Here is a 47,939-nt window from a genome sequence, read left to right on the forward strand (position 1 = left end):
AATTAATCTTGTAAGACGAGATGAGTACAAAAGCGAGTATCACGCCATACACACTAAAGATATATCTATCCATACTCTAAACACCGAGACACTCAACGCAAAGGAAAAGCCTAATCTTAAACGGGCAAAAAAAGTTTCAACACAGTCTTCAAATCAAACGCTGAACTTAGGTCATTATTTGATTATTGCAAAAGGCTGTGAGCACTGATTTTGACCTGATAATTTTTATCAAAAATAATCCACCGACCATTTACGAAATCTTCCAAAACACTAATCATTATTATCAGTCGGGCTCAGCCTCCGATAGACAGTGATAGACTGCTTAAAAATTATCGAGTGAGAGTCACATGCTAAGACCACTAATTGTTCTGTGTATTATTGTTAGTCAGTGCGCCGTTGCTGATGTTAGCGTACCCAAACTCATTAGCGATCATATGGTGTTGCAACGCGATATCACTATTCCTATTTGGGGTTATGCTGATGATGGCGAGTCTGTTTTAGTTAAACTAAACGGAAAACCGATTGGACATTCCATAGGTAATAAGGGGAAGTGGCAAATCAGTTTGCCAGCCCAAGCAGCCAGTGGCCCTCATCAACTCGACATCATCGCGAATAATCGCCTCACCATCAAAGACGTGTATTTCGGTGATGTTTGGCTGGCCTCGGGCCAATCCAATATGGAATTACCCATGAGACGGGTCGCAGAAGATTACCCTGCTGATATTGCCGACGCTGACTACCCCTTGATACGCCAATTTAAAATACCGCAAATATATAATTTTAAAACGCCGCAAGAAGACTTTGCTTCAGGTTCTTGGTCGCCTGTTACACAAGACAATATCAGCGACGTATCTGCTGTTGCCCTGTATTTCGCTAAAGCGCTGTACAAACATAATGGTGTTGCCATTGGTATATTAAACAATGCATTGGGCGGGTCACCGGTGGAAGCATGGATGAGTGAAGAAGCCTTACAAAAATTCCCCGAATCACTTGCCGAAGGCATACGCTTTCGAGACGATGAGCTAATTGCCACAATTACCGCCGCCGATAAGGCCAAGGATGGACGTTGGTACACTGAATTGAATAAAAAAGACCAAGGCTTAGTGGCAAGCACTCCTTGGTATAGTCCTGAACTTGACGACAGTGAGTGGGATAAATTCACCATTCCAGGTAAAAGACTGCTGACAGAAGGAGAGAACTTCAACGGTGTTTGGTGGTTTCGCAAAACCATCACACTCACTGCCGAGCAAGTCGCCAACGCCAATACCTTACGTTTAGGTCGAATCGTTGATGCAGATGAAGCCTACATCAATGGCATTAAGGTGGGTAACACTACCTATCAATATCCACCTCGGCGTTATTCAATTCCAAACGACTTACTTAAAGAGGGTCAAAACACCCTTGCTGTGCGTGTAATTGCTAACAGTGGGCGCAGCGAATTTGTCGCTGATAAACCTTATTGGTTGGGTACAGACCAACAGCATATTAATATCGCGGGCGACTGGAAGGTAAAAACCGCTGCTGTAATGCCACCTTTAGCAGGTGGTACGTTTATTCGTTGGAAGCCCATGGGTTTGTATAACGGACTAACCGCACCCCTTACCCATTTACCCATAAAAGGCGTCATTTGGTTTCAGGGTGAGTCTAACGTAGGGCAGTGGCATGATTACCACACAAAATTTAGCACCATGATTCAAGATTGGCGCACGAAGTGGGGCCAAGGTGACTTTCCCTTTATTTTTGCTCAGCTAGCCAATTTTATGGAGAAACAAGCGAAACCAATTGACAGTGCTTGGGCACAATTGCGCCAAGCCCAAAGTCAAACCCTCAGCGAACCCAACACCGCGATGGCAGTCACCATTGATATTGGCGAGTGGAACGACATTCACCCAACCAATAAAAAGACCGTAGGTAAGCGCCTAGCGTTGGCAGCACGAGCATTGGCTTTAGGCGAAGACGTGGTTTACCAAGGACCTGAAGTCGCATCAATACAGGTCCAAAATAATGATTTACTGCTAGGTTTTAAACATATTGCTGATGGTTTAGTTCTTAAAAGCACAGATGATCACAGCTTTGCGATTGCTGGGGCAGACGGCCACTTTGAATGGGCCAACGCTGCTTTGATTAATGATAAAATTCGTCTTTCAAGCCCTAATATCAAACAGCCGGTAAGAGTTCGCTATGCGTGGGGTGATAATCCGGATGCCGCTTTGTACAACAGCGAACAACTACCGGCAGTGCCTTTTGATGAAAAAGTGAGTACAAACCCATTGTAAGCGATGGCTTGGCCGCTTGATTTGCTCAGGCTTTGAGCGTTTGCAATCGAATGCATCAGTAGAACCACGCAATAAATAATGTAGCATGGTAATATTCTCCGTCTTTTTTCACATATACATTAAGGATTGGTTTGAATGGCATGGCTGCATAACTTGTTGCTGGTTCTGATTTCAATACCGGTAAAATGGCTGGTTAAAGCCAACACGATCCCCTCGGATTTAGCCCAAGAGCTTGGTATTGATCCGACCAAGCCTATTCTTTATTTATTACGCAGCCACTCAGCTACCGATCAAATTGCCCTGAGTATGTCCGCTGAATCGCTTAATTTGCCCAAGCCCAATAGCCGTATCACCATCGCAGGTGAGCAGCATCGATCCTGTTTATTTTTACTCGAACCAAAATCAGTATTAACGCGAAAAGTAAAAAACACCGATATTGCCCAACAATTTACCCATTTATTTCAACTTCATCGCCTCGATCCCGCCCTTGATATCCAAATCGTACCTGTTTCAATCTTTTGGGGTAGAGCACCAGGTAAAAAGTTTTCAGGTTGGTCAGACGTTATTGCTAATCAAGTATCGCCCAGTTGGTTACGCAAATTTTTTATTGTGTTGTTTTTAGGCCGAGACAACTTTGTTTGTTACAGCAAAGCCGTTTCATCCCGATCGATGGCCGATTTACCGGGCACAGATGCCGAACTCGCCCACAAGCTTATTCGCTTGGCTGGTACGCACTTTCATCGCAGGCGCCAAGGCATTACCGGTCCTTATCTGCTTGAAAAACAAGAACTGTACAACACCGTACTCGGTTCGCAGTCAGTGCGTTCGGCCATTAATGATGAAGCCACCAGTAAAAATATCACTTATCAAAGCGCGCAGACCCAAGCAAAAAAATATATCGATGAGATAGCCGGTGATTACCGAGAAGGCTTGATTCGCTTAGGCGATCGAGTACTGACAAAAATTTGGAATAAAATTTATAACGGCATAGAAGTCCAACACGCACAAAAAGTACGTACCTTAGCGCAAAATGGCCACGAGATTATCTATGTGCCTTGCCATCGTAGTCATATGGATTATTTGTTGCTGACCTATGTCATCTATCACGAAGGCCTTGTTACCCCACATATTGCAGCAGGCATTAACCTTAACTTCTGGCCAATAGGCGGAGTACTGCGTAAAGCCGGGGCGTTTTTTTTGCGCCGCAGTTTTGCTGGCAACAAATTGTATACTGCGGTATTTCGCGAATACCTTGAGTTGCTATTTAACAAAGGCTATTCGGTTAAGTATTATCCCGAAGGCGGGCGCAGTCGCACCGGGCGTTTATTGCCACCTAAAACAGGTATGCTCGCCATGACCTTACAAGGGCTCATAAAAGGGATTAATCGACCCGTTAGTATCGTACCTGTGTATATTGGTTACGAACATGTCATGGAAGTCTCAAGCTATTTGCAAGAGCTCACGGGCTCTGCCAAAAAGAAAGAGTCTATCTTTCACATTTTTTCTGCTATCCGTAAATTAAAAAACTATGGCTACGGTTATCTCAATTTTGGCGACCCAATTAACCTCAGCAATTACTTAGATAAAAACGTGACCAACTGGCGAGAACTGCAACAAGCTGAGCCCGATAAAAAACCGCAGTGGTTGACTCCGGTGGTAAACGATTTGGCTAATAATGTGATGGAGCGCATCAACCAAGCTGCAGCCATTAGCGGCATGTCATTGTGTGCAATTTGTTTATTGTCTGCCAAAAAACACGCCATGACAGAAGATGAGTTACTGCTTGCCATCGAACATCTACTTACTCTGTTGGCGAAGTCGCCCTACAGCGAGGTGTCTACCATTCCAGATATCAGTGCCAAACAGCTGTTGGAAAACACCCTGAAGCTGAAAAAATTTGAAGTCAGTGAAGATACCTTTGGGCGCATCATTAGCCTAAGGGATAAAAACGCAGTACCGCTGACGTATTATCGCAACAACATTCTGCATTTATTCGCGATGCCGGGCTTAATCACCGCCATAATTTTTGCACGCCACAGTATCAGCCGCAGCGATATAAAGCAGCTCATTGCTAAGCTCTACCCATTGTTGCAACGCGAATTATTTATTTATATGTCTCTTGAACACGCCATCGACTATTCAGATTCACTTATTGAAAGCATGTTAGATATGGGCTTGCTCAGCAACCTGGATGACCAACTGACTCCACCAGCACCAAGTAGTAAGGCCTATTATTCAGCGTGGTTACTCAATCGCAGTATTCAAGAAACCTTACATCGTTACGCCGTGGTACTCACCTTGCTTGAGCGTGAGGGTTCGATGAGCCGCGCCGTGTTAGAAAAACGCAGCCAGCAATTTGCTCAGCGTTTATCCTCGTTACATGGCATAAGCTCACCGGAGTTTTTTGATAAAAATGTACTGGGTACCTTTATCAATGCCTTAAAAGAAAATCACCTTGTACAAAGCAACGAAGAAGGCCAATTGCAACATTGTGATGTTAGCGAGGCCTTGCGATTAGACGTGATCAGCTTAATTTCACCTGAAATTGCGCAGCGTATTCAACAAATATAATGCATATCAATGGGCTTGCGTGCAGTGCTGAACTTCAATCGTTACATGCACCAGCCCCAGATCATCAGGTAATTGCGACTTGTATTCGGTAGCGGTTTTCAGTTGATGAGTCACCACCGATATCGCCGCAGAATAAATATTGGGGCCGATAGACCAAACATGTAAGTCGGTGATCTGGCTGTCGCCGTCTTCTTCTATAAAAGATGTCACTTGCTGCGTAAGCGGTTTAGCCGCTTGATGATCTAGGAGTACATTACTGGTTTCTTTTAATAAACCAATTGACCAACGTGCTACCAGCAAACCACCCACTATCCCCATAATAGGGTCCATCCATACCCAACCAAAGTATTTAGCAGCAAGCAGTGCCACAATCGCTAACACCGAGGTCAGCGCATCGGCTATTACATGCAGGTAAGCAGATTTAAGATTGTGATCATGGGAGTGTGCCACTGAAGTTGGTTTATGAGCATGGCCATGCCTGTGATGTTCCCCATGGTCATCAGAGTGAGAGTGACCGTGGTGATGATCATGTTCATCACCGCCCAATATAAATACGCAGATACCGTTAACCACTAAACCGGCAATGGCCACCAATATGGCTTGATTAAACACAATCTCTACCGGGTTGAGTAAACGATGCACACTCTCAACCGCCATAAACACCGCAAACAAACCAAGTAAAATCGCCCCTGAATAACCACCCAAGGCATTCACTTTGCCTGTGCCAAAACTAAATTTTCGATTTTTAGCATTGCGCCGCGCATAAATATAAGCAAATACCGTAATAGTTAGGGCTACCGCATGTGAGCCCATATGCAAACCATCTGCCAGCAAGGCCATAGAGCCAAATACAATGCCGCCGATAATTTCTACCAACATCATTACCAAGGTAATCGCAATGACTAAAATGGAGCGATTTTCACCAGCGCGTTTTTTATCTTGCTCAAAAGTGTGATCGTGTTGTAAGTGCGAATGTTGTTCGGCTTGCATAGTAAATTCGTGTCAGGCTGTCATACCTGCCACCTTAATCGAGGCTCGAGTACGCGACAAGTTGCTACAGAAATTAAATGACTATTTAGCGTTTTGATAAAATCATTTCATCTGTAATTCTGCTAGAATCGTCAACAAATCCGTCAGTCTTTTTTCGTCCTATGTCTCTTGTTACTCTCGCACAATACCAATGCATCTTTGCTGAACATTTCACATTACACATCAAGTACCTCACGATTAAGGCCTTACAACATACGGTTATCTTAGGTGCCAATGGCAGCGGCAAATCAGCCTTAGCGGCATGTCTTGCTGGGCAGGGCGAATATGTCAGTGGCGAACGAGCAGTGAACGCACCTTATGCGTGGGTGTCAGTTGAGCAACAACAGGCCTTGATCGCGGCTGAGCGCCAAAAAGACTGCAGCGATATACTCGATATCATCCCCATCCCCAGCACAGTAGAAGAAATCTTATTTGAAGGCCTTGATTTGCCATATCAAGATCCCGCTTTGCTTGAACATGTACTCTCACTGTTTTCACTCAATACCATGCTGAAAAGACCATTTCGCGCGCTTTCAACTGGAGAAACCCGCAAGTTGCTACTGGCCAAAGCCATACTCAGTAAAGCGCAGTTGTTGATACTCGATGAGCCGTGGGACGGTTTAGATCAGCAAGCCTGCCATGAATTATCAGTCTTGTTTAATACCCTGGCCGAGTACACCACCTTGGTCTTTGTATTAAATCGACTAAGTGAAGTACCTAGGTACTGCCAACAAGTGGTATTAATGCAGGCAGGTGAGATCCAGTGGCAATCATCGAGTAATAGTAGCTTAAGCGAAACCATTCGCCATATTGAACAAGTGCGGCACATGCAGCAAAGTGATTTGAGCTTACCCTCACGCGATGAAGAGCGTTTTGCCCCGCACCCACTTGATGCTTCTGCGCCCTTAGTCAAACTGACTCAGGTTAAAGTCAGTTATGGCGATCACATCGTTTTTCAAGGACTGAACTGGACGATTAGACCAAACCAACATTGGCAGATCACTGGCCCCAATGGTTCAGGCAAAACCTGTTTACTGAATTTAATTACCGGCGACCATCCCCAATGTTACGTAAATGACATTCACGTATTTGGTTTTAAACGTGGTAGTGGCGAGAGTATTTGGCAGATTAAACAATACATTGGCTACATGTCGAATGCCTTGCATTTAGACTATCGGGTTAATTGCTCGCTGTTACAGGTCATTTTGTCTGGCTTCTACGACAGCATCGGGTTATATCAAACCCCAAGTCCCAAACAAAAAGCGCTGGCACAGCAATGGTTAGCCTTGATGTCGCTCACTCATCTTGAAAACACCCCCTTTTTGCAACTGTCTTTTGGTGATCAACGCATGGCTTTAATCGCCCGCGCGATGGTAAAACATCCCGCGTTGCTGATCTTAGATGAACCCTGCAATGGCTTAGATGATATTAATCGCATAAAAGTATTAGCCTTGATTGACTTACTCGCCCGCGAAGGCAACACGACATTACTGTACGTTAATCATCATCAAGAAGATGCAATACCCAGTATTGAACATCATCTGTGTATGACCGACTTTCAGGCCTAATTTGTTATGTCGCTTGAACCCACCTGTTTTATTAAATTTAGTCAGGCTATCGATGGCATCGCTTTGCCGGAGCGTTTTACGTTTCCATTTTATTATCAACCCCATCCACTGTGTATTATCGCCGCTGATGAGCTGCAACAACGACTCAGCGCACCGCAAACTTGGCAACATAACTTTGGATTAACTGACGATCCGAATAACATCATCGGCAAAATGTTTGGTGTGTTATTGGTTAACAATCAGCAAGGGGAATTGGGATACTTAGCTGCCTTCTCTGGTAAATTAGCCGAACAAAATCACATTGATGGCTTTGTACCACCGGTATTTGATTTGTTAGTACAAGATAATTTTTTTCTTACCCAGCAAGTGCATATCAATCAGCTCAATGAACAGATACACGCCCATGAAAATAATTCAGATTTAGTCTTATTAAAACACCAGTTGGCCGCGGCTAAAGCGGCTCGAGATGAGCACATCGCCACGCAGCGAGCAGATATGATAGTTCAGCGCCAAATGCGCAAAGCGCAGCGTATGGCAGGACAAAATGCGCTATCGAGCGAGGCCTTTGCAGCACTCCAGCACCAGCTTAATCAGCAAAGCATCAGCGATAAACTACAGCTTAAAGCCGTGACCTTAGAATGGGACGGGAAACTGGCTCACGCCCAAGCTAAATATGATGAGTTACACTTACCCCTCGTTGATCTTAAAAACCAGCGTAAACAAGCGTCGGCGGCGCTGCAACAACAGATATTTGCACAATATCAATTTTTAAATGCGCAAGGTAAAAGCCTTAGTTTGCAAGAAATTTTTAGTCAAACCGCTTTGCGCACGCCGCCAGCCGGAGCAGGTGAGTGCGCTGCACCTAAGTTATTGCAATATGCCTTTAAACACCAAATGCAGCCTTTGGCGTTGGCGGAATTTTGGTGGGGCGCCTCACCTAAGTCTGAAATCAGGCAGCATAAACATCATTATCCCGCTTGTTTAGGCAAGTGCCAGCCCATACTAGCCCATATGTTAGAGGGCATGGCACTCGACCCCAATCCCATGTTAGTGAATCAAGGCGAAGGAAAACACCTTGACCTGATCTACCAAGATGAAGACATGGTGATCATCAATAAACCCGCTGAGTTTTTATCGGTACCCGGCAAAGACGTGCATGACTCAGTCTATGCCCGCATGAAAACCCAATATCCGCAGGCAACGGGGTCATTGATTGTGCACCGCTTAGATATGTCAACTTCTGGTTTAATGGTCATTGCCCTTAATCCACAAGCACACAAATCGTTACAACGGCAATTTATTCAGCGCACAATTGAAAAATCCTACATCGCCTTGGTTACAGGAATAGTGCAACAGGATGATGGCGTGATTGAACTGCCCCTAAGAGGCGACTTATATGACAGGCCGCGGCAGCTCGTTTGTCAGGAGTACGGCAAACCGGCTTTGACCGAGTGGCAAGTGCTTAGCCGAGATCACGTTAGGCAACAAACCAAAGTCCGCTTAAAACCACATACCGGACGCACGCATCAATTGCGGGTACATTGCGCTCATCCCTTAGGTCTTAATATGCCTATTGTAGGCGATGATCTTTATGGCACTTTAGCTAATCGCCTACACTTGCATGCAGAGCAGTTAACCCTGAATCATCCCCTGAGCAACAAAACCATGTCATTTAATGTGGCAGCTGAATTTTAGCGGTTGCTTACCCTAACAACAGACAAAAAAACGGGCAGCTAATGCTGCCCATTTACGAAAATGATTGCGTAAACCCCTTATTCAGTGCGATAGAGGTAAGTCGGAATAATGGCAACTGACTCCGGCGCTGGGTAGGCAATACTGACGTCTGGACTGACATCACCACCTGCACTAACTAAGATGTTGTCGAAACGCATGACTAATCCATTTGATTTCTCTGCTACGAATAGGTTTTTACCATCAAACATAATATCCACTGGATTACCCAACATCGAATTAGCACCGGCAATATTCACTGCAACATCGGTTAAACCAGAGGCCGCTTTCGCCGCAGGTAATACGTACAGCTTGCCGTCAGTGGCATCTGCTGCACTGCCTACATCCGATAAAATCAATGAGTCACTCGCAGGATCATAATCAATACCATGAATATTAGTCGGTGCCGCTATCGCGACTCCTGATACGGCTGGTGTAATTAAGCGATCTTCACCGCTAATAGTGGTGGTACCTGCAGCAATTTTAGCGCTCACTTGGTCGAATACCGCCACGGTGCCATTGGTTAGAGCGACAAACGCTTTGTCAGTCAAGGCATCATAATCCACATCCCAAGGGCGGGCAGAATCTGATGGAACCAAGCTTAGTAGTGGGCTTATGTCGCCAGCAGCACAACTTGAAAAGATTAAGATCCCTGGTGAGGTAGCATTATTCTCAGCTACAAAAATCAGGCCTTTTTCGGAAGACACATCTAATCCTTTTGGTGCGATTAAACCCGTGCTAGCACCTGCAATCATGCGGTCACGAGAAGGGGTGTAGCTTTCATCATCTCTAAGGGTTGCGACTCGGTTCGCAATAGCGATGCCGCCCATTGCTGTAGTTGTATCGTCAAAGGTAGTGTAGCTGTCACCTGCTAAATCGAAGGTCACGCTTTCGATGCTAATGCCATGGTCAAAACGAGTGAGCTGCGCATTTAGCGCTGAGCTAAAACGTCCTACCATACCCGTAGTGGCACTAGCTGAACTTGGGTTGCTGCTCACGGCAACACCTCGCAATGTGGTGTTTGCTTCCCAGGTATCTGATACATCTGAATAGGTCATTGAAGCAGACATTTCAACCAGAGACTCTGGCTTAGTGGCAGGAGTCACGAGAGAAGGAGCCACATCACCGCTTGGTCCAGAAAATATGTTTGAAAAGACTAAAATAGCATCGTTTGATTTTTCAGCAACTCGTAAATCACTGCCAGACAAGACGATATCGACCGGGTTACCTAATAGGGTTGAAGCGCCAGAAATTGAGCGTTCTACCGTGACATTACCGTCAACACTAGAGGCGTTACCGATGACATAAATAGCTCCATCGCTGGCTGACGCCGCATCACCCACATCACTCAACACTAATTTATCCCTTGAGCGGTCATAAACAATACCGTGAATATTTACAGACATTGCCATTTGCGTTTCATCACTCGGAGTGATGACCCGTGCAGGCATCGCCATAAAACCACCAGTAACATAGTCGTCGTAAACCGCTACCGTACCGTCAGTAAGAGCAACAAATAGACGGTCATTAATTTCGTCATAACTTAAATCCCATGGCTTCGCCGTTGTCATCGTTTCAGCAAGTGGGGCAACATTACCTGCGGCGGCCGAGCCAAATACACTGATACGCATACCATTAAAATCAGCAATCAAAATCAGTCCAGCACCTTGCACAACCTCAATACCTTTGGGGTTAGTCAGGCCTGTCGCTGCCCCAGTAATATCGCGATCAGTATTGGCTTGATACATTGCACCATCACTACGACTGGCTACATGACATAGGGTTCTCACACTGCCTAAACTGCTATCCCCTGCGTGAACCAAATTAGATAAAGGATCTAAGTCGATACCTTCGTTGTTTGCAGAGCTTAGGGTTTTTAACAGGCCTGCGTTTTGGTCCACGACACTGACTGTTCCAGCATTGTCTGCCCCATTATTCGATATAAAGAAGGTTGCTGGCGAAAAAGACGGGCTGCCATTTGCGCCATCTTGGCCATTCATCCCATCTTGACCGTTCATGCCTGGTGCCCCCATATCGCCATCGTCACCATTACAAGCCGTTAGTGCAAATGCAATCGACACACCTAACAAAGTCCTTAAAAATGTTGCTGTAAGGGGCATAGACCCATGATTTTTAGTTGTTTTCATTATTCCTCTCCAATTACCTAGTAAGTGAGTAGTACCAGCAGACGAACTGCACTAACGCTGCCTTTCAAAAAGCCAAACGACTCAGGTAGGTGACTGGATGCAAAAAATGAAAATAAATTTAACAACCTTAAAAAGGTTGAAAAAAAATGGCTTTGTATGGCACTTAATTGACTATGAACTAGGCTATATACACGGATTTATGATGGTTTTCGCAAACGAAAATTTACACGTTCAGCTGCTCATTCAGCTCAAAAGGATAGGACAATGCCAGAATATTTAACGCCTGGGGTTTTCATCAACGAAACCCCTCGTTTGCCGCCACACATCGTTTCAGCTTCAAGTCATATTGCGATCTTTATTGGTTATACAGAGCGACAGAAATTAAACGGCCTTTCTCTTCTGAATATACCCACTAAAATCAACTCACTGCCTGAATTCGAACGCTTTTTTGGGGGTGATGCCCTCCACCAATTTAACATCGATACCACGCAAGGGGCTCAGGTTCCTGATCTAACCCTAGCAAATAAGGGTTACAGCCTGAATCAATGCAGTCAAAATTTTTTACTGTATCGCAGCATCGTCTTATTTTTTAACAATGGTGGTAGCACATGTTACGTGGTTTCTGTAGGTCACTATGGTGCAAACATAAGCCCAAACTCGCTGCTAAATGGATTAAAGGCAATCACTCACGATATACCAGCATCGATTGTGTTGATACCTGACGCGGTAGCCTTAGATAATCAAAATGACTGCACGGCAGTGCAACACGCCCTGCTCAGCCATTGCTCTCAAAAATCTGCTAAACGCTTTGCTATCGTAGATATTTATCAAGGCTATTTAGCATCAAATCGAGCCAATCAAAACGACTGTATCGATTCGTTTTGCCACAACATAGGCAGCCAAAATCTCAGTTATGCAGCCGCCTATTATCCTTGGATAAATACCAGCATAGTTGGCGCCAACGACCTTCATTTCACTGCTATTAAAGCTATAGCCAAGCTAAAAACATTGTTATCTGCGGAGCTAAATATACAGTATTCACAACGAGACAAAAAACAGCACATCATGCGGCAATACGTCCAAGGGATAATTGATATGTTGCCAGAAAACGGCCTTGACCCTCACAAACAAAAACAGAGCGCTCAAACTCAAAAAGCACATCAAATGCTACTTAGTGCTAGCCCATTTTATCAGGCGCTATTCACCACTATGGCTGAAAAACTGAGCCTTTTGCCGCCAAGTGGCGCGGTGTGTGGGGCTTATGTCTTCACTGACTTAAGCACAGGGGTATGGAAAGCTCCGGCCAATATTTCGCTAACCTCAGTTATTAGTCCATGCCAGTTGGTGAATAATCAACTTCAACAAGACATGACAGTCACGCCGTCGGGTAAGTCAGTGAATGCTATCCGCAACTTTATCGGTCAGGGTGTGCTGATTTGGGGGGCGAGAACCCTTGCAGGTAATGACAATGAATGGCGCTATATCAATATCAGGCGCACCATGAATATGATCGAAAAATCTATTGAAGAGGCTTTAAAAGGCCTTGCACAAGAGCCTAATGATCACAACCTATGGACTACTGCTCGTACCATGATAGACAACTACCTCATGCAACTTTGGCGGACAGGTGCTTTAGCAGGCGCCAAGCCTGACGAAGCTTATTTTGTTAGAGTAGGCATCAATCAGACCATGACCTACACCGATATTCAAAAAGGTCACTTAATCGTTGAACTTGGCATCTCTATGCGCAAACCAGCTGAATTTACCTTACTTAAGATCATCCAAACCGTATCAGCCAGTTAAGTAATGTTTAGGCGGCAATGCTTGCTATTTGAACTAAACCGCTAACGGCCTTGGTGGTTAAGTATCACCAATGCTAGCCTTAGGGTTTTATTCAGTCGGTTTGAGTATGCGCCACATCCTTGCTATTTTTCTCAGTGTCTATGTATTTTCATTTTCAATTAGTGCAGAAAACATTCGCTATCATATGACTGTTGCACAAGATGGCAGCGGTGATTTCAGGTCTATTCAAGCTGCAATTGATGCTAGCAAAACGTTTCCTGATAAACCCATCACCATTAATATTAAAAACGGCCTCTACCAAGAAAAAGTGCATGTCTATGAATGGAATCCTCGTGTAAACCTGATTGGCGAAAGTGTAGAGCGTACAATTATCAGCTTTGATGACCATTTCAACAAAATTGCCAAAGGCCGTAATAGCACCTTTCACACCGCCACATTACAAGTTGATGGCAATGACTTTCATGCGCAAAACCTGACTATTCGCAATACAGCTGGGCCCGTGGGGCAGGCCATCGCTCTTGCTGTAACTGCAGACCGCGCAAGTTTTTACCAAACGCGTTTATTAGGCCATCAAGATACGGTGTATGTCAGCGGTGAGGATACCCATCAATATTTTAAGGATTGCTACATAGAGGGCACCACTGACTTTATCTTTGGCAACGCCACAGCAGTATTTGATCACTGCGAAATAAAATCTCTGAGTAATTCTTTTATTACTGCGGCCTCGACGGTGGCGCATAATGACATCGGTTTGGTGTTTTTAAACTGCCGTTTAACCGCTAAAGAGGGGGTAAACGAGGTGTATTTAGGTCGCCCTTGGCGCACCTTTGCTAAAACAGTATTCATAAACTCTGATTTTGGTTCGCATATCACGCCTAAAGGCTGGGATGATTGGAGCAATCAAGCCGCTCATCGTAATAGCTACTACGCAGAATTTAATAATCATGGCCCAGGCGCAAACCCCAAAGGTCGGGTGAATTGGGCACATCAATTAACGCGTGAACAAGCCAAGCAATATCAATTGTCGACTCTACTGGCCTCACCTCATCATCCAAGTTGGTATAAAAAATAGCCGTGCTTGGATAACGTTTACAAATCTAAGCTACTCGAAACTTGCTAATCTTGTTTGCTGCAGTTTCATTATTAATAGCCCAGATTGACGAATTAAAAGCTCAAGACTCCCACTCAATTATTAGCAATATTTAGATAGACTAACGAGGTAGTTTAGCTACTATTAAGCAGTACTTAGCGCTTTAAAAGTGAGTATTGACTGGTTAGGTGCAAGATAAAAAGCCTAGATCTGGAGTTTGTTATTCTTGGCAAAATAACGTGAGATACTAACTAAATGAGGTGAGTTTGCTTGAAAATTTTTCAATCTGTATATCAAAATCAACACTGGCATTCACCCTTGCCACAAAGCGCTAAAGCCCAGTGGTTGCTGGCTTTCGGTGATCATAATGCCATGTCATCTGATGACTTTCGCCAAGAGTTAAAAAGCGCTTTCCCTCAGGCGCAAATTATTGGCTGTACAACAAGTGGAGAAATCCAAGGCAACCTTATTTTTGACAACAGCATTTGCTTAACCGCAGTAGAATTTTCTAGTTCAAACATACACGTGGTTAGTGACGCGATTGGGAACTACAAAAATTCCGATGATCTTATTAGCCACTTACTCTGCCAATTACCCGATGACGGGCTAAAGCATGTTTTTATTATTAGTGATGGTCAGTTAGTTAATGGTAGCGAATTAGTCGATGGTTTGCAGCGTCATTTACCTGAAGGCGTTACCGCAACAGGCGGATTAGCTGGTGACGGTGACAAATTTGAACAAACTACCGTGTGGCATAACGATAGAGTTGAAAACGGTTTAGTTGTAGTGGCTGGGTTCTACGGTGACAACCTAAACATAGGGCATGGCAACTTAGGTGGCTGGCATCCCTTCGGTCCTAAACGCATCATAACGAAGTCACAAGCCAATGTACTGTTGGAGATAGACAATCAACCCGCTTTAGATTTATACAAAAACTTTTTAGGTGAATTTGCTGACGGTTTACCCGCCTCAGCCTTACTTTATCCTTTAGCACTGCAATTAGAGGGAGAGTCAGAGCAACTTGTTCGCACTATTCTATCGATCGACGAAGAAAGCAAAAGCATGGTTTTTGCTGGCAATATGCCAGAGGGCTCAAGCTGTCAATTAATGCAATCTAATTATGAAGACTTAATCGATGGCGCTCAAATGGCCGCCAAGCAAGCGTTATCGTCAAACGAACAAATTCATCCAGAACTCGCCATCCTCATTAGCTGCGTTGGACGACGATTGGTTCTGGGCCAGCGAGTGGAAGAGGAGTTGGAGATTATTGAAGACACCTTTCCTTCAAATTGCGCTTTTAGCGGGTTTTATTCTTACGGAGAAATATCGCCTATTAAGGCGATTGGCCGCTGTGGTTTGCACAATCAGACCATGACTATCACGCTTTTTTCAGAAAACTAAGCTATGCATAAATTGTTACAGCGACAACTTAAGCGCGCACTAAAAGATGAGGCATTTGAAACAGAAAATAATGTTTTGCTGCAATCCATATCCGATGCCTATAGTCAAAACGAACAAACCCTCAAAATGCTTGAGCGCTCATTATTTTTGACCTCAAATGAGCTAAATGAACGCAATGAAACCCTAAAAAACCAACTTGCGTCGATGGAACACGTGCAAGCTCAACTCAAACACTCACTCGGTTTATTGCAAGCCACCTTTGATTCAACTGGCGAAATAGTCTTAGTGTATGATTTAGAAGGAGAGTTGATTTCGTTTAACAGTATGGGTAAGGCCTTTTTTAACGACATTAATTTGACAGAAGTCACCACCTGGAAAGCCTTTTTAGATTATTTGCAAGACAGAGATCAGCTCTTATTACTGGTAGAAGAACTCAAAGAAGACCCGTTAAAAGACTTATCAGGCACCCTAGCAATGCGTGATACACGATGTTTTAGTTTTCGCTCTTTACCCCAAATTCAAGAAGGGAAACTCACTGGCCGTGTATGGTGCTTTCATGACGTTACGCTGCAAAAACAACACGAAGCCACCATCCAGTATCAAGCTTATCACGACAGCTTAACTGGCTTACCTAATCGTGCCCTACTACTTGATCGGATTAAACATTCCCTCGCGATTGCTAAAAGAGAGAAAAATAAATTAGCGATATTGTTTCTTGATCTCGACAATTTTAAAAAGGTTAACGATAGCGAAGGTCATGAAGCAGGCGATAAATTGTTGCAAGAAGTTGTGCGGCGACTGCAAACGAGACTAAGAGAGCAAGATACACTCTCGCGCCAGGGCGGCGACGAGTTTGTTATTTTACTCGAAAACATCCAGTCCGAAAACGCCGTGACCTCCATCTGCCAAGATATCCTAGCCTTGTTAAAAATGCCTTTTGATATTGCTACACGCCAGCACTACGTCACTGCCAGTATTGGTATCGCCGTCTACCCAAGCGATGACGATAACGCATCGGCCCTGATTCGAAAGGCTGACTTAGCCATGTACCAATCAAAAGCAGCCGGAAAAAATGGCCTGCATTTTTACAGCCACGAAGTTGAAAGTAATGCACTGCAACAGCTAGCCATCGAACAAGCCTTACGCAAGGCTATCAGCAACGGCGAACTGCACTTGGAATACCAACCCAAGGTAGATTTAGCGAGTATGCAAATAAGTAGTCTTGAGGCCCTGTGCAGATGGCAACGGCCAAATGGCGACCGAGTATCTCCTGATGTTTTTATTGCGATAGCAGAGCAGACGGGCTTAATTACTGACATCGGCCAAATGGTGATTACAAAAACTTGTCAGCAAATTGCTAAATGGAATCAATTGGATATTTGTAAGACGACAGTGTCGATAAATTTAAGCAGCTTAGAGTTTCAAAGCGAAATACTCATTAAGCATCTTATCGACAGCCTAGAACGTTTTAATATTGAGGGTAGCCAGCTCATTATTGAGTTGACCGAGTCTATTTTTATGGAAGACAAAGACAGTATTAAAGAGACGATGCTGATGTTAAATAAGCTTGGCATTACCTTCGCTTTAGATGACTTTGGTAAGGGTTACTCTTCCTTTAGCTACTTACAGTTTTTACCGCTGCATTATTTAAAAGTCGACAAGGCGTTTTTACAAGACATTCAGTCCAATGCGCAATCATCAACTATCGCTAAAACCATTATTGATATTGGTCATAATTTGGGATTAAGTGTTATTGCAGAAGGAATTGAAGACCAGTTTATGTTGGACTATGTGACGGCTCATAAATGTAACATCGGCCAGGGGTTTTTCTTACACAAGCCGATGATGCCAGAAGCGGTAACGCCACTTTTACCTAAGCTACTCAATGAATGAGGTGATATTTTATGAATAAGCATGAATCAACAGCATCATTAGTTGAATTAGTGTATGTCAGTGTCGCCAGTGTCGACTTTACTCACCAAGATCTTATTGAAATCCTCAAAATCGCGCGAAAAAATAATTACTTAAACGATATTTCTGGTTTGCTGCTATACAACAATAAAGGCAATTTTATTCAAGCCATAGAAGGCCCTGAAAAAGCGATTAATCTATTGTTCGACAAAATCAAACAAGACCAACGCCATGACCAAGTATATCAGTTAGCGTATCGACCAATCAGCAAACGCTGCTTTGCTGATTGGCAAATGGGATTTAAATTACTCGATGATGTGCCTATGCCCGAGGTGCAAGGCTTCTCAGAATTCATGCACCAGGATGCAAATATTAATCACTTTGTTGAACATAAAAACTTTGCCTTAGAATTACTCGATTACTTTAGAAAAACCAACACTAATTAGGCCATCCAGCTAATCGAGTAACTACTCACCGAAGATTGACCATCCGGTCTTTTGCGCCAATATCTCAAGGGCATGAGTGCCTAACTTACTGTTGCCAATTGCATCAAGTCCAGGCGACCACACCGCTATTGATGCTTTACCCGGTGCAATAACCAATATACCACCGCCCACGCCACTTTTACCCGGTAAACCCACTCTAAATGCAAACTCACCCGAACCATCATAATGACCGCACATCAACATCAATGAGTTGATGCGCTTCGCACGATTGGGTGACACAACGGCATAACCCGTATGTGGATTGATGCCATTATTGGCTAAAAACAAACCCGCTGTGGCAAGTTGCTGAGTATTCATGGCGATAGAGCAATGATGAAAATACGTGCCGAGCACCGCATCAACTGGGTTTTTAAAATGACCGAAAGACGCCATAAAATGTGCTAAAGAGGCGTTTCGGTCACCGGTTTCTAACTCTGAGCGCGCCACTTTTTCATCAATGGCAATACTGTCATCATTCGCTAAAAAACGCACAAACTGTATAATTTCAGCCAAGGCTTCTTTGGGTTGATGGCCCTGCATAATGGCATCAGCAATCGCGATGGCGCCAGCGTTAATGAAAGGATTTCGGGGTTTACCGTGCTCGTGTTCCAGTTGCACAATAGAATTAAACGGGTCACCTGAGGGTTCACGACCAACGCGTTGCCAAACCCGCTCCCCTAGTTTGCCTAGTGCTAAGGTAAGAGTAAAAACTTTAGAAACACTTTGTATGGAGAATAGGGTGTGTGCGCAGCCCGCGTGATAAACCTCGCCATTTGTCAGGGCGATACTAATGGCGAACTGGTCTGGGTTAACACTTGCAAGCTGCGGAATATAGGATGCGACAGTGCCCTTGTTAGGCACCAAAGCCATCTGCGCAGCGATATCATCTATAATAGTTTGCACAGACAACTCCGGATGACACTTAACTAAAACACACCTTTCAAATCAGATAAAAAGAAACGATAGGCCGGATTATGGGTTTGCTCTTCGTGTTGATAATTTAGCGCGGCTAAGTGTTGATCAAAATCAGTACGTTGCTCAGGTGGAATTTCAAAACCACACAACACTAAGCCCGCGGCTGCGCCATGATTGCGATAATGAAACAAGGTAATGTTCCACGTTTCACCCAAGGTATTTAAAAACTTCATCAGGGCGCCGGGGTATTCAGGAAATTCGAATGAAAAAATATGTTCGTTTTGCAAATGTGCTGGGCGACCACCCACCATATACCGCACGTGCAACTTAGCCATCTCGTTTTCACTAAGATCAAAACATTGGTAGTCATGCTGAGCCAATGTCGTGCTTAATTCTTTGAACTCTGCCCTACCACCACGCAATTTAATACCCACAAAGATATGGGCCTCGCCCTCGGTAGCATAGCGGTAATTAAATTCGGTAATGATACGACCACCTAATAACTCACAAAACTGCTTGAACGCACCAGCACGCTCTGGAATTTTAACCGCAAATACCGCTTCTTTTTGCTCGCCTAACTCGCAGCGTTCAGACACATAACGCAAGGTATGAAAGTTAATATTAGCGCCACACAAAATACCGCCGAAGGTATGCCCTTGCATCGGATTTTGTTGTAAATATTTACGAATACCAGCAATCGACAATGCGCCTGCAGGTTCAGCTATCACGCGGGTGTCATCAAAAATATCTTTAATTGCCGCACAAATTTCATCAGTAGAAACCGTGATCACCTCATCGATGTATTGTTGGCATAAACGAAAAGGCTCAGTTCCGATGGTTTTTACTGCCACGCCATCTGCAAAGATCCCTACAGAGGGCAATGGCACAGGCTTACCCGCTTTGATAGCGGCTTGCAAACAAGCAGATTCATCTGATTCTACGGCAATAATTTTTAGATCGGGCTTAAGTTGCTTCAAAAAAACCGAGATACCCGCTGCCAAACCACCACCACCTACCGCGATAAATAGGGTATCGATATGAGGGTTTTGCTCGAGGAGTTCACGACCAATGGTGCCTTGGCCAGTAATAACATCTTCATCATCAAAGGGGGCCACCATGGTATATCCATGGACTTGCGATAAGCGTAGGGCTTCATCTTTAGCTTGGTCAAAGCTGGTGCCATGCAAAATCACATTGGCATACTCACCGCCGAAACTACGCACTGCATCTACCTTGATGTCAGGCGTGGTTTCTGGCATCACAATATGCGCTTGTATTTTTTTCCGCTGTGCCGAGTAAGCTACTCCTTGCGCGTGGTTACCGGCAGAGGCAGCCACCACGCCAGCTTGCAACTGCTCATCAGATAAGCTGGCTAACTTATTGTAGGCACCGCGTAATTTAAATGACTTAACGGGTTGTTGATCTTCACGCTTTAACCAAATTTCATTGCCTAAAGTAGCCGACAACTTATCAAGTTTGACCAAATCACTTTTGACTGCCACATCATAAACGGGTGCCAATAAGATGCGTTTTAAATAATCGTTGGCTGACAGGCTCATTTAATCTTCCAACATGGCAGCATTACGCACTGCGCCTTTATCAGCGCTAGTGGCCAATAAGGCATAGGCTTTCAGGGCTAAGCTGACCTTGCGCTCACGGTTAAGAGGCTTCCATGGTTTGTCGCTGGCATTCATTTTTTCACGGCGATGTTGCAATACCTCATCTGAAATATCCACGCCGATAAAACGAGCAGGAATATCAATGATAATGTTATCACCTTCTTCTATTAAGCCGATGCCACCACCACTTGCGGCTTCTGGTGAACAATGTCCAATAGACAAACCTGAGGTACCACCCGAAAAACGCCCGTCGGTGATCAGCGCACACTTCTTGCCCAAACCTTTGGCTTTAAGATAGGTTGTTGGGTACAGCATTTCTTGCATACCAGGGCCGCCTTTAGGACCTTCGTAACGAATAACGACCACGTCACCTGCTACCACCTGATCACCTAAAATAGCGCTAACGGCCTCATCTTGACTTTCATATATACGCGCACGCCCGGTAAACTTGTGGATAGACTCATCCACGCCTGCCGTTTTTACAATACAGCCGTCTTCAGCAATATTACCAAACAAAACAGCCAAACCACCTTCTTCGCTGAAGGCATGTGCTCGGTCGCGAATACAGCCATTTTCGCGGTCTGTATCGGCAGTCGGGTAACGGCAATCTTGGCTAAAGGCTTTGGTAGTGCGAATGCCAGCAGGGCCCGCTCGGTAAAAAGTTAAGGCGTGCTCATTGGCCGGATTAGTTATATCCCATTCACTGATCACTTCGCCCATGGTTTTACCCAGTACATGCATGCTGTCGCCATGCAATAAACCCGCTTTGTTCAACTCATTTAATATACCCAACACGCCACCAGCACGGTGTACGTCTTCCATATGATAAAGTGGTGTAGAAGGCGCAACCTTACATAGGTGTGGTACTTTGCGCGATAAACGGTCGATATCTTCAAGGGTAAAGGGCACTTCACCTTCAATCGCAGCAGCTAACAAGTGTAAAATGGTATTGGTTGAGCCGCCCATGGCAATATCGAGTGTCATCGCGTTTTCAAAGGCTTTAAAATTAGCGATGTTGCGAGGTAATACGCTTTCATCATCTTGTTCATAATAACGTTTACACAGCTCAACAATTTGTTGACCTGCTTTAATAAACAAACTTTCGCGGTCGGCATGGGTGGCTAACATTGAACCATTGCCGGGCAAAGACAAACCTAAAGCTTCGGTTAAACAGTTCATGGAATTGGCGGTAAACATACCAGAACATGAGCCACAAGTAGGACAAGCTGAACGCTCTACCTCACCACTTTCTTCATCTGATACATTACTATCAACACCCGCTACCATGGCATCAACCAGATCAAGTTTGATAATTTTGTCAGATAGCTTGGTTTTACCCGCTTCCATTGGACCACCTGATACAAATATTACTGGCACGTTCAGGCGCATTGAGGCCATCAACATCCCCGGAGTAATCTTGTCACAGTTCGAGATACATACGATGGCATCAGCGCAATGAGCGTTAACCATGTACTCCACGGCATCGGCAATAATTTCGCGAGAAGGCAAACTGTACAACATACCGCTGTGGCCCATGGCAATACCGTCATCTACAGCGATGGTGTTAAATTCTTTTGCCACACCGCCCGCCGCCTCAATACTACGCGCAACCAATTGTCCCATATCTTTTAAGTGAACATGGCCCGGCACAAACTGAGTAAAAGAATTAGACACCGCAATAATTGGTTTAGTGAAATCTTTATCAGTCATACCCGTGGCGCGCCATAAGGCTCTGGCACCAGCCATATTTCTGCCTTGGGTGGAGGTTGCTGAACGTAACTTTGGCATGTTTGACACCTTTTATAATCTGTAATGGAAGCAGTAATATCTGCCTAAAAACCTTTAGAATTTTTATTGGTGGTGCGGATAATGCCCACCAATAAAAAACCCCCGGACGGTGGTGCGGGGGTCTAGTTAGCTAACCTTTATGTCAGCACTATCCCCGCAATGAAATAATCACAACTACTATTCTCAGCCACGCTGTTATGAATAAGTTGGGCACAAGATCGCACTCCTGAGAGCTGGGTATAGGGCTTTAAAAATAATAAATCGTCACTGCATGTATTGGTAACACGAACCTAAACTAGCAAGCAAGCTCTGTTATATGCTTTTTTGAAGGAGTATATATTCAAAATGGCCAATTATACCCGTGACTTGCCACACATAAATCTAAGCGCGTATGATGAGCGCCGCAAAGAGGTGGGGTTAATATGATCACGTGGTTACATTGGGTAGACTTAGTCGGCGTTGCCGTTTTTGCTGTATCAGGCACATTGATGGCCTATAAAAAGAACATGGATGGTTTTGGAGTTGTTGTTCTTGCATCTGTAACGGCCATTGGTGGTGGGACATTGCGCGACATGATACTCGATTTACCGGTGTTCTGGGTTCAAGACCCCAGTTTCTTTTACGCCATACTCGCGGCAGCCCTGATTACCATTATTTGGTTACGTACTAAAAATACCTTCCCCTTAGGCTATCTGTTATTTGCCGATGCTATTGGTTTAGCTTTTTTTAACGTGATGGGTTTGCAAAAAGCGCTGACTTACGGCGCATCGCCGCTTATTGCCATTGCGCTGGGTACCATGACCGGTGTATTCGGTGGTTTAATTCGTGATGTTATTTGTCGCGAAATCCCTCTGGTGCTAAAAGGCGAATTATACGCCACTGCCTGTATTCTTGGCGGCGCTTGCTACATGGGTGCGATGTCATTAAATTTGAGCCCGATTTTGTGCTTAAGTACCGGTTTTGCCATTACTCTTATTTTTCGGCTTGGCGCCATGAAATGGCATTGGCATTTGCCCGTTTTCCAAGCTCATGACAAAGTAGAATAAGTACTATTGCCATTGCATGTAATAAATTTCGAATAATGCTGACTATGGAGTATTGCGATCTATCTTGGTCTCAATCAATGCCGTCATTTAAAAAGAGGATAGCAAATGGAACTTGAAGTTCAGCAAATCTGTAAACAGTACGCTCAGGTGCAGGCGATTAATCGATTATCGTTTGGTGTTAAAAAAGGCGAGATATTTGCACTATTAGGGCCAAATGGGGCTGGCAAGTCATCACTGATCCGCATGCTGAGTGGTTTTACCCAAGCCGACTCCGGACAAATTAAAGTCAGCATAAACAATCGCTATTATCCCTTTATCCCTTCTCACGCCTTAGGCTATTTACCAGAAGATCGTGGCTTATACCCCGAAAAGTCAGTGCTCAAAAACATTGTCTATTTTGCCCAACTCAATGGGGTAGATAAAACGGCCGCCATTAAAGAAGCTAAGTATTGGTTAGAACGCTTTGATTTATTAGATCGTATCGACGCACAGCTAAAATCCTTATCCAAAGGTAATCAACAAAAAGTACAGTTAATTACCGCGGTCATTCATCAACCTAGTTGGGTCATATTGGATGAGCCATTTTCTGGGCTCGACCCTATTAATCAAGAAAAGGTTGTACAATTTTTGGCTGAGTTAAAAGCCAAGGGTATGACCGTTATACTTAGCGCTCATCAAATGGCCATGGTGGAAAAGCTAGCTGATAGAATGTTGCTACTCAATAAGGGCCAGTGCGTTTTTTACGGCACACTACATGCCATCCGCCAACAGGCTAAGGTGTCAGGCGTATTAACCGCAAAATTTTCTGAAAACATAGATGAAAAGCGTATCACCAGCTTACTTAAAGACTCTGCTTATCAGTTAATCGATTCACACACTTTACGTATTAATTTGAGTAATCAACATGTTTTAAACGACCTGTTGCTCATTTTGCCTAGACTTGGCGAGTTAGTCAGTTTGCACAGTGAAAAATTAGATCTTCACCAGCTATATCTATCAGCAATTGCTAACCATGGAGAAGCCAACAGTGATAAATAAACCAAGTAAATGGGCGCAAACATGGTTGGTTACGTCTTGGGAATTCACCCATTTTTTTAAATGGAAACAAGAACTGGTTTCAAAACTCATTATGCTTGGTATCGGGCTACTGGTTTTTGTATGGCAACAGGTTAAAGACGACACCCAGGACATGTATCGCATTGCCGTATCTGAGCATATCAATCTGCCGCAAAACACTGATAACTTTCAGTTTATTCATACCAGTCTCGATTTACAGACGCTAAAAATCGAGTTAAGCGAGCAACAAAAGTGGGACGCTATACTCATTGAACAGGACCTTGCTGACGGCAGTAAACAAGTGAGTATCTACAGCCAAGATAAACAGGCGTGGCTTGAACAACTGCAACAGCAACTCATACAACACTACACTCTCAACTTCGCCACTCGCTTAGGTTTACAAGAAAAACAGTTAGCCGTATTAAACGCGCCAGCACGTTTTGATTTCAGCTATTTAGATGAACGTATCAAATCAGATGAAAAAACCAGCAGTTCCACCGCAGTGGGTATTTTAGTATTGCTACTGGCAGGCATGTTTACCTCATTTGGCCAACTATTTGCCAGTGTTACGGGAGAAAAACAACAGCGGGTTACTGAACAGCTTTATGCCTGCATGAGTCCACAAACTTGGATTGATGGCAAGATCCTCGGACAAATGTTGCACGCGATAAAAGCCATGACCAGCGCCGCACTTACTGGTTTATTGGGCTATGCCTTTTTCTCTGTCATTATCGGTGGAAATAGCATTGATATGCGTGTTATCGACTGGGCAATGCTGCCCTGGTTTGCCTTATTTTCACTCTGCGGGATTTACTTGTGTACAGCCTTCATGGCAGCTATTGCTGCTGCCATCGACGATCCAAATCACAGCGCCAAAACCAGCATCATGTTATTACCCTTAGTGCCGATTATTTTAACTTTTTTGGTCATGGATAGCCCATCAGGCTGGGCCTTGCAGTTTTTGAGTTATTTTCCGCTGACATCTTTTGCGGCTATGCCAGTGAGAATGTCGGTCCTTGAAGTACCACTGTGGCAACCGCTCTTATCATGTGCCATGTTACTCATGTTAAACCTGTGGATGAGGGGCGCCGCGGGGAGACTCTTTAAAATGGGCATGAACATGTATGGTAAAGAGCCATCAATGAAACAAATGATTAGCTGGACGATTAGCGATCGTTCGACCGGCTAAAGCTTTAAATTCGCATTTTGCCAAGGATTGGCTAGCCTTATCACTACAGTGTGTGCCTGCAAATGGAGTTGCGTATGTCCTTAGCCCTTGTCTTTTCGCGAGCCAGTGTTGGCATCGACGCCCCCCTTATTAATGTAGAAGTGCATTTAGCAAATGGCCTACCCTGTTTCAATTTAGTCGGGTTACCAGAGGCGTCGGTACGAGAAGCAAAAGATCGGGTACGCAGCGCACTCGTTAACTCTGGCTTTGAATTTCCGGCTAAACGTATCACCGTTAACCTTGCCCCTGCTGACTTACCCAAAGATGGAGGACGCTTTGATCTTGCCATTGCTATTGGTATTATTGCCGCTACTTATCAATTACCCGCTGCGCAACTGCAGCAATTAGAGCTGGTCGGCGAGCTAGCTTTATCTGGTGAAATTCGTGCGGTCAGTGGTGCATTACCCTTTGCTTATGCCTGCTCTCAAGCTAAACATCATGCCATATTACCTATTGATAACGCCGCTGAAGCCTCACTGATTAAAGACGCTAAAATCATTGGAGCACATCAGCTAGTGGATGTGTTTAACCACATTATGGGGCAAAAACCCCTTGCTTACTTTCAAGTTAATACTGCAACACAAGAGGCACAATACGACAACGATTTACAAGATGTCGTAGGCCAAAGTACCGCCAAACGCGCCTTAGAAATCGCTGCAGCGGGGGCGCATAATTTATTGTTTACTGGGCCACCTGGTACTGGCAAAACCATGTTAGCCAGTCGCTTGATTACCATACTGCCACCCATGAGCGACGAGGAAGCACTCGCTAGTGCGGCCATACATTCAATTGTGGGTAAACCGGTTGACCCTGCTACATGGAAGCAGCGCCCTTTTCGCCATCCCCACCACACTAGCTCTGCGGTAGCTTTAGTAGGTGGCGGCAGCATTCCACGCCCAGGTGAAATATCCCTAGCCCATCATGGCGTACTCTTTTTAGACGAATTACCTGAGTTTGATAGAAAGGTACTCGACGTGCTGCGCGAACCCCTTGAGTCAGGCACCGTGTCAATTTCACGGGCAGCACGGCAAGCCCAATTTCCGGCGCAATTTCAGCTTGTCGCAGCTATGAATCCGAGCCCCACAGGCAGCCTTAATGATGGCCGCTCAACATCAGACCAAGTATTACGGTATTTAAACCGTATTTCAGGGCCTTTTTTAGACCGAATAGACTTACAAGTTGATGTGCCCAAATTGCCCGCTAATGATTTTTCAGAACAAGTAAAACAACGAGGTGAAAGCAGCCGTGAAGTCCGCCAACGAGTATTCGCTGCACGCCAGCAGCAACTGTTAAGAGCGGGAAAAACCAATGCTCAATTAGGGAGCAAAGAAGTAGACATACACTGCAAACTTAGCACTGAAGATCAACTCTTTTTACAGCGGGCTGTAGAGAAACTTGGTTTATCACTGCGCACCTATCACCGCGTACTAAAGGTGGCGCGCAGTATTGCCGATTTAGCGAATAGCCCGCATATACAACGCCCACATTTAGCAGAAGCCTTGCATTATCGGGCCTTTGATAGAATGTTGGCTCAATTGGCGAATAACTAAGCAATTAAAGCCTCAAGGTTGAGAGGCGACCTACGTCAGACTCGCTGATGTTTTTTATGGAAAAATACCAATCCAACGAAGCCAATTACCGCAACAACGACGCCAATAGGTTTGCCTAATTCACTGGACAAATTAAAGCCAATTGCCGCTGTCATGATGTATGACAGAGTAATAGCCGAGGCGATTACCGCAGGAATACTCACAATCCAATGAAAGCTTCCGCGATCAAATACATATTTAGTGGCAAGCCACAACACGCTGGTGGATAACAACATATTTGAAAAAGCAAAGTAGCGCCAAATAAGCGTAAAATCTAGTTTGGTCATCAGAAAAGCGATGGTCAAAATCGGGATAGACAATAACAAACGGTTACGGATACTTTGTGGAATATTAAAGGCGTCTACCAAGGTCAAGCGCAGTGAACGAAAGGCGGTATCACCAGATGTAATGGGGAAAACCGCAACGGCTATAATAGCCATAATGCCACCAAACAGCCCCAAATAGCTGTTTGCAATATGGTTAACGACCAAGCCCGGCCCACCAATATCTAACATGGCTTTAAGACCCGCATATCCTTCTGGAAACGCAGCAATACCTGCCAGAGCCCACACACAAGCAACAATACCTTCACACATCATGGCGCCGTAATAGACTGGACGTACGTATTTTTCGTTAGTTAAACAACGTGCAATGATCGGCGCTTGAGTAGAGTGAAAACCACTGATCGCGCCACAGGTTATTGTGATAAATAACAGCGGCCAAGTGGGCAAACCATCGGGATTTGGCGCTAAAAAGTCATGGGCGTGCTCGCTTTCAAAATAGGCCCAAAAATCACCAGCAAGGGGAAGATGTGGTGCATCTAACAGTAAGGCTATGGCGATCATACTGGTCATAACTATCATCAACAAACCAAAGATTGGATAAAACTTGGTGATGATTTTATCGATGGGTAACAAAGTGGCTAAAAAGTAATAAGCCAAAATCACTAAGACCCAAAAGGTATTGTTCGCCAGAATCGTACCTTCAAATGAGTCAAGGTTACTCAGCAGACCCGCCGGACTCATGATAAATACCACGCCGACAAAAAACAGCAACATCGCGGTAAAAACCAACATTAGTCCTTTGAATACCACGTTGTAATAGTGCCCGGCTATTTCAGGTAAACTTTTTCCATCTTCTTTGATGCTCATTACACCAGAAAAATAGTCGTGAACGGCTCCACCTAATACATTGCCCAATACAATCCATACTAATGCAACCGGACCATAAAGTGCCCCTAAGATGGGACCGAAAATCGGCCCAACTCCGGCAATATTTAAAAACTGAATCAAAAAGGCTCTGACAGGATGAATAGCAACATAATCAACCCCCTCGTTAAAACGTGATTGCGGGGTGATAGCATTTGGGTCAATACCCGCCTGTTTTTCAACAAAAGGACTGTAAAATTTATAACCAATGAGCAAAATAGTAATACAGATAAAGAAGATGATCATAATGTTAGGTATCTCTGTGCGTACTTATTTAAACAAGTGTTTAGGATTGTCTTTGATTTACGCCGCTAGATTAACAGAAGCGCTTTGCCAACAACAGATAGCAACAAATTTGACTGGCATGCACAATAGTAGTGACTTACAGCCACTTTTTAGGCTTAAGTGTCTTGTCATTATATTAGAGGCTTAACTATCAGTTTGTTGGGAGAGCCTGTGTTTCATGAAAGCCATTTGTACAAAACCCGCATAATTATCTGTTCAGGCATATTTGTTGCTTTCTAACTATTAGCAGTAGAAAGTAGATAAAATACTGCATACACACAAGGTCTCTGTATTGGTTGCTTGTTAATGCAAGCAGATAACAAGGGTAACGTTGTGACGATAACTTACAGGGTGAAATAGCCTAGGAGGGCCAACTTTTGGAGAGTCATGATCAGCACAAAGTCAATGAATGGAAGATGTGCACAACAGTATGTACCCGAGCTAGCCGCTTTAAAAATATAGATTATTTTTGAATGCCCTTATTTGTATCTAGGGGCGCTTAGTTGTGAGTCACGCTATGTATCATCCCATTTTACTGCACAGCAAGGCCTGTTGTTATGATCAAGGATGATAGAAAAATCGTGGAGCATAGACCGAAATACCCATACATTGGCGTACAGAAGAGGTACCAATGGCTCTGATGAATGGTGCTTATGCCATAGAAACAGTATTTTACTGTGGCGAAGCCGTTCGCTTTCCTCAATATCGCGGTCAGGATTACCAGAAAATAACTGAGATAATCACGAGCTTCGTTTGGCGAGAGATGGGTAAAACAATTGAAAACCCTAAACTTCTGGCTTACTGGATGAAAACATGATCAAAAAAAAATGTAAGGTTGCTGTTGCTCAATATGATATTAGCTTTTTTACGCATTTTGACCAATTTACGAGCAAACTGGAAAGTTGGTTTCAACAGGCTTACACCCAAAACGCACAGTTATTAGTGTTCCCAGAGTATGGCAGTATGGAGCTTGCATCACTCTTTGATGAAACCGTTTATAGTGATTTAAGTCAGCAACTGTATGCGATGCAAGGCCTCTATCAAGCTTATCAAGCTTGCTATATTGAGTTAGCAAAGCGCTATAACTGCATCGTTCTTGCCAGCAGCTTTCCGGTACTTTTAGCGAATAAAACGTTTCGCAATAGGGCGAATCTGTTTGGACCGGATGGTTTAATTGGCTATCAAGATAAATTGATGATGACGCGTTTTGAAAATGAGCAATGGATTATTAATCCAGGCGATGAAATTAAAGTGTTCAGTACTGATATTGGTAAACTCGGAGTCAACATTTGTTATGACTCCGAGTTTCCGTTATATGCGCAACAACAAGTGTCTGCGGGCGCTGACTTACTGTTAGTACCAAGTTGCACCGACGGATTGGCAGGATTTCATCGAGTACGCATAGGTAGCCAAGCTCGAGCCCTTGAAAACCAATGTTATGTCTTGCATTCGCCTACTGTTGGCCGGGCAGAGTGGTCTCCTGCCGTTGACTGCAATACTGGCAATGCCAGCATTTATACCCCTGTCGATCGTGGATTTCCTGAAGATGGAATTTTGCTGCAAATTAAAGATAATTCAGCCCAATGGCTAAACGCTGAGATAGATTTGGCTGAGTTATCCCATATTCGCCAGCAAGGTCAAGTGCTTAACCACCGAGACTGGAATAAACAACATGCAGCTAAATTGGCCAGTTAAGCTACATCATTTAGGTAGTGTAGAAGGAAGGCTTTGTAATTCAACTGGATGACGATCCCAACTTTCATAATCATTAAACCAATAAAATCCGGGGTTTTGCTCTGCTTGTTGTCTGACAACAAATCCCACGCCTTTTCCGGGACCTTTATACAAGAACACTTCGCAGGTTTTATGGCTGAGCCGAATAAAATCGATAGACATAAATGCAAAGGGGGATTTTTCAATCATCTTTTTTGACGACTCAATATTAGCCATCAGTGCATTGCACGTATCGAGTATCTCCACTTTTTGAGGGACAGTAAGACGAGCTAAAATTGCTAAGGCATCTTCATAGGTATTCGTTTTCCAAAAAGAAAAACCAGCAAACAACACAATCGGAAAAAGCACGATCCCCACCAAAATAGGCCCTAAGGCTGGCATAGATTTTTTCATGCAAAAAAACAACCCATGTTGGATGAAGTTAAGCGCTATTTTTGCAAGGCAACAGGATATTAGTCAAAGATTAATGTGCGAAATATAAAAAACGATAAGGGCAGTAAGGCTTAGCGTGTCCAACGTTGGGGTAAGTTAGCAGCTAAATAGGGCCTGTATAGCCGGTTCTGCAGCCCGCTTTTGCAAACAACACAAACCGAGTTTATAAGGTTCAATATCGGGTATCTCGATGCGGTTTACCTTGTTAGCGACCACTGAATTATCTAAAACCACCTGCGGCACGATCCCCAATCCGCACCCTAGTGCCACCATACTGACTATGGCTTCATTGCCTCCCACCGTGGCGTAAACTCTGGGGCGAATCCCTTTTTCAGCAAACCAATGATGCACGATTCGTTTAGTTGGTCCTGATTCAGGCAATATCATCGAATGTTTGCGCCAATCCACCTGATGCAAGTGCTGTAACAAAGTATCTTTAGGTGCTATCAATACCAGAGGCACATCTTCAAGCGGCAAAAAATGGAGCTCCACAGGAAAGTCTGGGGTGTAAATCGCAATAGCGGCGTCTGTCTCTTGTTGCATGACCTTGGCAACTGACAATGCAGGATCACCTGTTGATAAGTGAATTTCAACTCTGGGGTATTTATGTCTGAAATTATTCACCAGCTTGGGTAGGTGACTATAACTGGCCGTCACCGAACAAAACAAGCTTAGCTCTCCTTGCAACAATTGATGATCTTGTTGTAATTCCCACTTTACCTTTTTCCATTCACTAAGGGTTTGTTGACTAAAGTTAAGCAGCTTAAGTCCTGCGGCAGTGATTTTGACGCTACGATTATCGCGCACAAATAGCGCCGTTCCACACTCGTCTTCAAGCCGTTGTATGGCTCGACTCAGGGTAGAAGGACTAACAAACAAGGCATCAGAGGTCTTAGCAAAATGTAAGCTAGTGGCCAGATGTTGAAACAGTTCTAAGCTGCGAATATCCATAAAACCTTTTCATTGCAAATTTTGCAACATGACGTTGCAAATATATCATTTTAAACAATATGCCATATTCGCTATTATTCTGCCATCACAAGATCGTCACTGACTTGTACGCAATTAGCGCAAACAGCGCAAAAGAATTTAAAGGGTTTATACAATGGCTAATTATTTCAATACATTATCTTTACGTCAGCAACTTGACCAATTAGGTCGTTGCCGTTTTATGCAGCGCGCTGAGTTTGCAAATGGCTGTGATTTTTTAAAAGGCAAAAAAATTGTTATCGTCGGTTGTGGTGCTCAAGGTTTAAACCAAGGTTTGAACATGCGCGATTCTGGCTTAGATGTGTCTTATACGCTTCGCCAAGCCGCTATTGACGAAAAACGTGATTCTTTTCAACGCGCCACCAGTAATGGTTTCACGGTAGGCACCTATCAAGAACTGATTCCTAGTGCGGATATCGTTTATAACCTGACGCCTGATAAGCAACATTCAAGTGTAGTTGAAGCCATCATGCCTTTAATGAAAAAAGGGTCTACATTGGGTTATTCGCACGGTTTTAATATTGTTGAAGAAGGCCAAAAAATTCGTAGTGACATTACAGTAGTGATGTGTGCACCTAAGTGCCCGGGCACTGAAGTACGTGAAGAATATAAACGTGGTTTTGGCGTTCCTACGCTAATTGCGGTACATCCAGAAAATGACCCACAAGGTCAAGGTTGGGATATTGCCAAAGCTCTAGCGTCTGCAACCGGCGGTGACCGAGCTGGTGTATTAGAGTCGTCTTTTGTTGCCGAAGTAAAATCTGACCTAATGGGTGAGCAAACCATCTTGTGTGGTATGCAGCAAGTCGCGGCTATTTTAGGCTACGACCTTATGGTCGATGAAGGTATTGATCCAGCCTACGCGGGTGAACTTATCCAACACGGTTTAGAAACGGTCACCGAAGCGTTAAAAATCGGTGGCGTCACTAACATGATGGACAGGTTATCTAATCCTGCCAAGTTAAAAGCCTTTGAATTAGCTGAAGAGTTAAAAGTGCTACTTGGTCCGCTTTTTGGCAAGCACCAAGACGACATTATCAGCGGCGAATTTTCTCGTACAATGATGGAAGATTGGGCGAATGGCGATGCAAACTTATTAAAGTGGCGTGAAGAAACCGGCCAAACAGGTTTTGAAAATGCCCCTCAGTTCAATGGCAAAATTGAAGAGCAAGAGTATTTTGACCATGGCGTCTTTTTAGTCGCGATGATTAAAGCGGGTGTTGAAATGGCATTCGATACGATGGTCGAAGCCGGAATCCTACCAGAGTCAGCTTATTATGAGTCATTGCACGAAACACCTTTGATCTCGAATACCATTGCACGTAAGCGTTTATATGAGATGAACGTGGTTATTTCTGATACTGCTGAATATGGTAACTATTTATTTGCAAATGCGGCCTTACCTATCTTAAAGGAAAAGTTAATGCCCAAAATTGGCACTGAGTTAATTGGCAAAGCCTATGCTGTTGCATCTAACAGCGTGGACAATAAAAAGTTGGTTGAAGTCAATAAGGCGATTCGTGAGCACGGTGTAGAAACCATCGGTGCTACCTTACGTGGCTATATGACTGATATGAAAGCCATAGTGTAACCAATTTGAGACGATTTCTGTCGTAAAGGTGCTTGTTACAAGCCCTCTTGCCCAGCCAATTTGGCTGGGCTTTTTTTTGACATTTTGCCTTAGTTGCCCATGTGCGACAGTTTTAGGTTACAATTTAGGCTTATTTTAAGTTTGATCGCCGGATTTCACTGGATCAAATATGGATTTTCGATATTATTTAGCAAGCACAGCGACATCTGATACCAAAATGCAACGGTTTGAGCAATTATACCAACTAAAAATACCGAGTTCATTGACCTTGCTTGATTGGCGCATAGATTGCTACCGCCCTTAAGGCCACCACTAGACACCTTCAAAAATATAGGTAAATAATGAAAAAGACACTAGACCGCATATGCCAGTTAGATGACTGGATTTTCGAAGTCAAAATGGTCAGAGCCCTCAAGGTGCGAAAACATGGCGAACCCTACTCAGCAGTAGCAAATCTCACCGCCAATGGCGAACAAGTTTATATAGATTCTCATTTATCTATTGATAATGAAGAGCTCACTAAAGAAGACTTCATGACCATATATCGATTCTGTGAGTTAATGGGCATGAAACATATTAGTTACGATCGTTTTAAAAATGGTACTAAGACCTCTAAGACGGTAGACATCGTTGAAAATCAAGTTCAAAAACCCACTATTCGGCTAGTAAAATAATCAAGTAGCGGACAGTAAAACGGCGCCATGACAACCCGCTGAAATACGGTTGACTGCAGCACAGCGCCAAACCCATGATTAACTTTGTAAGGGCATAATCGTCAATTCTACTCGACGATTTTTTTGTCTGCCTGAGTCCGTATCGTTACTTGCTGCCGGTTGATATTCCCCCATACCTAAGGTCGATACTCGTCTATTATCTACACCATGTTCCGTTAAGTAACCTTTTACGGCCGATGCCCTGTATTCCGATAGCAACTGATTCTGACTATCACTGCCCACATTATCTGTATGTCCTACCACCTGCAGTGTAGTTTTTTCATACTTATTAATTACCAATGCCACATCGTTTAAAACTGGATAAAAACTACTCGAAATATTGGCTTTGCCCGTTTCAAAGGTGATATTTCCTGGCATTAAAAGTTTAAGGTTATCTCCGTCTCTCACCACCTCAACACCAGAGTCAGCTAACTCGTCACGAAACTCTTTTTCTTGCTTATCCATGTATTGACCAATCGCTCCACCTGCTATTGCCCCTACTACTGCGCCCCATGCGTAGCGGCTTTTATCGTTATCACCCGTGCCCTTACCGATCAGAGCACCTACTACTGCACCGATGCCAACGCCCTTTTGAGTATTCGTTGCGGTGTTTGCACACCCAGTTAAAAGAAAGGCACTGAGTCCAAACGCCATTGCCAACTTTGTATTAACTTGCTTAATCATGTTTGCTCCTGATAAAACCGCATTGCTCTTTTATAAAGAACAATATTTATGAAATTAGTATCTGATTAATTAACTGAACCAGAGATGAACATAGCAAGCACTGCACGAACTGTTCCAAAACAGATGATTGCAATTTTCCCAGACCAAATTTAGTAAAGGCATAGCTAAATTAGCCGCTTTTAGTAACAATTTTTTAACGTTAATCTTAATCTCCAAACGATGATTACAACAACGCGAACGCTCGATTAGGAAATAAAGCATGAAGATGAGAATAACCACGAAAATCAAACAGCTCCTTATATTATCAGCCTCACTACTGACCTTAAGTGCGACTGCAAAAGAAGACGTTGTCGATATCAGCGTTGATATTACAAAGCCCGGCAGCGAACTAAACAAGAACATTTATGGCCAATTTATGGAGCATCTTGGCAGAGGAATTTACGAAGGTATCTGGGTAGGTAAAAATTCGTTTATACCCAACAAAGAGGGTTATCGATTAGATGTGTTGCAGGCGTTAAAAGACTTACAAGTTCCACTGTTGCGTTGGCCAGGGGGATGTTTTGCTGATGAATATCATTGGCAAGATGGCATCGGCCCACGTGAATCAAGACCGAAAACAGTGAACAGTAACTGGGGTGGGGTGATTGAAGATAATGCCTTTGGAACTCATGAATTTTTTGCTTTAGCTGAAATGCTTGGCGCAGAAACCTATGTAAACGGCAACCTCGGCACTGGTACTGCGCGAGAAATGGCTGAGTGGCTGCATTACATGACATCTGATGCTGATACTACCTTAGTGGCACAAAGACGCGCTAACGGCCATCCTAAGCCATTTAAAGTTGACTATTTTGCTATCGGCAACGAAGCATGGGGCTGTGGGGGTAATATGACGCCTGACTATTACAGCGATCTTTTTAAACAGTATGCTGGCTTTCTGAAGGCTCCAACTGACAATTTTCCGAAAATAATCGCCAGTGGCGGCACTGACACACAAACTATTTGGACAGAAACCCTGCTTGAAAAGGTGAAGCCGTCTTGGAGTTTGCGCATGGACGCCATAAGCCACCATTATTATACCTTGCCTACCGGCAAGTGGGACGTCAAAGGCTCAGCTACCGGTTTTTCTGAGCAAGAGTGGTTTTCAACTTTATATAATACCTTAAAAATTGAAGACTTTATTCAAGCTAATGTCGCCATCATGGACAAATTTGACCCTGAGAAAAAAATCGGCTTTTATGTGGATGAATGGGGCACATGGTATGACGTAGATAAGGGTACAAATCCAGGTTTTTTATATCAGCAAAATACGCTTAGAGACGCCGTACTCACCGGTTTGAACATTCATATATTTAATCGATATGCAGACCGAGTACAAATGACGAACATTGCTCAAATGGTAAATGTATTACAAGCGATGATCTTAACTGATAAAGAAAAAATGGTATTAACGCCGACGTATTACGCTTTCAAAATGCACATTCCCTTTCAAGATGCCGTATCGCTTCCTGTCAGCTTAAGTGCCACGCCTAGATACCAGTTTGACGATGAGAGCATTCCTGCTCTTAGCGCTTCCGCCGCGAAAGCAAAAGATGGCAATACCTACTTATCATTGGTCAATACCAGTGTAAGCAACGAAATGATGCTCAAACTCCAGAATATCAAACAAGCTGAAGGTTGGATGTTAACTGGCGATAAGATGGATACTCACAACACCTTTGAGCAACCAAACAACATTGCCCCCACTATGTTCATTGCCGCAGTGTCCGAGGGGAAAACCACCATTACCATACCTGCAAAATCACTCATTGTTTTAAATCTAGGTAAACTGTAATAGCACTCAGCCCCTCATCCGAGGGGCTTTATTTATGCTCTGCAAACCAGTAAAAACTCAATGATAAGGCGCCAAAAACCACAAAACCGATGGCAACCGGCGTTATGGTATCGTTTATAAAACTGCCAACTAATACGGCAGTTGGTACAGAGAACAAGCTACTAAGCGAGCCAATAATCGCCGCCCCAAGTCCCGCCATATCGCCGAGTGGCTGCATCGCCATTGAATTAACATTGCCAAACAAAATGCCAATACAGAAAAATGCACAAAATAATACTGAAACAAATTGCCACAACGGAGGTATTCCCTCATAAATAAAGCACAAAATAGTGAGCAATACTGAAAATAACAACCAGCCAAACATCGCCCAATTACAGAGTAATCGCATACCGAGTCGCATCACTAAGGTGCCATTGATAAACGACGCTAAACCAATCGAAAAAGCCAATAAAGCGAAATACAAGGGAAACATCTCCCCTGTGTCATAGACATGCTGAAATAAGGTTTGTGAAGCGCTGATATAGGCCAAAAACCCCCCAAAAATCAACCCCATAGCAATGGTATAAAACATCACTAACTTATGGGTCAAAATAAACTTACTTGAGATCCAAAGTTGTCGCCAACTAAAGGGTTTGCGCTTTTCTTTTGGTAGGGTTTCAGGTTGGCGAATAAAAAACCAAATACCGGTTAATAAACCAATGACCAAAAATGAAGAAAAAATATGATGCCAAGAAAACATAAATAAAATAGCTTGGCCAAAACTAGGAGCAAGCATAGGCACTAAAATAAAGACCATCATGATGAACGACATAACACGCGCCATGGCATCACCCTCATATTGATCTCGGATGACGGCCAAGGCAGCGATACGCGGCCCCGAAACACCAAATGCCTGAATGACTCGGCCTATCAACATGACGGTTAATGTCTCGGCAAACATACATACCACCGAGCCGATAGCAAAAATAATCAAACCTGAAATGATGGCATAACGACGACCTTTGTCGTCTGACACAGGACCATAATAAAGCTGACCAAAACCCATACCAATGAAAAACAACGAGACAATTAAATGGGTTTGCTGAGGATCAACAATAGCGAGATCTCGACCTATTTGGTCGAGTGCTGGCAGCATGGCATCAATGCTTAGTGCAACGAGGGAGGTCATCAGTGCCATTAACGACACAAACTCGATTAAACCTAAGGCAGGTTTAATTTTTTTCTTTTTTACTTCTACGGTGGATGACATGAATATAGCCCTTTTCTTGAGGGCAAATTCTATCACCTTCGAACTTTAGGTCTCATCACTTTATTTACTTTCGGTATAAATTTATTGCTGGCTAAACACGTATATAATCCGCGGCTCGAAACTATTTATAGTGTTTTTATTATCTATGCCGAAAAAAAGGCCAGTCTTAGCCAGACTAGCCTGCGATTCGAAGGGTGTTAATGGGTTGTGGGATTAAGGTATTTTTTTAAAAAAGTGTCCATTTCTGCAAATACACGATGTCTATTTCGTTGAATCGACAAATAATGGTCACCGCTTTTAAGTTCAACGTATTTCACGTTAGCGTCAAGATCTTCTAGCTCCTCAGCCATTTCTCGACTTTGCCTGACATCAACGACGCGATCATCTTCACCATGCATCAATAAAATGGGGATTTTAATTTTGTCAGCATGGTAATAAGGAGAGCGCGCTTCAAGATCGTCTTCATCTTCACCAATTTGCTTTCTAATAAACTTTTTATTTAAAAAATACCGGCTTTTGCTAACCAACATGTCCAAATCCATTACGCCGGCAAAACTCACTGCACATTGAAATAAATCAGGTGTTTTTACCGCGGCCATGATAGCGGCATAACCACCATAACTGGCGCCGACTATGCACATCTTCGTTGGATCAGCTATTTTTTGCTCCACCAGCCAATTTGCCGCATCCGTTAAATCGTCTTGCATGGTTAAACCCCAAGCCTGCATTTGGCTTTCAGCAAACTGCCGACCATAACCAGTGGAACCTCGAAAGTTGGGTCTAAACACCGCATACCCTCGATCAGCAAAATAGGATGTCCAGTAGTCAAAGCCATCATATTCTCTTGCACCAGGACCACCATGTGGATGCAAAATAGTAGCAATTGGCCCTTCGGTATTTTTAGGCAAGGTCAAATAGCCTTCTATTTTTGTGCCATCCCGCGTGGCATAAGTCACTAAGTTGTGTTCGCTGAGCTTATCAATCGGCAGGGAAGGATATTGTTCAAAAGCTAAATGGATAGTTCTTTCCTTTCGATCACCAATAAAATACGCCCCCGGCGTAAAATCATTTTCTGAATAAATCGTGTAAATATTTTCGTCATCGCTAAAATCAACCAGATAATTGCTGGTATCAGGCATTGCAGCATTAATGGCTTTTTGAAACTTATCGTAGTTTTCATCCCAGTAAATTCTCCCCCCGTCACTATTAGAATGACGAATGCCTATCACATCATTACTTTTTCGTGAATAAATCAGTGAGCCATCAAAATCATAATCAGGATCTGCAAAAACCAAGGTACTAAGCTTTGTCGTTAAATCAATTTTGTACAAGGCAAGTTTGTCGTCGTTGTAGGCTTTGTAATACAAAATATTGGGATCGTTAGCAAAGCCTAAAGGCCTAATTCCAGGCTCTTCTAGGGCATTATATTCGAACATTTTATGCCAGGTTTCATCGTCACCGATTTTAATTCGAAACGAAGCTTCACCGGTTTTATAATCTAATGCTTTACCCAAGCGCAAGTTACCCTGCCTATCAGCCGTCCAATCTATCACATCCATTTTACCGCGTTCTATCCGGGTTTTTCTGCGGCTATAGATATTTAACTTATACACAGAGGGGAGGTTAGGTATATCTAAATCTATTGCGACCAAAATGTGATCAGGATCATCAGGCAAAAAAGAGACAACCTCATCTTGAAATTGCGATACATGCTCACTTTTTGAGTTAGCTCTAATTAGATTACGGGGTTTAATGTCTTTCTCGTCGACATCAATAGCCAATAAACGAGTTTCTTTAAACGCCACTGAGCGGGTTTTGCTGGCATAGCCGATACTTACAATAATGGTTTTTTCATTGGCCCACTGAAACCAATTTATCTTTACGTCTTCATTGTCAGACTTAACTAAGCGCTTTTTGTCTCCCGTTTCTAAATTTAAGGTTGTTAAAAGCGATATTTCTGGATTTTGAATATTTTCAATAAAGGCTATTTGACTACCATTGGGCGATAAATCAAGCCCACTCACACTGGGTAATTGACTAAAGCTACTGAGTGGTAGCTCTGCAGAAAAAACGCTGTTTAAAAAAATTAAGGCACTGAAAAAACAAAGATTGCTAACACTCCTTGTCATACTAACATTCCAATATTTACATTATATTAACCTGAAGTGTACCACCAAAATTTAACGACAAGAAACTACTTTGCGCGCAAAATTTGACTCTGCAGTTCAAGTTTACCGTGCACCTTAGATAGAATAAATAATTGACCGTAGTCTTGCTCAGTCAAGTTATCTATCACGCCGCCCATAAGCCTGATAAGTTGCCCAGTGGTATTACTGTGTCCAACCACAATAACATGATTGCGTTGCGCTAACTGCTGGGCTAACTGAGCCAATTGAGTGGGGTCATAAAGTATAGGGCTCAAGCCTCTATCTACAGCCAAAGGGCTGACAGAGTCCAAGGTACGATTATACGGCGTGGAATAAATGTGACTAATTGGTTTATTGTTGAGAGCCTGCACTAGGGCTTCTGCGCGTTGTTTACCTAATTCAGATAGCTGGGGGTCATCACCACTTAATTTTTCAAAATGACGAATAAAATACCATGTTTGTTCCTCAGCAAAGCTGCTGAGGGAATGACAAAACAGCAGGCATAAAATTAAAATCTTAGTCATTTATTTTCGCTAAATCTTTTAAACGGCCATTCCGCAAACTGTAAATCCAGCTGTGAATGGTTAAATCTTGGCCTCGCTTAATGGCATCTTTTACAATATTGCTACGCCGGACGTTGGCGGCTTGTTCTAGTACATTTAATTCACATAAACGAGCGGATTTGTCATGAGCGCTGAGGTCGGCCAGCTCGGCTCGATGTTTATAGGCGATATCTTTGATATGCCCCAACCAATTATCAATTAGTCCTAACTGCTGATCTTGTAGCGCAGCATCAATACCACCACATCCATAATGCCCACATACAATGACATGCTTCACTTTTAAAACGTCTACCGCATATTGCAGCACCGACAGACAGTTGAAGTCTGTATGCACAACCAGGTTAGCCACATTCCGATGAACAAAGATATCACCCGGAATTAATCCAACAATTTGATTAGCGGGAACACGGCTGTCAGAACAACCGATCCATAAATATTCTGGCTTTTGCCGCTTAGCTAAACGGTCAAAAAAACCGGGATCGGCTTCATTTGTCGACTCTGACCAATTTTTATTATTTTCAAGCAGTTGATTAATTTCGTTCATATACCCTCACAGTGAGCGCGCAGTATAAAGAAACACATTATTTGAACAAGTCCAACCATATGCCTAATGAAGTAACCAGTTAATAATTTGATGATAAAAACTGATGCCTAAAATCACATTAAAGGGAAATGTTACACCTAAAGAAGCCAGCATCGCTAAGCCTATATCCGCCTCCTTGATACTGCTTTTTATAGCCGCAGGGGCCGCAATATAAGACGCACTGGCCAACAAACTCGCGAGGATAACGATCGTGCCTTCAGATAAGCCTAAAACGATCCCAGCACCAATACCCACGAATGCCAGTAACGTTGGCGCTATTAAGGCGAACATCAACAAACGCCAATGTTGAACAGGCAGAGGCCTTAATGTTTCAGCCGCAACTAAGCCCATTTCCAATAAAAAGATGGCCAGAACCGCTTTAAAAGCGCCGGTAAATAACTCAGTTACCTCAGAGCCTGTTTGATAACCATACATAAACCCGATCACCACACCGCCAAGCAACAAAATAACACCGCGATTAGTAAAGGACTCATGCCATAAATTCGTCATGGCAGTTCCGCTCGCTTGAGCTTGAGAATAACGACGATATAACAGCAAACCCACTACGATTGCGGGTAATTCAAGCAATACTAAATACAGAGTAACCTGCGCGGCAGTGTCAAGCTGATTAGCTTCTATATAGGCGAGGGCGACAGCAAAGGTACCCGCGCTTACTGAGCCATAGTGGGCAGCGATACTGGCACTATCAGCCAAAGAAAGCCGAATTATCTTGGTCAAAAACGGGAACAAGACCAAAGGAATCACGGCACCTATCGCGCCTACCATGATCAACTCAGGAACCAATTGCCAATGCAAGTTACCATGTAAAGCCATGCCACCTTTTAACCCTATGGTTAACATGAGCAATAAGCTCATGGTGTCATAGGCCGCTTTTGGCACTTTAAGGTCAGATCGCACTAGGCCCGCAATAAGGCCTAGCAGAAAAAACATCACGACAATATCAGGCATAAACCGCGGCTTCCATTTTATATGTGCAATAAAGTGCCTACAGAATAAAGCCTATTTTGCAGCTTTCAATAGCTGCAATGTTTTTATAAGAGTGTTTCGGGGTCTGGCTCTAATAAGGCTTGTTCAAGCGCAGCTAACTCCTTACTAAATCGTTTTGCTCGTCTGTCGGCCCAAATCCAAAAAAGAGGGGTAAAAGCAGCCAAGATAGCCAGCGATATTACGCCTTTTTTTGCCACGACAGCCAATGACACGTCATCAACATAAAACATACCGGCATAAAATATAACGATTGCGAGTACCATCCAAAGCGATAAATCGCGATTAAATTTAGCAATTTTTATATTACTCATAAGCTGTTTTTTTAACTGTTCGATAAATGATTCGGTAATAAGATTTGACCAACTTAAGGCAAAACGCCGTAAATAGCTAAAGTATACCGCGGTAACACCTGCAAAAAAGGTCAGAATCGCCATCCATGTTTTGGCAAACACGCCCAATTTGTCGAACGCAATATAAAATGCACCTAACATAAAAAGCACACCAATAAGATCAAAAACAAAATACAAACGTTGTTTATACTGCACTTTTCGCCATTTCTGTTTAACAGAGCCGAGCCCCACTACCTCGGTTTGCTGTTGTTGCCACATCGAACTCAATATATCGGTTTCATCATGAGTTTCATTTTTACTGTTCATGTTTTATCGCCTCTAGCAATACTTTCTTACTTCGATTTAATATCACGCCAACGTTAGTAACTTTAATACCGCACACCTCAGCGATGTCCTGATAGCTCAGGCCTTCCATCGAAAGGGTGACAATTTGACGAGTTTGAATAGGGAGCTTCCGCACTTCGTTGAGCAGAGTTGTGACTTGTTGCTGTTGTGCCATCGTGGTTTCAGAACTTGCCGTAGGACTGGGACTAGCTTGTGTCATTTCACAATAGCTGGCGCTTTTTGGTGTTTTAATATGATATGCAACATGACTAATTGCACGGTTGTGTGCCACGCGTAATATATAGGTTTTAAGGCTGCTATCCCCTTTGAAAGTGCGCAAAGATTGCCACACAGCTAAGGATATTTCTTGCAGCAGCTCTTGGCGTAAATGATGGTTTGCTTCGTAACTTGTAGCCACACGACTCAGCAAAGCGCCATATTCGCTTAATATTGAATTAAAATCCTGACTCAAACCGTTTCCTACTTTTCCGACTTGTTCATTAGGGTGTAAAGCCTTAGTCAACCATCAATAAAAAAACTTACATCGTTGTGTAATAAAAAATCATACAAACTGACTACCACATTTAAGTCCTCTGTAAGTATGGAGCGCCAGCATAGACCTATGGCCACATGTATAGAGACTTTCAAGCAGAACTTAACTCTTTACTAATACAGGAAATAAATATGAGCGTACTCGGAATTATCGTAATAATATCAGGTGTGTTGGCGATGTCTTTACTTGTTGCTTGGCTAGATCATGCCAAAGGTTGGCAATTCAGTAAGTGGATAAATGGCACTGTAGATAACCCGTTTAGTCCATCTAAAGCCTCAGCATTAACTAAAAATACCCTAGAAAACGAGCTGACAATCAGTCAACTTAAAGAACGTATCCAAACCTTAGAAAAAATTGTTACTGAGCCAGCCTATGAGCTTAATAAAAAAATAAACAATTTATGAGAGTTTTGAATGCAGCATGGGTAAAGGGATTTTACCCATGGCTATTGCGTTGCCAAACAATACGATACACACCCCAAAAACTGACTCTATATGCCATTGATAGCCTTCAAAAAAGGTCGACAATATCAAGGCAACAATAGGGTAGACTAATACTACATAGGCCGCTTTATCAGATCCCATTTGTCTGAGCAGTTTCATATATGCCCCAAAAGCCAATACTGAACCGAATAAAGATAAGTACAGCATCGAAAAATAGTAGTGAGGATTTCGGGGAATACTCCAAACAATATCTTGTGAAAAAGCAAAAGCGAAAATGCATAACACACCATAACTCATCGCCCAAAAGTTCATTTGGATTACAGGGGTGCCGTGGTCGAGAATGCGTTCAGAAATGACATTGCCAAGACCGGCAAAGAAGAAAGAAACAAACGCAAAACCAATACCTAATAACAACAAACGGTCAGCACTAATAAGGGCAAACTCAGGTTTAAATATCAAGCCTATGCCCACTAAGCCGCAGGTAGCGCCAACAATCACTTCGCTGCGCATGGGCTTTTTCAACAAAACACGGCGTAACACCACATTGATGTACACCATACAGGAACTCATTACAGCCACAATCGCACTGATGATATATTGCTGACTTTGGTACAACATCGTGTAATCCAAGGCATACAGACACAAGCCAGCTAAGGCCATTTTAAAGTGAATGTGCAGAGGAAGCCGTAAGGATAACTTTTTAAAAAAACAATAAGTGCCGAGGATTACCGCCGCGAAAGAAAAGCGTAAGCCCACAGATAAAATCGGATCGATTTCTCCAAATTGAAAAGTAATTGCTAACCACGTTGAGCCCCAAATAAGCACAACAATAGTGAATAAACTTGTATTAGACACGGCGCCCAAACCCCGACTTCAAAAAGGATTGTAGAGTAACAAATTGCTAAGTGTGCTGACTATCTGCCTTTCGCTAATTCCTCCTTTGCATCCGATAATGCTTGCTAGTATTTTGCTCCTTGCTTTGGCTATACTGCCATCACGGTCCGTTAGCTCGCTGATTTACTCCCTATGAAAAAATTTTTTTCGATCATCCTTATTTTATTGATTATCGTCGCAGCGGTGTTGCTTTACCGCGCGAATACTCACTTTGCTAATCAGCAGTATCAGGTTAGTCAGCCACTTGAGCCCATTGAGCTAAACCAATCTGCGGTACTTGAAAGATTTAGCCAAGCAATTCAAATTAAAACGATCTCGTATGACGACCGTAGTCAGTTTGACCATCAGGCGTTTGCGGCATTTCATGATTATCTGGCAACATCGTTCCCACTAGTTAATCAGCACACCGAACAAACTCGAATTGATAATTACAGTATTGTTTACCATTTAAAAGGTCAAAACCAACAACTACAACCGGCCTTATTTATGGGCCATATGGATGTAGTGCCCATTGAAGAAGCCAGTTTAGCTCAGTGGCAACAGCCTCCATTTAGCGGAAAAATAGTTGATGACGTGATTTGGGGCCGTGGCACCATTGATGACAAAGTCAGTGTTGTTGCATTAATGGAAGCCATGGAACGTTTAATTTCAGAGGGCATTCAACCACAGCGCAGTATCTATTTTGCCTTTGGCCATGATGAAGAAGCGGGCGGAGAAGGCGCCAAAGCCGTAGCACGGTATTTTGCCGAACAGAACGTTCGTTTTGAATTTATCCTCGATGAAGGAGGAGTAGTAACCGATGGCATTATACCCGGCCCTTCTCAGCCGGTCGCCTTGGTGGGTATTGCTGAAAAAGGGTTTGTTAACTTTGAACTAAGCGTTCAAGGTGAAGGAGGCCATTCCTCGCAACCACCCGAGCACACAGCAGCGGGTATAGTAGCCCAAGCCATTGTTAACATTGAAAATAATCCTTTTTCGACCAAGCTCGATTTTTTTGAATTAATGTTTGCCCATATTGGTTTTGCTACACCGCTTTCGAGCCGACTACCATTAGCCAACTTATGGCTACTTTCACCACTAGTTGAAAAAATCTTATTGTCGAAAGCCAGTTCAGCTGCAGGCGTGCGTACTACAACGGCAGTGACCATGCTACAAGGGAGTAATAAATCTAACGTATTACCCACCGTTGCCAGCGCGGTAGTCAACTTCAGAATATTACCAGGTGACACAATCGACAGTATTCGTCAGCATCTAGAAGAGGTGATCGACAACCCTTTAGTGCAATTAGAGGCACAATTGGCAAACGAAGCATCAACAGTTTCATCTACAGAATCCTTAGGATTTAAGCTTATAGAAAGCACAATAAGACGGCTAGATGACCAGATTTTAGTCGCACCTTACCTTGTACTGGGTGCAACAGATTCTCGTCATTTTCAGGGGCTATCAGACAATATATATCGCTTTATGATGGTCAGTTTAAACCCTACAACGCTAAAACAGTTTCACGGCGTAAATGAACAGATTAGCGTGAAAGACTATTTGCAAGCGATTCAATTTTATTACGCTATAGTAAAACAGGCCGCCGAAGGCTAAGGGTAGTTTTCAAAAGACGCTAAACAGGAAATCAAATGAATATTCGTAAAAAAGGACTCACCTTGGGGCTATTTCTTGTTAGCTGCCTTATCCATCACGTCACCCTCGCCAACACCAAAGTACTGCATATCGGCAAACTGCTTGCCGAACCAGGCAAATCCGTCAGCACCCAACAAACCATGGTGATTGAAGATAGCGTGATTAAACAAATTATTCAGGGATATCAAGCGCCTGAGTCATTTGGCGAAAATGTTGAATTTATTGATTTAAAAGATCGCTTTGTTATGCCCGGGCTAATGGACATGCATGTGCATTTACAATTTGAATTGGGTCCTAAAAATGACAGCGAAAGCTTAAAAATGTCAGATCAGCTTGTCGAAATGCGGTCTCTGATGTTTGCCATGCGCACCCTCAAAGCTGGTTTTACTACCGTGCGCGATGTAGGCTCAATGAGCCAAGAAATGTACGCCATGCGTGATGCCATCAATAATGGCTGGGTGGAAGGCCCCCGCATCATTGCAGCGGGTGGTGTTGGCATCACTGGCGGCCACGCTGATGTAAGTGGTGTTAAGCCTGAACTTATGGAGCTGTATACCCAACCAACAGTGTGTGACGGCCCCTATGACTGTCGGCGAGCCACGCGAAATGCAATTAAATATGGCGCTGATTTAATTAAAATCACCTCTACCGGCGGTGTACTCACTGATCGCGCAACAGGTACTGGCCAACAAATGGAGATGGATGAGCTAAAAGAAGTGGTGTTAGCCGCTAAACGCATGGGTCGCAAAGTGGCCAGCCACGCTCACCAAGAAGATGGTATTATCGCTGCCCTTGAAGCAGGTGTTGATAGTATTGAACACGGCAGTTACGCAGGTGAAAAAGCTTTTAGATTGTTTAAGAAAACCGGCGCCTATTTAGTGCCGACTTTACTGGCTGGTTATACCGTAGTTGAAATGGCGCAAAACTCCGACTTTATGAGCCCCGCCATTAAAGATAAAGCCATTAAGGTCGGAGGTGATATGCAGGGTAACCTTGCTAGAGCCTATAAAGCTGGAGTAAAAATAGCCTTTGGGACAGACAGCGGTGTGTCACAACACGGCACTAATGCCTATGAAGCCGTGCTCATGGCAGAGGCGGGTATGAACAATGTGGATATCTTAAAATCAGCCACCATCAACGCAGCTGACCTAATAGGAATGACAGACAAAATAGGCACTCTGGAGGTGGGCAAACAAGCCGATATGATTGCCACTGATGGCTCACCAATAGACGATATCAAACAACTGCTTGATGTGGATTTCGTTATGAAAGACGGCAAGGTTTTTGTAAAAAAATAAAGCCTTAGCAGGCGAGGTTTATACAACCGTCTGCAAGTTAACGCGGCTGTTCAAACAATCTATTGTGATTAGCATACAGCCACGTTAAGCCACACAGGACTAAGGTCAGCGGCACAAAGACTAACTCAAATTGATCACCTAGTATGGCTCGGTACTTTACTGACCAAAATAAAG

39 protein-coding genes are annotated in these 47,939 nt (G+C 43.5%); 22 read left to right on the forward strand and 17 right to left on the reverse strand.

The window, feature by feature from the left end; genetic code table 11:
- The 3 genes from NWQ57_RS09735 to plsB form a co-directional block, all read left to right on the forward strand.
- Positions 1-208 (forward strand): hypothetical protein (locus NWQ57_RS09735; protein WP_306021956.1); only part of this gene is annotated, 208 nt, incomplete at its 5' end.
- A gap of 139 nt (positions 209-347) precedes the next feature.
- Complete coding sequence (locus NWQ57_RS09740) at positions 348-2,276, forward strand: sialate O-acetylesterase (RefSeq protein WP_306021957.1); 1,929 nt, start codon at positions 348-350, stop codon at positions 2,274-2,276.
- A 135-nt stretch (positions 2,277-2,411) separates the two neighbouring features.
- Positions 2,412-4,847 (forward strand): glycerol-3-phosphate 1-O-acyltransferase PlsB, encoded by a 2,436-nt coding sequence (plsB, locus tag NWQ57_RS09745; protein ID WP_306021958.1) that lies wholly within the window; start codon positions 2,412-2,414, stop codon positions 4,845-4,847.
- A gap of 6 nt (positions 4,848-4,853) precedes the next feature.
- On the opposite strand, the gene dmeF is transcribed toward plsB, so the two are convergent.
- Positions 4,854-5,837, reverse strand: coding sequence for a CDF family Co(II)/Ni(II) efflux transporter DmeF (gene dmeF, locus NWQ57_RS09750; protein WP_306021959.1), 984 nt, complete (start codon positions 5,835-5,837; stop codon positions 4,854-4,856).
- A 161-nt stretch (positions 5,838-5,998) separates the two neighbouring features.
- On the opposite strand from dmeF, the gene modF reads away from it, so the two are divergent.
- Positions 5,999-7,444, forward strand: coding sequence for a molybdate ABC transporter ATP-binding protein ModF (gene modF, locus NWQ57_RS09755; protein ID WP_306021960.1), 1,446 nt, complete (start codon positions 5,999-6,001; stop codon positions 7,442-7,444).
- A 6-nt stretch (positions 7,445-7,450) separates the two neighbouring features.
- The gene (locus NWQ57_RS09760) at positions 7,451-9,139 is read left to right on the forward strand and encodes an RluA family pseudouridine synthase (RefSeq protein ID WP_306021961.1); all 1,689 of its coding nucleotides are present in this window, start codon (positions 7,451-7,453) and stop codon (positions 9,137-9,139) included.
- A gap of 77 nt (positions 9,140-9,216) precedes the next feature.
- On the opposite strand, the gene NWQ57_RS09765 is transcribed toward NWQ57_RS09760, so the two are convergent.
- Positions 9,217-11,322 (reverse strand): hypothetical protein, encoded by a 2,106-nt coding sequence (locus NWQ57_RS09765; RefSeq protein WP_306021962.1) that lies wholly within the window; start codon positions 11,320-11,322, stop codon positions 9,217-9,219.
- 264 nt (positions 11,323-11,586) lie between these two features.
- On the opposite strand from NWQ57_RS09765, the gene NWQ57_RS09770 reads away from it, so the two are divergent.
- From NWQ57_RS09770 to NWQ57_RS09790, 5 genes are all read left to right on the forward strand, one after another.
- Positions 11,587-13,125: a phage tail sheath C-terminal domain-containing protein gene (locus NWQ57_RS09770; protein ID WP_306021963.1), complete on the forward strand. Its 1,539-nt coding sequence runs from the start codon at positions 11,587-11,589 to the stop codon at positions 13,123-13,125.
- A 70-nt stretch (positions 13,126-13,195) separates the two neighbouring features.
- Positions 13,196-14,197 (forward strand): pectinesterase family protein, encoded by a 1,002-nt coding sequence (locus tag NWQ57_RS09775; RefSeq protein ID WP_306021964.1) that lies wholly within the window; start codon positions 13,196-13,198, stop codon positions 14,195-14,197.
- Between the two features lie 288 nt (positions 14,198-14,485).
- Positions 14,486-15,616 (forward strand): FIST signal transduction protein, encoded by a 1,131-nt coding sequence (locus NWQ57_RS09780; protein WP_306021965.1) that lies wholly within the window; start codon positions 14,486-14,488, stop codon positions 15,614-15,616.
- Between the two features lie 3 nt (positions 15,617-15,619).
- Positions 15,620-17,509: a bifunctional diguanylate cyclase/phosphodiesterase gene (locus tag NWQ57_RS09785; protein ID WP_306021966.1), complete on the forward strand. Its 1,890-nt coding sequence runs from the start codon at positions 15,620-15,622 to the stop codon at positions 17,507-17,509.
- Positions 17,510-17,520: 11 nt separating this feature from the next.
- Positions 17,521-17,973, forward strand: a complete 453-nt coding sequence (locus NWQ57_RS09790) for a BLUF domain-containing protein (RefSeq protein WP_306021967.1) — start codon at positions 17,521-17,523, stop codon at positions 17,971-17,973.
- Positions 17,974-17,994: 21 nt separating this feature from the next.
- On the opposite strand, the gene NWQ57_RS09795 is transcribed toward NWQ57_RS09790, so the two are convergent.
- The 3 genes from NWQ57_RS09795 to ilvD are packed head-to-tail and all read right to left on the reverse strand — an operon-like array spanning position 17,995 to position 22,334.
- Positions 17,995-18,915 (reverse strand): glutaminase, encoded by a 921-nt coding sequence (locus NWQ57_RS09795; protein ID WP_306021968.1) that lies wholly within the window; start codon positions 18,913-18,915, stop codon positions 17,995-17,997.
- Positions 18,916-18,938: 23 nt separating this feature from the next.
- Entirely contained in the window at positions 18,939-20,486 is a 1,548-nt protein-coding gene (ilvA, locus tag NWQ57_RS09800; RefSeq protein ID WP_306021969.1) for a threonine ammonia-lyase, biosynthetic, read from the reverse strand.
- Positions 20,487-22,334: a dihydroxy-acid dehydratase gene (gene ilvD / locus NWQ57_RS09805; RefSeq protein ID WP_306021970.1), complete on the reverse strand. Its 1,848-nt coding sequence runs from the start codon at positions 22,332-22,334 to the stop codon at positions 20,487-20,489.
- A gap of 422 nt (positions 22,335-22,756) precedes the next feature.
- Between ilvD and NWQ57_RS09810 the strand changes: the two genes are divergently transcribed.
- The 4 genes from NWQ57_RS09810 to NWQ57_RS09825 all read left to right on the forward strand — a co-directional run bounded on the left by NWQ57_RS09810 (position 22,757) and on the right by NWQ57_RS09825 (position 27,214).
- Complete coding sequence (locus NWQ57_RS09810) at positions 22,757-23,380, forward strand: trimeric intracellular cation channel family protein (protein WP_306021971.1); 624 nt, start codon at positions 22,757-22,759, stop codon at positions 23,378-23,380.
- Positions 23,381-23,485: 105 nt separating this feature from the next.
- Positions 23,486-24,418, forward strand: a complete 933-nt coding sequence (locus tag NWQ57_RS09815) for an ABC transporter ATP-binding protein (RefSeq protein ID WP_306021972.1) — start codon at positions 23,486-23,488, stop codon at positions 24,416-24,418.
- Positions 24,408-25,625, forward strand: a complete 1,218-nt coding sequence (locus tag NWQ57_RS09820; protein WP_306021973.1) for an ABC transporter permease — start codon at positions 24,408-24,410, stop codon at positions 25,623-25,625. Before NWQ57_RS09815 ends, NWQ57_RS09820 begins: the two co-directional genes overlap by 11 nt.
- A 74-nt stretch (positions 25,626-25,699) precedes the next feature.
- The gene (locus NWQ57_RS09825) at positions 25,700-27,214 is read left to right on the forward strand and encodes a YifB family Mg chelatase-like AAA ATPase (protein WP_306021974.1); all 1,515 of its coding nucleotides are present in this window, start codon (positions 25,700-25,702) and stop codon (positions 27,212-27,214) included.
- A 35-nt stretch (positions 27,215-27,249) separates the two neighbouring features.
- Here the strand turns inward: NWQ57_RS09825 and NWQ57_RS09830 are convergent, their stop codons facing one another.
- Complete coding sequence (locus NWQ57_RS09830; protein ID WP_306021975.1) at positions 27,250-28,707, reverse strand: carbon starvation protein A; 1,458 nt, start codon at positions 28,705-28,707, stop codon at positions 27,250-27,252.
- Between the two features lie 670 nt (positions 28,708-29,377).
- On the opposite strand from NWQ57_RS09830, the gene NWQ57_RS09835 reads away from it, so the two are divergent.
- Positions 29,378-29,563 carry a hypothetical protein gene (locus NWQ57_RS09835; RefSeq protein WP_306021976.1) on the forward strand — a complete coding sequence of 62 codons (186 nt, stop codon included), beginning with the start codon at positions 29,378-29,380 and terminating at the stop codon, positions 29,561-29,563.
- Positions 29,560-30,441: a carbon-nitrogen hydrolase family protein gene (locus NWQ57_RS09840; RefSeq protein ID WP_306021977.1), complete on the forward strand. Its 882-nt coding sequence runs from the start codon at positions 29,560-29,562 to the stop codon at positions 30,439-30,441. Before NWQ57_RS09835 ends, NWQ57_RS09840 begins: the two co-directional genes overlap by 4 nt.
- Positions 30,442-30,447: 6 nt before the next feature.
- Here the strand turns inward: NWQ57_RS09840 and NWQ57_RS09845 are convergent, their stop codons facing one another.
- Together NWQ57_RS09845 and ilvY are read right to left on the reverse strand one after the other, a co-directional pair.
- Positions 30,448-30,873, reverse strand: a complete 426-nt coding sequence (locus NWQ57_RS09845) for a hypothetical protein (protein WP_306021978.1) — start codon at positions 30,871-30,873, stop codon at positions 30,448-30,450.
- A 135-nt stretch (positions 30,874-31,008) separates the two neighbouring features.
- Positions 31,009-31,863 carry an HTH-type transcriptional activator IlvY gene (gene ilvY / locus NWQ57_RS09850; protein WP_306021979.1) on the reverse strand — a complete coding sequence of 285 codons (855 nt, stop codon included), beginning with the start codon at positions 31,861-31,863 and terminating at the stop codon, positions 31,009-31,011.
- Between the two features lie 154 nt (positions 31,864-32,017).
- Here ilvY and ilvC point away from each other — a divergent pair, with 154 nt between their 5' ends.
- Positions 32,018-33,493 (forward strand): ketol-acid reductoisomerase, encoded by a 1,476-nt coding sequence (gene ilvC / locus NWQ57_RS09855; RefSeq protein WP_306021980.1) that lies wholly within the window; start codon positions 32,018-32,020, stop codon positions 33,491-33,493.
- A 341-nt stretch (positions 33,494-33,834) separates the two neighbouring features.
- Positions 33,835-34,167: a hypothetical protein gene (locus tag NWQ57_RS09860; protein WP_306021981.1), complete on the forward strand. Its 333-nt coding sequence runs from the start codon at positions 33,835-33,837 to the stop codon at positions 34,165-34,167.
- A 78-nt stretch (positions 34,168-34,245) separates the two neighbouring features.
- Here NWQ57_RS09860 and NWQ57_RS09865 read toward each other — a convergent pair whose 3' ends face one another.
- Positions 34,246-34,890: an OmpA family protein gene (locus tag NWQ57_RS09865; protein WP_306021982.1), complete on the reverse strand. Its 645-nt coding sequence runs from the start codon at positions 34,888-34,890 to the stop codon at positions 34,246-34,248.
- Positions 34,891-35,149: 259 nt separating this feature from the next.
- Here NWQ57_RS09865 and NWQ57_RS09870 point away from each other — a divergent pair, with 259 nt between their 5' ends.
- A complete protein-coding gene (locus NWQ57_RS09870; protein WP_306021983.1) occupies positions 35,150-36,721 on the forward strand; it encodes an alpha-N-arabinofuranosidase in 1,572 nt (523 codons plus the stop codon).
- 28 nt (positions 36,722-36,749) lie between these two features.
- Here NWQ57_RS09870 and NWQ57_RS09875 read toward each other — a convergent pair whose 3' ends face one another.
- The 7 genes from NWQ57_RS09875 to NWQ57_RS09905 form a co-directional block, all read right to left on the reverse strand.
- On the reverse strand, positions 36,750-37,970 hold the full coding sequence (locus NWQ57_RS09875) for a multidrug effflux MFS transporter (protein WP_306021984.1): 1,221 nt from the start codon (positions 37,968-37,970) through the stop codon (positions 36,750-36,752).
- Between the two features lie 197 nt (positions 37,971-38,167).
- Positions 38,168-40,099 (reverse strand): S9 family peptidase, encoded by a 1,932-nt coding sequence (locus tag NWQ57_RS09880; RefSeq protein WP_306021985.1) that lies wholly within the window; start codon positions 40,097-40,099, stop codon positions 38,168-38,170.
- A 65-nt stretch (positions 40,100-40,164) separates the two neighbouring features.
- Complete coding sequence (locus NWQ57_RS09885; protein ID WP_306021986.1) at positions 40,165-40,641, reverse strand: histidine phosphatase family protein; 477 nt, start codon at positions 40,639-40,641, stop codon at positions 40,165-40,167.
- Positions 40,634-41,224 carry a carbonate dehydratase gene (gene can, locus NWQ57_RS09890; RefSeq protein WP_306021987.1) on the reverse strand — a complete coding sequence of 197 codons (591 nt, stop codon included), beginning with the start codon at positions 41,222-41,224 and terminating at the stop codon, positions 40,634-40,636. Before can ends, NWQ57_RS09885 begins: the two co-directional genes overlap by 8 nt.
- Before the next feature lie 63 nt (positions 41,225-41,287).
- Positions 41,288-42,232, reverse strand: coding sequence for a sodium-dependent bicarbonate transport family permease (locus NWQ57_RS09895; protein ID WP_306021988.1), 945 nt, complete (start codon positions 42,230-42,232; stop codon positions 41,288-41,290).
- 83 nt (positions 42,233-42,315) lie between these two features.
- Positions 42,316-42,927, reverse strand: coding sequence for a hypothetical protein (locus NWQ57_RS09900; RefSeq protein ID WP_306021989.1), 612 nt, complete (start codon positions 42,925-42,927; stop codon positions 42,316-42,318).
- Positions 42,917-43,417, reverse strand: coding sequence for an RNA polymerase sigma factor (locus NWQ57_RS09905; protein ID WP_306021990.1), 501 nt, complete (start codon positions 43,415-43,417; stop codon positions 42,917-42,919). The genes NWQ57_RS09900 and NWQ57_RS09905 overlap by 11 nt, the downstream gene beginning before the upstream one ends.
- Positions 43,418-43,629: 212 nt before the next feature.
- On the opposite strand from NWQ57_RS09905, the gene NWQ57_RS09910 reads away from it, so the two are divergent.
- Entirely contained in the window at positions 43,630-43,902 is a 273-nt protein-coding gene (locus NWQ57_RS09910; RefSeq protein WP_306021991.1) for a hypothetical protein, read from the forward strand.
- On the opposite strand, the gene NWQ57_RS09915 is transcribed toward NWQ57_RS09910, so the two are convergent.
- Positions 43,897-44,796, reverse strand: coding sequence for a DMT family transporter (locus NWQ57_RS09915; protein ID WP_306021992.1), 900 nt, complete (start codon positions 44,794-44,796; stop codon positions 43,897-43,899). The genes NWQ57_RS09910 and NWQ57_RS09915 overlap by 6 nt on opposite strands.
- Before the next feature lie 171 nt (positions 44,797-44,967).
- Here NWQ57_RS09915 and NWQ57_RS09920 point away from each other — a divergent pair, with 171 nt between their 5' ends.
- Together NWQ57_RS09920 and NWQ57_RS09925 are read left to right on the forward strand one after the other, a co-directional pair.
- Positions 44,968-46,428 (forward strand): M20 family peptidase, encoded by a 1,461-nt coding sequence (locus NWQ57_RS09920; protein ID WP_306021993.1) that lies wholly within the window; start codon positions 44,968-44,970, stop codon positions 46,426-46,428.
- A gap of 35 nt (positions 46,429-46,463) precedes the next feature.
- Entirely contained in the window at positions 46,464-47,765 is a 1,302-nt protein-coding gene (locus tag NWQ57_RS09925; RefSeq protein ID WP_306021994.1) for an amidohydrolase family protein, read from the forward strand.
- The last annotated feature ends 174 nt before the right edge of the window (positions 47,766-47,939 follow it).

This window comes from Paraglaciecola sp., assembly GCF_030730205.1.
In the GTDB taxonomy this organism is placed as follows: domain Bacteria; phylum Pseudomonadota; class Gammaproteobacteria; order Enterobacterales; family Alteromonadaceae; genus Paraglaciecola.

Bases quoted from the DNA above. Each gene is read 5' to 3' on its own strand.
- NWQ57_RS09740 (WP_306021957.1), top strand. From the start codon at position 348: ATGCTAAGACCACTAATTGTTCTGTGTATTATTGTTAGTCAGTGCGCC.
- plsB (WP_306021958.1), top strand. From the start codon at position 2,412: ATGGCATGGCTGCATAACTTGTTGCTGGTTCTGATTTCAATACCGGTA.
- dmeF (WP_306021959.1), bottom strand. From the start codon at position 5,837: ATGCAAGCCGAACAACATTCGCACTTACAACACGATCACACTTTTGAG.
- modF (WP_306021960.1), top strand. From the start codon at position 5,999: ATGTCTCTTGTTACTCTCGCACAATACCAATGCATCTTTGCTGAACAT.
- NWQ57_RS09760 (WP_306021961.1), top strand. From the start codon at position 7,451: ATGTCGCTTGAACCCACCTGTTTTATTAAATTTAGTCAGGCTATCGAT.
- NWQ57_RS09765 (WP_306021962.1), bottom strand. From the start codon at position 11,322: ATGAAAACAACTAAAAATCATGGGTCTATGCCCCTTACAGCAACATTT.
- NWQ57_RS09770 (WP_306021963.1), top strand. From the start codon at position 11,587: ATGCCAGAATATTTAACGCCTGGGGTTTTCATCAACGAAACCCCTCGT.
- NWQ57_RS09775 (WP_306021964.1), top strand. From the start codon at position 13,196: ATGCTAGCCTTAGGGTTTTATTCAGTCGGTTTGAGTATGCGCCACATC.
- NWQ57_RS09785 (WP_306021966.1), top strand. From the start codon at position 15,620: ATGCATAAATTGTTACAGCGACAACTTAAGCGCGCACTAAAAGATGAG.
- NWQ57_RS09790 (WP_306021967.1), top strand. From the start codon at position 17,521: ATGAATAAGCATGAATCAACAGCATCATTAGTTGAATTAGTGTATGTC.
- ilvA (WP_306021969.1), bottom strand. From the start codon at position 20,486: ATGAGCCTGTCAGCCAACGATTATTTAAAACGCATCTTATTGGCACCC.
- ilvD (WP_306021970.1), bottom strand. From the start codon at position 22,334: ATGCCAAAGTTACGTTCAGCAACCTCCACCCAAGGCAGAAATATGGCT.
- NWQ57_RS09810 (WP_306021971.1), top strand. From the start codon at position 22,757: ATGATCACGTGGTTACATTGGGTAGACTTAGTCGGCGTTGCCGTTTTT.
- NWQ57_RS09815 (WP_306021972.1), top strand. From the start codon at position 23,486: ATGGAACTTGAAGTTCAGCAAATCTGTAAACAGTACGCTCAGGTGCAG.
- NWQ57_RS09825 (WP_306021974.1), top strand. From the start codon at position 25,700: ATGTCCTTAGCCCTTGTCTTTTCGCGAGCCAGTGTTGGCATCGACGCC.
- NWQ57_RS09830 (WP_306021975.1), bottom strand. From the start codon at position 28,707: ATGATCATCTTCTTTATCTGTATTACTATTTTGCTCATTGGTTATAAA.
- NWQ57_RS09835 (WP_306021976.1), top strand. From the start codon at position 29,378: ATGGCTCTGATGAATGGTGCTTATGCCATAGAAACAGTATTTTACTGT.
- NWQ57_RS09840 (WP_306021977.1), top strand. From the start codon at position 29,560: ATGATCAAAAAAAAATGTAAGGTTGCTGTTGCTCAATATGATATTAGC.
- NWQ57_RS09845 (WP_306021978.1), bottom strand. From the start codon at position 30,873: ATGAAAAAATCTATGCCAGCCTTAGGGCCTATTTTGGTGGGGATCGTG.
- ilvY (WP_306021979.1), bottom strand. From the start codon at position 31,863: ATGGATATTCGCAGCTTAGAACTGTTTCAACATCTGGCCACTAGCTTA.
- ilvC (WP_306021980.1), top strand. From the start codon at position 32,018: ATGGCTAATTATTTCAATACATTATCTTTACGTCAGCAACTTGACCAA.
- NWQ57_RS09860 (WP_306021981.1), top strand. From the start codon at position 33,835: ATGAAAAAGACACTAGACCGCATATGCCAGTTAGATGACTGGATTTTC.
- NWQ57_RS09865 (WP_306021982.1), bottom strand. From the start codon at position 34,890: ATGATTAAGCAAGTTAATACAAAGTTGGCAATGGCGTTTGGACTCAGT.
- NWQ57_RS09870 (WP_306021983.1), top strand. From the start codon at position 35,150: ATGAAGATGAGAATAACCACGAAAATCAAACAGCTCCTTATATTATCA.
- NWQ57_RS09875 (WP_306021984.1), bottom strand. From the start codon at position 37,970: ATGTCATCCACCGTAGAAGTAAAAAAGAAAAAAATTAAACCTGCCTTA.
- NWQ57_RS09880 (WP_306021985.1), bottom strand. From the start codon at position 40,099: ATGACAAGGAGTGTTAGCAATCTTTGTTTTTTCAGTGCCTTAATTTTT.
- NWQ57_RS09885 (WP_306021986.1), bottom strand. From the start codon at position 40,641: ATGACTAAGATTTTAATTTTATGCCTGCTGTTTTGTCATTCCCTCAGC.
- can (WP_306021987.1), bottom strand. From the start codon at position 41,224: ATGAACGAAATTAATCAACTGCTTGAAAATAATAAAAATTGGTCAGAG.
- NWQ57_RS09895 (WP_306021988.1), bottom strand. From the start codon at position 42,232: ATGCCTGATATTGTCGTGATGTTTTTTCTGCTAGGCCTTATTGCGGGC.
- NWQ57_RS09900 (WP_306021989.1), bottom strand. From the start codon at position 42,927: ATGAACAGTAAAAATGAAACTCATGATGAAACCGATATATTGAGTTCG.
- NWQ57_RS09910 (WP_306021991.1), top strand. From the start codon at position 43,630: ATGAGCGTACTCGGAATTATCGTAATAATATCAGGTGTGTTGGCGATG.
- NWQ57_RS09920 (WP_306021993.1), top strand. From the start codon at position 44,968: ATGAAAAAATTTTTTTCGATCATCCTTATTTTATTGATTATCGTCGCA.
- NWQ57_RS09925 (WP_306021994.1), top strand. From the start codon at position 46,464: ATGAATATTCGTAAAAAAGGACTCACCTTGGGGCTATTTCTTGTTAGC.